This is a genomic window from Myxococcus sp. MH1, from assembly GCF_059738865.1.
Genome location: NZ_AP026947.1, coordinates 7,099,917 through 7,155,572 on the forward strand (window position 1 = coordinate 7,099,917; position 55,656 = coordinate 7,155,572).

A 55,656-nucleotide genomic window follows, 5' to 3' on the forward strand; every position below is an offset into this window, starting at 1 on the left:
GCTCGCGTCCTTCCTGGAGCCCCTTCGTGATGGAGAGGAGAATCGGCAGAGGACTTCCCCCTACGCGAGCTCACCGAAGAAGAACTGGAACACGATGGGTCCGAAGAGGACCATGAACACGGTCGGGAAGATGCAGGCGATGAGCGGGAAGAGCATCTTCACCGGCGCCTCGCCGGCCAGCTTCTCCGCGCGCTGCGTGCGGTCGATGCGCATCTGCGTGGACTGGATGCGCAGCACCTTGCCCAGGCTCGTACCCATCTTGTCCGCCTGGATGAGCGCCGTGACGAACGTCGTCAGCGACGGCAGGTCCACGCGCACAATCATGCTCTTGAGGGCCTCTTCACGCGTCTTGCCCATCTTCAGCTGCTTGAGCACCAGTTGCAGCTCCTCGCGCAGCGGGCCCGCCTTGCCCTTCTCCACCACCTTCGCCAGCGCCGCGGTGAAGTCCAGACCGGCCTCCACGGACAGCGTCAGGAGGTCCAGGTTGTAGGGCAGCGCGCGGCTGATGAGCAGGTGGCGCTTCTTCACCTGGTCGTTCAGCCACAGGAGCGGGTAGTACATGCCGAACAGCAGGAACAGCAGCGACCAGACCAGGTTCTGGCCCAGGCCGTTGAGCATGAACAGGCCCATCAACAGGCCGACGACGGCGCTGACTTCCTGCAGCGCCATCATGTCCTCGGGCTTGTAGCCCTGGGGCTCACCGGCCTTGATGAGGTTGCGGCGCGACTTCGCCTCGTAGCTGGGCCAGATGAACCGGCGGTTCATGGCACCCAGCCGGCGGATGGCCACCGAGCCGAAGCCCTTCATGCCGCCCTGGGACTCGTCGCGCACCTCCGACAGGAAGCGCTCCAGGAGCACCTGGTACAGACCGATTCCGAGGAAGCCCACCGCGCCTGCGAAGAGCAGCGCCGAGCTTCCGACCAACACTTGCGTCAGGATATCCACCGGGCACCCCTCAAATGTCGATGTTGACGATGCGCCGGATGATGAGGATGCCCATCACTTCCATGATGGCGATCAGCACCACGAGGATCCACCCGAAGTAGTGGTTCATCATGGGCTCCATCAGGTCCGGCCGCATGTAGTTGAGCACCATGCCGAGCACGCCCGGCATGGCGGCGACGATCCACCCCTGCAGCTTGCCCTGCGAGGTGAGCGCGTCGATCTTGCCTTCCAGGCGGAAGCGCTCGCGAATCACCGTGGAGATGGTCTCGAACATCTCCGCCATGTTGCCGCCCAGCTGGCGCGCGATGTTGGTGGACACCACCACCAGCTCCAGGTCGTCGCTGCCCACCCGGCGGCCCATGTTGATGAGCGCCTCTTCCAGCGGCACGCCCAGCTTCACTTCCTTCACGAACAGGCCGAACTCCTGCGACAGCGGAGGCATCGCCTCGCGCGCCACGTGCTCGATGGCCTGCGGGAAGGTGAGGCCGGCCTTGAACGCGTTCGCCATCGCCTGCAGCGCGTCCACCAGCTGGACGTTGAACTTCTTGATGCGCCGCTTGCGGTAGTGCTTGACCATGATCATCGGCAGGAAGAAGCCGAAGACCGTGGCGATGACCGCCAGGATGGGGTTGAAGATGATGTAGGTGAGGATGCCCAGCAAGCACATGCTGGCGATGTTGAGGACCAACATCTGCCGCGCGTCGATGAACAGGAACATGTCGCTCAAGTCGTTCATCGACTTGGCGACGTAGCGCTCCTGGTACTGCTCGTACGCCTTCGAGAGGACGCTGAAGATCACCAGGCTGAAGAAGAAGACCGAGCCGGTGACGAGGAGGAGGACGATTCCTGCGAGCATGGGCGTGCTTCCCTGAGGACGAGGGCGCCGTGGCGCCGACTACTGGGCGCCCGCGGCCGCGGCCTTGTCGCCACTGCCCTTGATGATCTGGATGATCTCCCGGCGCTTGGCCTCCAGCACGCGGGTGCGCTCACCCGACAGGAGCGTGCTGATGGTCGCGCGGCCGCGCTCCTCGATGAGGTCCACGTCGTCCTCGTTGCGCAAGGACAGCGTCAGCGCGCCGAGCTCCGCCGCGAGCACGAGGATCTCCGCCTCTTCCGGCAGCACCATCAGCGACACGTTGTTGTAGTCGCGCTGGCCTTCCGGGATGAGGTTCACGTTGGTGGTGCCGGTGATCTTGCCGGTGGCCACCACGATGATGTTCTGCAGCAGCGTCACGCCGACGTTCTCGTCCGTCTGCGGGTCGCGGAACGTGCCGATGATGTCCACGTGGTCGTTCGGGCGGATCCAGCCACCAACGGAGGTGGTGTTCTTCGCCTCGATGGTCATCGCGCGCATCTTCTTCTGGACCTTCGAGGACAGGCGCTCGGCGGCCTTGGTCGTCTCGAACTGGCTCCACAGCAGCGGGTCACCCGCCTGCAGGGCCACCAGCACCTTCTGGTTCACCACGTACGACGCCGAGTCCGGACGGACCACCGACGAGGTGACGAACTGCTCGGGGACCGAGCGCTGGGAGATCATCTCGAAGGTGATGACCGTACCCTCGGGGACATCCTGAGCCGCCACGACGACGGGCACCAGGTTCCAACCGCGGCGGACATCCGCCTCCTTCTTCTTGATGGCGGAGTACGCGATGACGCCGGCCAGAAGGCCGAGCACGAGCGCGACGACGAGCGGAGTCTTGCCCTTCAGCATGGTTCAGGAACCTCCAAAACGGGGGGGCGCCGTTCGGCGGCGAAGTCGAGGGGTGTTGAATTCCAAAAAGGCGCACATCGGCGCCGACGGCGCGGGATGTTAGCCGTGCGATACAGCAGGTGTCAAAACCACCTCCCGCGACAGCACAGAATCCCGCGCCAACCCTGTCGAATCGCTGGGTTGCGTCAACGGTTCCTGAGGCCGTTGATGGCGGCGAGGTCCTCGGCGGTCAACCCGTTGTATTCGGTGATGCTGTAGATCGCATCCTGGACCACGTCGGCGTCATCCTCGTTGGCGATGACCTTGTTCTCCAGGAGCTGCAGCAGCCTCACGATGTCGGGGTCCGTGGACACGGGGCCCAGCTCGAAGGTGCCCCCCTCCTCGGAGGGGCCACGCGCCTCGTTGAGGCAGTACATGTGGAGCGGGACCAGGAAGACCTCTTCCTCGCTGCCGCCATCCGTGCCCGCGTCGACGCCGCCGGGGCCCGTGCCCGTGGGGGGAACCGTGATGGGCTCACGGCCGATGAGCATGCCGTTCTGGATGCGGCTGGGCGCCGTGTTGAGCACCACCAGTCCCGGCTCGAACGTCACCTCGACGGGGCTACCCGTGGTGTTGCGCAGCGGCACGCAGACCAGCACCGCGGGCCCCGTTCCGATGGGCGCCACGCCGTTGCCGCAGTCCTTCGTGGCGTCGCTGGCGCCGTACGGCACCCCGGCGAGCTCCACGCCCGGAGGGAAGACGAACGTCTTGCCCACCGGCCGGCCCGGGTCCTCGCCGAAGCCGGGCCGCACCAGGTTCACGCCCGCGTCGAAGGTGAAGCCGCCATCCCCGCCGCCGCCACCGCCCCCGTCGTCGTCATCACTGCACGCCAGCACCCCTGCCCCGACACCCACCGCGACGACCATCCACTTCCAGGCCGCATGCGCCATGTCGCGCTCCTTGTCCTCGTCGTTGTGCGCAGGCGACTCCTCCGGCCACGAGCCACTGCGTCATGAGGTATCCCGAGACTCGCCGAGTCCCGGGTCCTCGGCAACACCGACGCGCAAGGAACGCGTCAGTGTCCAGCAGTGTGCGAAGGATGCGGCGATTCGAGGGGCGACGCCGAGGGCTGCTGCATGGGCGGAAGGTCCGGATTGTAGAGGCCGCGCAGAATCAATTCCCGCCCCCGCTCATCCAGCAGCATCGCGGGCTCGCCCTCCCGCAGGCCGACCATGCGCACGCTGAAGCCCACTCCGTCCGGCGTGACGTGGACCCACAGCGCTCCAGGCACCAGCGTGGCGGGACGGTCGTCATCCGACTCCAGCCACTCCAGCCGCATGGGCACGGCGCTCAACGCGCGCGTGCGCACGCGGTCGTTCACGGGCCCCGCCACCTCAAGGGCCGTGCTCCAGTCCCCACGCTCCGTGGGGACCTCTCCGTGCGCCTGGAGCTCCTGCACCATCGTCAGATGGACCCGGCGCCCCACGCGGAGGATGGACAGGTTGGCGGTCTCCTCGGCGCGAGCCTCGCGCAGGGGCCGCCCGTCGCCCGCCGCCACCGCGCCCGCCACGGCCACCAGCACCGCGCCCGACGCCCAGAGCGGCGCGGAGTGCCCGCGCACCAGCGCCCAGACCAGACGCAGCACCGCGAGCACCGCCACCACGGAGCCCCCGAGCAGCGTCCAGCGCGGCAGGGGGCCGACATGGAACGCGTGTCCGAGGACTCCGACGACGTGCCGCCATTCGGGGACGGAGACGTACAGCACGCCCCCCGCCATCGCGAGGAAGGCGGCCGCGTGCACCAGCCTCAGTCCCAAGGGGGACGGCGCCCCCACCGTGCTCCGGTCCGTCACGGGAACGGCAGGTTCAGCACGAAGTAAAACGAGTCGTAGTAGATCTGGTACGAGCGCATGAACAGGTCGATGACGTTCGACTGCACGTCATCCGTCCACCGGACCTTGACCGACCCGCCGATGATGAGCGCGACGACGAGGACCCAGTTGAGGATGGAGTATTCGACCATGGCCTGGCCGCGCTGGGAGGCGCGCCGGCGCTGCGTCTTGGGGATGCTCATGGGGAGGCTTCCTCCGGGGCCGCGTCCTGCGGCGCGTCCATGTCGGGCAGGTTGGGGAACACACGGTCCGCGTACTCCAGGCGGACCTTGGGGGCGGACGGAGGCGGCAGCACCATTCGCGGCTTGGCGTCGATACCGTACTCCGCCACCTCCATCGAATGGGCGATGCCTGGAATCTCCATCTTCGCCAGTTGCATCAACGGAATCTCGCGGGAAATCCACATCCGCTTGACGACGGTCTTCTTCACGACCAGTTCGATCTGCACGGCCGACACCGTCCCCGCCAGCGTCATCACCCGCATCTCCTTGCTGGAGCGTAGCACGGGCTTGAGCCCCGCGGGCAGCGGCTCCTTGTCCTCGTCCGGGTGCGGCAGCTTGTCGTCCTTGGCCTCCTGCCCCATCTTCTTCATGACGTGGTCCAGGGCCTCCTGCGAGTACTCCTGCGGGCGGTCCGTGGGGCCGCCCACATAGAGCCGGGAGATGGCGTCGTACTGGATCTGCTCGCCCTCGCGCGCCACCAGCATGCGCATCTGCATCAGGGGCGACTTCATGGCCGGGTGCGTGCCCGCCTCCATCTCCACCCACACCGCGTCCCGGCCCTGCTTGTCCTTCTCCTCCCCCACCACCGCCATGCGCCAGTAGTAGATGCGCTGGCCACCCGCGCCGCCGTCGAAGCGGTAGGTCACCCAATCGCCCACGCGCGTGTTGCGCGCGCCGCGCGTCAGGTGGTTCATCACCTCGCGCGCCGCGGGGCTCTCCTCCGCGCGCGCCGACGCCGCCATCAACACCACCGCCAGGACGGCCCACGTCGCCCTCATTTGCCCGTCCCCTTCGTCTTGGCCTTCTGCTCCTGCTCGTAGGCCTCGCGGCTCTTGCGGACCGCGTCGTCGTTGGGCACCGCGTCCGGACGGTCCGAGCCCACCCAGGTCTGGAGGACGGTCGACATGCCCTCGTCCACCTCGGAGATGGTCGTCATCACCTGCTCGCCCTTGCGCGCGTGCTCCATCGTCACCTGCGTGCCACCGCCCAGCTTCGTCACCGTGCTGCGCACCGGCGAGAACCCCTGGCGCTCCAGCTCCGCGTCCACGCGGCGCTGCACGTCGTTGAGGTCCCCCGTCACCAGGGACGTGCGGTTCTGCGAGCCGCCCGGGTCGTCGCGCGTCGCCAGGTCCTGGCTGTAGAGCGTGCCCTCCAGCTTGACCAGGCCCTGCGGCGGCGTCTTCGGCGGACGCGACCACAAATCGCGCAGAGCCGTGAAGCCCACCGTCTTGCCCGCGTGCATGCGCAGCACCACCCCGCGCTGCAGGCCCTCGCGCGTGAAGAGCGCGGAGACGACGGCCTCCTCCTCCATGTCGCCCTCCACCACGGTGGGGTAGCCCTCGTCGCGCCACTTCTGCGCGAAGTAGGCCACCACCTTCTTCATGGGGTCGGTCGTGGTGAAGTAGGCCAGGCGGTAGTACTCCCCGCCGATGACCAGGTCGTTGCCGATGCGGGTGTGGACGGTGCCCGGATACACGGGCACCTGCTGCTCGGCCGCGCGCGCCGGCCCGAAGGCCCCCAGCGCACAGCCGAGCACCAGCCCGAGGGCCGCGGCCCTACTCGCAGCGAATCTTGTTGTCCTGCTCATCCTTCTTCGTCGCCTCTTGGTTGGCGTCCGGGTCCGACGGGTCGTCGGCCATGGCCTTCTTGCAGCCCATGAAGTGCGGACCGCGGGCCATGAACAGCTTGATGTAGTTGCTGTCCCCGTACGTCATCTCATCGCGGAACGGCGCCGTGTCGAAGCAGTCCGGCCGGTCGTTGTCCAGCAGGTCGCGCATCGCGTGCAGACCGCTGCTCGCCGAGCTGTCGTACCCCGTCAGGCCGTTGCAGTTCCCCTTCTGCTGGGGATCGATACCGTAGTTGCGGGCGACGACATAGGTGCCGAAGAAGTTCGGCAGGAAGCTCCCCAGGAAGCTGAGCACGCTGCCAACGCTGCCATCCAGCGCCTGCGTCAGGCCCAGGAACTTCATCCGCCCCACCTGCACGTGCATGCCGTGCGGGTCGCTGCCCGAGCGGTGGTTGCCCGCTCGCCTGTCTCGCACCACCGCGTCGCCGCCGTCCGGCATGTTCCAGCCGTTGGCGTACATCGAGTAGCGCGAGCGCATGGGGATGCTCGCCAGGTCCTGCCCGCCGAAGGTGTCCGACTTGAAGAAGCCGCCCTGCCCCGACTCGTCCAGGTAGCTGCGCGGGATGATGACGTTGTCGAAGTTCATCGTGACTTCGGACTCGACCCATCCCTTGTTGTTGAAGCCCCACATGTTGAGCACCGAGCCGGCGCCCGAGTTGAGCATGCCAATCACCCCGGCGCCCAGCCCGCCACCCTCTCCCGTGCTGCCGGGACCGCCCAGCATCCCGGACTCGAGGAAGGGAATCTCCTTGTTGGTGATGGTGCCCTGCACGTTGCCGTAGCGGGCGATGAACGTGCCCACCGTGCCGTTGGGCTCCACCGAGTCCATGTCCTTGTAGCGCTCGACCAGCTCGGTGTGCGCCTCCTGACGTGCGTCCTCGAAGGCGTTGTCGTGGTTGCCCTTGGCGAAGTCAGACAGGGAGTAGCTGGTCATCTCCCAGACGGCGTAGCGCGCCATCTCCTGGAGCTTCAGCTTCGCCCGGACCAACTCCGTCAGGTACATGCTGAACATCAGAATCATGACGAGGAGCGGCACGGAGAGCGCGAACTCGACCGTGGCGGCACCGCGCCGGAAACTCTTGCGGGACATGGGGGCTCTCATCGCGGTCCTCAGTGCGTCATGACCTTCGGGGCGAAGCCCTGGAGCGCGCCGGGCAGCGCGTCCAGCATGCTGCCGACGACCGGGAGCTGGTTGCGCCCCTGGTACACGGACGCCAGGCGAGGACGCCAGTATGGGTTGAAGAAGTTGGGCTGCTCGGTCCAGTTGCCCGGGCGGTGGTAGTAGCTCTGACCGCGCGAGATGACGTTGAGGCCCTCGGTGAGGCTGAGGAACTTCTTGCGGTTGTTGAGCATCTCCAGCCCCTCCGAGTCCGCGGTGAAGGAGAACTTCACCTTGCCGTCGTCGTTGAGGAGCGCGGGCGCGTTGGAGCCCGTGCCGTCCGCGTTCTCCTTGTTCACCACGTCCTCGGGAGACTTGTTCAGCGCCACCCAGGCCGACGGCTGGTTGAAGTCGAACTTGCGCTCGGCGATGGCGTTGTTCGCCGCGTTCGCCATCGGGTTGCAGGTGCTTCCCGAGTACTGACCGGGCTCGAAGTGCATGAACGGCGTCACGCCACCCCAGGGGTGGTTGCCGTCCTGGGCCGGACGCACGTTGGCCGTATACACGTCCACCTTGAACCAGCAGACGACGAGTTGGAGGACGCAGACCTTCTCGCGGTGGATGCCCACCTCGCGCTCGGCGCCGCTGGGCGCGCGGTGGTTGCGCCACCCCTCGCTGTTCTGGGGGTAGTGGATGCGCCAGTGGACGCCGCCCTTGACGCTGCCGGTGTCCTTGTCGTTGAGCGCCCACACGCTGGGCTTCATGGTGTGACGGTACGGCAGCTTGATGCCGCCCTTGTCGTTGAGGCCCTTGCGGTTGTCACCGAAGCAGCGCGTGTACGGGTCCTTGTTGTTGCAGGACAGCGGGTTGTCCGCCTTGCCCACGCCCACGTCGACCTCGGCGGGGCCCAGCTTGAGCCAGTACAGGTCGTCCGCGCCCATGTTGTCACCCTGCGCCGTCATGCCCCACGGGCTCAGGTTGTCGTTCCAGTCGCGGATGTAGTTGCGCGAATCCATGATGCTCTTCGCGGTGGGGAACGTCGCGGACAGCATGCGCGTCTGCCCCATCTTCTTGAACTCCATCAGGCCCGGAGCGTTCACGCCGTTGTTGAGCATGTCGCGCAGGAAGCCGAGCGCGTCCGGCAGCGGGAGGATGTCACCCAGCTCGCGCGAGGTGGTGAAGCGCTCGGGGCAGATGCCACCCTCGTGGTCACACGCGTAGCGCGTGGCGTTGGTGATGCCGCCCATGGAGCGCTTGGCGCGGGCGATGTCGTCGTTGGCCTTGTACTTCGTCACGTCCAGCGCGCCGAACGGGTTCTTCCACGTGCCAGGGTTCAGGGGCTTGCCGCCCGCGTGCGAGTTGTGCGCCTGGCTGAAGAGACACTGGCTGTAGATGCCCGTCGCCAGCTGGCTGGCCAGCGAGTTGAGCTTGGTGTCGTTCGCGTCCAGCACGCCCTGCGTCGTCTGCGTCACGTGTGTCGACGCGGACATCATCACCGCCTGGGACATGAAGTACATGGCGCCGTTGAGCACCCGATGCGCTGGAATCAGGAACTTGCCCAACCACTTGTCGGGGTTGGCGGCCTTGAGGATGCGCTGGAACGGCTGCAGGAAGACCGTCTTGTACAAGGTCATGATCTTGTTCACGGCCTTGATGACCTGTCCCACGTACGGAATCACTTCGATGATGGGACACAAGACGATCCACAGCTTCTTGCGTTTGCCGGCGCACGGGTTGAGCGTCTTCATGAACCCGAACAGGTCCGTGAAGAACGCCTCGGCCGAGTAGATGACCGAGATGAGCGAGTGCCACATCATGGCCGACACGTAGTGGGACACCTGCGTGCGGTTGGCGTACGCGTAGAAGTTGAACGCGCGCGCCTCCATGGCGGCCATCGAGTAGGCGGCGGCGTCCGCGGTGTTCTGCAGGCGCACGCGCTCGTGCACGGTGTGGCCGATGTTCACCGTGGTCAGCACGGCGATGGACATCACCAGCACCATCAAGGCGGCCAGGATGAGGGCCTGGCCCTCCTGGCGCTGGAAGCTCTGTCGGAGGATTCGAGTGAACATGGTGCGTGCGTCCTCTTACAGGCCCCAGTCGGGGTTGAGGTGCATGATCCACTTCCGGTGGAAGTTGGACTGCATGCGCATGGTGTAGGTGGCCGTCAGCGGCATGAAGTAGCGCTTGCCGACGAGACTGGAGACGAACGGGATGCTGCCGGTGGCGAGCCCCCAGAGCACCCACATCTCGGCGGGGTACAGCGAGTTGTAGCCCTGCTCGTGGTCGATGCCCTTGGCCATCGCGGCCAGCGGCGTGAGGTTGCCGCCGTCGGACATCATGTTGGCCCGGGGCGCGAGCGTCGCGCGGTCGATGGCGCCGCGCAGGGCCACCTGGGCGTTGGACGCGTACCAGGACGTGAAGATGATCCAGTTCGCGAACGGGACCTTCATCTCGTAGAAGTAGCGCAGGCGGATGGTGAGCCGCGTGGCCTTCCGGTAGACGAGCTCGGAGCTGTCCGGCTCCGGCAGGTTGAAGAACTTGCGGATGTTGCTCTCCAGCGACGGGACCTCCGGGAAGCTGTCCGCGCCGTCGAAGTCCAGCTCCTGCCAGTTGTAGCCGCTGCGCAGCTTCCAGATGGTGTCGATGGGCGTGAAGTACGCCGGGTTGATGGTGTCCACGCGGATGAGGCCGAACAGGTTCGAGCCGTTCACCGTGCGAGGAACCACGCCGCCGCCGAAGTTCAGCGTGCGCATCGCGGAGTCGTAGATTTGATGGATGGCGAAGGTCTTCGCCAGGTTGCCGATGTCGTCGGTGCGCCCCAACGTCGGCAGCAGCGCGACGATGGCCGCGTCATGCATGCGCTCGTTGTTGCCGTTCCACACGACGCCGGCGCGCGCGGCCTGGTAGGCGGCGTACTCGGTCATCAGCTTCGCGTGCTGAATCAGCGTCAGCTGGATGATGCCCAGCGTCATGAAGACCGCGAGCGGCATGATCATCGCCGCTTCGACCGCCGCCTGCCCGGATTGACGGCCCGACGCCTTTCGCGGCCGCTCTTCCTGTTCCATTCCCATGGCGCCATTATCTCGATCAGCGCCTCCGGCACGCATCGGTCAAATGGACACCGCCGGACGGTTTCAGCCTCCCATTTATTGAAAAATCGCGCGGGCTTACGGCGCGGGTTGGGCAGGCTCGGCCGGGGTTTCCGCCGAGTCGGCCTCGCGGCTCAGGCGTCGCCGGGCCGCCTGCGCGGCGCTGGAACCCGGAGATTCCTGGATCACCTGACGACACGCGGCCAACCCCTCACGTCGGCGTCCCAGGGCGAGCTCGGCATCGCACAGCCGGTTGAGCAGACCCATGCGCTCCGTCCCGGAGGCCCCGGCGTTCAGGGCGAGGTTCAAGAGACCCGCCTCCCGGGCCCGGTCCCCTTCCCGGAACGCGGCTTCGGCCTTGAGGGACAGCTCACGGACGGAGGGGCCCCGGGCCTTGTCCTCCTTCGCGGCCTCGGGAGCCGTCGAGGCGGCCTTGGGGCTCTTGGGCCGCATCACCAGGGCATCCTCCTGCTGCTTCGTCGGCTCCGGGGCCGCCGGAGCCGTCCTGGAGGCGAGCGAACGTTCGATGGCGGAATCATCCTGGGGCGGTGCGGGCGGCGGCTGGGCGACGACGGCCTGGGGCAGCGACTCCGCGGCGGACTCCATCGCCGGGGCACCCTCGGCCTCCTCCCAAGCAGCAACGTCCGCTGACGACTTGTCGTCCAGGTCCGCGCTGGACTCCTTCTTCGCCGCGCTCGAACCTCCGAGCCGGAGCGGCTCCCGGCGCGCCACCTTCCCCTGCGGAACCTCCAGCTCGTCGCTCACGGGAGCGCGCTTCTCCAGGGCCTTCGGCGCGGGCTTCGATGTGACGGGGAGCGAGGCCGTGGGCAACGAAGGGGCGCCCTTCGACTTGGACCTGGAAGCCTCGCGAGGGCCCACCGAGCCGATTCCACCCCCGCTGCCGTTCTGGTCCCAGTCCTCGGCGCGGCGGGCCACCTGGTTCTTCCGCTCGCCGAACTCGTCGCGCTGCCGGGTCTCGTGCATGAGCCGGTCCTCCGCCAGCTCGCCATCGACGACCGGCGCCGAGTCCGCGTACGCGGCGGCGGCCGCGGCCGAAGCGGGGGCCGGGGCCATGCCCGCGGTGGGCGGCGGAGGGGCGTCCACGGAGGTGGGCTCCGCCTTCTTCACCTGGGCCTCCACCTGCCTCAGGTCGGGGCGGGTCAAGTCGGGCGAGACGGCCATGAACGAGACGATGCCCAGCGTACCCACCGACGCGAGCCCCACGACGGGCAAGAACCAGCGACGCCACCGGGACGGCTTGGGTTCGGGGCCCGCCGCGGCCCGGCGCGCGGACTGCTGCGCGTAGGCCAGCAGCGACTCCAGGCCCGCGTCCGGCGCGGGCTCCTCGGAGAGCTGCGACATGGTGACGCGCACGCCACGGATGTCGTCCAGGGCCTGGGTGCAGCGCACGCAGCCCTGCAGATGGGACTCCACCGCCTGGGCCTCCGTCGTGGAGAGCTCGCCGTAGGCGAAGTCGAGGAGCCGGTCCTCATGAGCATGGAGGTTCTGCGGCTTCATCCCACCACCGTCCTTCCATCCTCGACGAGGTCGCCATCCACGCCCAGTTCGGCCAACCGGCGACGCAGGCCGTCCAGCGCGTAGCGCATCCGGCTCTTCACCGTGTTCTCCGAAACGCCCGTCACGTCGGCGATGTCCTTGAACGGGATGCCGCTGTACTCACGCAGGATGAACACCTCGCGCTGCTCTTCCGGCAGCGCCGCCAGGGCGCGCTCCAACAGGGGCCGCAGCCGCGCGTTGTGCGCGCCGCGCTCGGGGCTGGCGCCACCATCCGGCAGCGCGTCCGCGAGCGCCCGGCCGTCCTCGCCGTCCGCACCATTCACCGGCGACTCCAGGGACGCGGCCTGGCGGTAGCTTTCTTTGCGCGCGCTGTCCACACAGAGGTTCCTCGCGATGGTGTAGACCCAGGTGGTGAATCGGGCCTTCGCCTGATACTCGCCGGCGCTGCGTACGACCTTCAGCCACGTCTCCTGCAGCACGTCCTCCGCCCGCGCGCGTTGCCCGACGAAGCGCAGGATGAAGTTGAACACCGGTGTCCGATGCCTTCGCACCAACGCCTCGAACGCACGAGCGTCCCCCGCCTGGAAGGCGAGCATCAGGCGCTCGTCTGAGGTCTCCGGTCCCAACTCTCCCCCATCGCTCGTGGAGCCACGCTCACTTCCGGCCCACCCTCAACCCGTGCCGTCATAACGGACGACGGCGCGCGAGGGTCTAATCCGGTCGTGGTCTCCGGTAAGTGGCCAGAATGACAGGCAGCGCGACCCCTGTCACCAGCGCCGCCTGGGCCAGGAGCACGCCAGGCAGGGGACGCTGGAGGTGGACGTGCAGCGAGCGTGCGAGCGCCAGGCCCAGCAGGACCCCCGTCGCGGTGCGCACCGCGTTGGAGCCCGCCGCGGGCCGGAAGCGGCCCACCGCCCAGTCCACCAGCGCGGGCAGCGTGAGCAGCAGCACGGCGGGCACGTCCCAGGACCAGCTCAGCGGCGCGCGCGCCACGAACAGCGCCACCAGCCCGGCCAGCATCACCGGGTAGGTCCCCAGACAGCGGGCGCAGAGCCTCAGCCCGCCGAAGAGGTACGTGCGGTTGTACTCATCCGGGTGATGGTGACTGAGCCAGAACACCGTCGGTCCCTCCGGGAGGTGGAGTGGGAGCAGCCCGCTGGGATGCGTCCTCCGCCAGGAAACACGCGGCGAAGTGCCCCGAGTCCAGGGGATACAGCGGAGGCGACTCACGTCGACAGCGCTCGATGGCGTGGGGACATCTCGGATGGAACGTGCAGCCAGGAGGCGGCGCGAGCGGAGAGGGCGGCTCGCCCGGTACCAACAGCCGCGTCCGGGTCCGCGACGGGTCCGGCACCGGCACCGCCGCGAGCAGCGCCTGCGTGTAGGGGTGGCGCGGTCGGCGATACAGCCTGTCCGAAGGGGCCAGCTCGACGACGCGCCCCAGGTACATCACCGCCACGCGCGTGGACACGTGCTCGACGATGTTCAGGTCGTGCGCGATGAACACATAGGTGAGCCCGCGCTCGCGCTGCAGGTCCACCAGCAGGTTCACGATTTGCGCCTGGATGGAGACATCCAGCGCGCTGATGGGCTCGTCGGCCACCACCAGGTCCGGGCGCAGCGCGATGGCCCGGGCGATGCCCAGCCGCTGTCGCTGCCCGCCGGAGAACTCGTGGGGCAGCCTCCCCAGCGCCTCGCGCGGCAGGCCCATCGCGTCGAGCAGCGCGAGCACCTCGCGCTCCTTCTCTCCCGGACCACGCGCCAGGCCGTGGATGTCGAAGGGCTCACCCAACAGCTCGCGCACCGTCATGCGCGGATTGAGCGAGGCATACGGGTCCTGGAAGACGAGCTGCATCCGGCGACGCAGCGGCCTCAGCCTGCGCTGGGACAAGCCGGTGAGCTCCTGCCCGTCGAAGCGGATGGAGCCCGCGGTGGGCTCCACCAGTCGCAACAGCGCGCGCCCCAGCGTGCTCTTCCCACAGCCGCTCTCCCCCACCAGGCCCAGCGTCTCGCCCCGGAAGACGTCCAGGCTGATGCCGTCCACCGCCTTCACCGCGCCGCGCACGCGCTGCAACACGCCCGCGCGCACGGGGAAGTGCACCTGGACATCCCTCGCCTGGAGGAGCGGCTCGACGGGGCTCATGGCGCGGGCACCGGATGATGACAGGCCGCGCGCTGCGAGCCGCGCTTGAGCTCGAGCACCGGCATCACGCGCGCGCACTCTTCGGTGGCCCGCTCACACCGCTCGCGGAAGGCGCAGCCGGAGGGCAGTCGCCCCAGCGCGGGCACCATGCCGGGGATGGCCCTCAGTCTCATCCTGGGAGCGCGAGCATTCGCGTCGAGTTCGCCGCCCAGCGCGGGCAGCGAGCGCAACAGCCCCGCGGTGTACGGATGGGCCGGATGGGCGAACAGCTCGCGCACCGGCGCGTGCTCCACCACCTTCCCCGCGTACATCACCACCACCGTGTCGCAGCTCTCCGCGACGACGCCCAGGTCGTGGGTGATGAGCATCACCGCCATGCCGCGCTCGGCCTGCAGGCGCTTGAGCAGGTCGAGAATCTGGGCCTGGATGGTGACGTCCAGCGCGGTGGTGGGCTCGTCCGCGATGAGCAGCGACGGGTCGCACGCCAGCGCCATCGCAATCATCACCCGCTGCCGCATGCCGCCGGAGAGCTGATGAGGCCACGCATCCACCCGCTCGCCGGGCGCGGGGATGCCCACCTGACGCAGCATCTCCACCGCGCGCTCGCGGGCCTGGGAGCGCGAGGCGCCCAGGTGCAGCCTCACGCCCTCCGAAATCTGCTCGCCCACCGTGAAGACGGGGTTGAGCGACGTCATCGGCTCCTGGAACACCATGGCCACGTGGCGTCCCCGCACGCGCCGCAGCTCCTCCTCCGGGAGCGTCAGCAGATCGCGCCCCTCGAAGAGCACCTCGCCGCCCGCCACCCGCACGGGCGGCTGGGGCGCGAGTCGCAGCACGGACAGCGCGGTGAGGCTCTTGCCGCAGCCGCTCTCACCCACCACGCCCAGCGTGCCGCCAGGAGGCAGCGCGAAGGACACACCGTCCACCGCGCGCACCGGGCCTTCCTCCCGCGACAGCTCCACGGTGAGGCCCCGGACGTCCAGCAGGGGCCCCTCCGCCGAGGGCGACGCGACGGAGGTCACTTCTTCGCCAGCTCCTCCAGGAACTCCACCTCCTGGATGAGCCCCTTGCGGATGAGCAGGCGGATGAGGCTGGCCACCATGCGCGCGGGCTTCACCTTCTCCGTGTCCAGCACCGCCTCGTCGCCCCGCGACATGCGCTCCAGGTCATCCAGGATGGCCAGGTCGTCGTCGGAGAAGTCCGGCGTGGGCGTGAGCGCCAGCGCGGGCTGCGAGCCCTTCGCCGCGCCACCGAACATCACCACCGGGACGCGCGGCTTGCCGTCGTCGGCCTCGAGCACGGGAGGCGGCGGAGGCCGGGGCGGCGGAGGCTTCACGCCGAGCAGGTCATCCAGCGAGTCGCCCCCGGCGCCGCCCAGGGCCTCGGCGGGCGGAGGCGGCGGCGTCCCGGGCCGACGGGCCGCGGGAGCGGCGGCGGGGGGTGGTCTCGCTGCGGGGGGCTTCGGCGTCTCCGGCATCTCCCACTCCAGTGGCGTTCCCGCGGCCACGGGGAGAGGACCTGCGCCCTCCTCCTCGTACAGCGGCTCCGCCTCGACGATGTCCAGCGGCTCTCCCCGCGCCCGGGCCAGCGCGGTGTCCAGGTCGTCCGACGCGACGACGAAGACCCGCACCTGCTTGCGGAGCTGGAAGCGCAGCTCATCCACCAACGTCAAATCCCCCGGGTCCTCCACGGCGACGTGGACGCGCTCGCTGCGGCCCTCCACCTCCATCCGGAAGAGGAGCACCCGGTGCTCGGCCTGGAAGTCCAACGACACCAGCGACGACACCGCTGGCGCGATCTCATCCGGCAGCTCGATGAAGGGCAGCCCGTGCTGCACGGCCAGCGCCCGGGCGACATGGATGGGCGCGCACGCCCCCTGCGCCACCAGCACCTCGCCCAGCCGCAGGCTCCCCGGAGCGCCCTTCTGCCCGAGCGCCACCCTCACCTGCTCCGCCGTCACCACGCCCGACTCGACGAGCAGCTCGCCAATCTTCTTGCGCATAAGGCAGAGCTACCGCTTGACCTTCGCGAGGTACTCATCGCGGGAGAAGACGTTCTTCTCGATGAGCAGCTCCACCATCGCCTTCAGGGCCGCCACCTCCTTGCGCTGCACCTCCTCCACGCTGCGCAGGAGGTCCGCCGGACTGCCACCTCCCGAGGACGCGCGAGGGGCCTCCGCGACCGGCGGTGCCGGGCGCGCGGCGGGAGCGGGCTTGGGCGCCGGAGCGGAGGCGACAGCGGCCGCCGCCGGGTCCAGGTCCTTGAGGTTCTTCACCACCGTGCGGCCCTGGGCGTCCACCACCTTGAAGTTGGTGTCCGCGTCCTCCAGCTCCATGTTCTGCTCGTACATGCGAGCAAACGCCCGGGCGATGGAGGTGCGGCCGGCGACGTTGGGGATGATGCGGCACTTCGTCACGGCGCGCAGCTCGTCGAGCATCCGCACGTTGAGCGGATCCGACATCGCCACCACCAGCGTCTTTCCCTCGTCGCGAAGCTGCAGCGGCAGCACGGAGAAGTCGCGCGCCGTCTGCGCCGGAATCTTCGCCTTCACGTGCGGCGCGACCACCTGCACCGCGTCCAGGTTGACCGCCGGCATGCCGAGCTGCTTGGACAGCGCCCGCACCAGGATGTCCTCGGAGACGAGGCTCATCCGCACCAGGATTTCACCGAGCTTGCCGCCCCACTTCGCCTGTTCGGCGAGCGCGGCCTTGAGCTGGCTCTCCTGGAGCACATTCGCCTTGATCAGCAATTCTCCAAGCTTGATCTGTGCCATGTCGTGGGGGCCACTCTACCCGAGTCCAGCCGTCGCGCTTCTTCTTCCGTGCCTGGCCGGTCAGGAACCCGGCGCCGGGGGTGCCGGCGACTCGGGGGGACCGACCGGCTGCTCACGCCCGGAGTCATCCACCTCGACGACCTTGGCCCCCTCCGGCGGGACCAGCTCGTAGAGCGTCAGGTCCGGCCGGGCGTTGAGCTTGATCTGCTGGTAGCGCACCTGGAGCTTCGTCTGTGCCTGCTTCGCCTCCAGCTCCACCTTGCCCGGGAAGATGAGCCCGCCCTGCTCCAGGAAGTCGTCGAACGCCAGGTCGTACCCCGGCACGCCCCGCACCTGGCTGCGCACCACGCGCAAGTACTTGGGGTGAACCTGTAGCACCTGGGTGGCCGCCCCCCGGTGGAGCGTGAGCACGTAGACGCCCTCCTTCGTGTCCAGCTCCAGCGTCTTGCGCTCGGGCGGGAGGAGGGGCACCTGGCCCAGGAGGATGGCCACCAGCTCCTCGCCCGGCAGGACGACGGGAAGGAAGCGCGAGACGTTCTCGGGGCTCGCCGGCCCCTGGTACCAGGTATGCGTCTGGGCCTGGTACAGGCCGAAGCGCGAGCCGTCCCCCACCAGGGAGGCGAGGGGCCGGTTGAAGAAGTCGAACGTCTCCAGGTGCAGGAAGGCCGGCCGGGTGACGGCGAGGAACATGCCGATGGTGCCGCTCTGCTGCGGGGACTCGACGCGCAGCTTCGCGTCCCCCTCCAGCGTCACGACGTTCTCCTGGTTCGCCCGGACGCGCTCGTAGACGACCTCGGCGTCGGTGAGCTGGCCCTCGGGGCCGAACTCGATGCGCTTGGGGCAACCCGAACAGAGCACTCCCAGGAAGATTGCGGCGGCTGCGCGGTTCATATGTCCTAGTCTGGGCCATGGCGCCCTGCCGGGTCACCCACCAATGAGCCTGAACGACATCCTGCATTACCTCCGCCTGGGCGGAGTCACCCTGGCCCTGCTGCTGTTGGCCTCCGTCGCCGCGCTCGTCGTGGCCGTCGAGCGCATCATCGCCCTCTGGGGGGTGAGCGAGCGCTCGCGCCTGCTGGGCGAGGCGGTCAGCAAGCACCTGCTTCGCGGCGACGTGGCCGCGGCCCGCACCGCCGCCGAGCGCTCCGACTCGGTGGCCGCCGACATCTTCCTCGCGGGCTTCGACCGCTGGGAGCGCAGCCGGGGTTCGGGCGGCGCGGGCGTGGAGGCCGCCGTGGAGCGCGAGCGCGCGCAGGTGGGCCTCAAGCTGCGGCGCAACCTGTGGATCCTCGCCACCATCGGTTCCATTACGCCCTTCGTGGGCCTGTTCGGCACCGTGGCGGGCATCATGCGCTCGTTCAAGGACCTGGGCCTGGACGTGGAGGCGGGCGGCACCGGCGGCAGCGCCGCGGTGATGACGGGCATCTCGGAGGCGCTCGTGGCCACCGCCGTCGGCATCCTCGTCGCCGTGCAGGCCATGGTCTTCTACAACTACTTCCAGGCCCGGCTGTCGCGCGTGCTGGTGGAGCTGCGGCTGATGGGCGACGAGTTCGCGGAGCTGCTCAAGGAGCGCGCCGCGGGGGGACCTCCTCCGGAGCCCTCGCCCCGCACCGACACCCCGGCCGCTTCCCGCGCCGACTCGCAGCCGGCCTGACGCCCGGAAGGAACGCACCATGGCCATGGGCAAGACACCGGGGTCCGACGACGGCGATGAAGGCGTCTTCGCGGAGATCAACATCACCCCGCTCACCGACATCTTCCTCGTGCTGCTCATCATCTTCATGGTGACCAGCTCGGTCATCGTCCAGCAGGGCCCGGGAGGCGGCGCCAAGGCGGGCCTCAAGGTGAACCTGCCCAAGGGCGGCGCGGCCGACGTCACCGCGAAGACGACGGACCTGTCGGTGGCGGTGCTCGCCGACGGCCGCTTCGTGCTCGCCGGCAACGTCGTCACCCAGGAGGAGCTGCAGAAGTCCTTCGACGAGGCCAAGGTGAAGGACCCGGACACCGTCGTCATCGTCCAGGCCGACGAGGGCGTGCCCCACGGCACCGTCGTCCAGGTGATGGAGCTGGCGAAGAAGGCCGGCCTGGGTCAGCTCGCCATCGGCGTGCGCGAGGGCGACTGACCCGCCAGCCCACGGCACACCGCTGGAAAGCATCGAGGCCACCTCGGGAAGCCAGGGCTCCCCAGGGTGGCCTCGAGTGTTTCAGGCGGGCGCCCCATTCACGTGGGGCGCCTCGACTCCAGGAGCGGGCCTTCCCCGCTCAGACGGACGCGAACGCGGCGTCGGTGATCTCCATCGGGGACGTGTCCTCGAGGGCGATGAGGCGCGCGGCCTGCTCCACGTTGGGCAGCACGTTGCGCGCGTAGAACAGCGCGCTGTACTTCTTGCCGTCGTAGAAGGCGCGGTCCGGGTGGTCCGCGGACAGCTCCGCCTTGGCCTTCTCCGCGATGAGCGCCGCGTCCAGGAGCAGCCAGCCCACGGCGACCTCGGACATCATGTTGAGGAAGCGGTTGGCGGACAGCGGAATCAGCGGGAACTTGCCGCCGTCCTGCGACCAGCCGAACACCGTCATCGCGCTGGACATCAGCGCCTCCTGGGCGCTCGCCAGGATCTTCACGGCCTCGCCGTACACGGCGTGCTCGCGGTTGGCCTCGACGAAGGCGCCCACGTCACCCATGAACTGCTGGAAGTGCGCGCCGCCGGCCTGACCCAGCTTGCGGCCCACCAGGTCCATGGCCTGGATGTGGTTGGTGCCCTCGTAGATGGAGAAGATCTTCGAGTCGCGCGTGTACTGCTCCACCGGGTAGTCCTGGATGTAGCCGGCGCCGCCGTACACCTGGATGGCCTGCGAGCACAGGCGGAAGGACTGGTCGGAGCCGTAGGACTTCACCAGCGGGGTGAGCAGCTCCACCTGGCCCTTGTGGTAGGTGGCCGCCTCGTCGTCCTTGCCCGCCAGCTGCCGCGCCTTGTCCAGGTGGTGCGCCAGCTTGATGATGAGCGCGCGGATGCCCTCCACGTGGGCCTTGATGTCCAGCAGCATGCGGCGGACGTCCGGGTGCTCGATGATGGCCGCGCGCGCCGCGGTGGGGTCCTTCCACTTGGTGAAGTGGGAGCCCTGCTTGCGGTCCTTCGCGTAGTCCACCGCGTTGTAGTAGGCGGCGCTCGCCAGCGCGACGCCCTGGATGCCCACGGCGATGCGCGCGCCGTTCATCATCTTGAACATCTGGCTCATGCCGACGTGCTCGACGGTGCCGACGAGCTCGCCCAGACAGCCGTCGTTCTCACCGAAGTTCAGCACACAGGTCGCCGAGCCGTTGATGCCCATCTTGTGCTCGATGGAGCCCACCGACACGTCGTTGGACGCACCCGAGCTGCCGTCCTTGCCGATGCGCAGCTTGGGGACGATGAACAGCGACAGGCCCTTGGTGCCGGGCGCCGCGCCGTCGATGCGCGCGAGGACCAGGTGGATGACGTTCTCCGCCATGTCGTGGTCGCCGCCGGAGATGAAGATCTTCGTCCCCTTGATGTTGTACGTGCCGTCACCGTTGCGGCGCGCGGTGGACTTGGCCGCGCCCACGTCGGAGCCGGCGTGCGGCTCGGTGAGGCACATGGTGCCGCCCCACGTGCCGTTGAGCATGCGCTCCACGAACAGGTGCTGCTGCTCCTTCGTGCCGCACTCCGCGATGACCTCGGCCGCGCCGAAGGACAGGCCCGGGTACATGTTGAAGGCCGTGTTGGCGCCCGACAGCAGCTCCTCCACCGTCACCTGCAGCATCATCGGCGCGCCCTGGCCGCCGTGCTCGGGGCTGACCGCCACCGTCTTGAAGCCCTGCTCGTAGAGTTTCTTCCACGCGTCCTTGAAGCCCGTGGGCGTGTAGACGGAGCCGTTCTCCACCCGACAGCCCTCGCGGTCTCCCACGGAGTTGAGGGGCCCGAGCACCTCGCGCGCGAAGCGGTACGTCTCCGTCAGCACCGCCTTCGCCTCGTCCGGGCCCCAGGCGTCGTACGGCGCCTGACCGGCCACCTGGCCGAAGCCGAACTGCTCGAACAACGTGAAGAAGATCTCTCGGAGGTCGGTCTTGTAGGTGTTGATGCCGGCGGACATGGCCACTCCTGCGTGACGGCTCGCTGCCCACCCTCCAGGGAGGGCCTCGGGTCAGCGGCGCGAAATTGAGACACAGGAAGTGTGGCGGCGACTGATTTTTGAGTCAACCCTGAATGACACCCTGCGTTGAGGGGCAACCCGTCTGCCCCCCACCGCAGGACTGCAAAGCGCTACTTCTTGACCTTCTTGGCCGAGGGAAGCGTCGCCGTCTTGGCGGCGGGCTTCTCCCGGGGCGCCGTCTTCTTGGAGGAGGCGCCGGCCGGACGCTCGTCCGAGTCCTCGTCGTCCCCTTCGTCGTCCTCGGAGGCGCCCGTCGCCTCGCTCACCCCACCGGTGCTGCTGGGGGTGGGCACGGGGGCCGCGAGGCTCTCGCGGGGCACCTCGATGACGATGGGGCTCTGACCCGAGCGCTGACGGTTCTCGTCCTCGAGCGAATAGAAGAGCTGGATGTGCGCGCCGCCCTTCATCACCAGCTCACCGCGCTGGTTCTCCGCCCACAGGTCGATTTCGACGTAGTAGCGGCCGCCGGTGCCGTGGCGGTTGCTCACCCGGCCCTTGCAGACGACGGTGTCGCCCGGCCAGACCATCTTGTTGAAGCGCACGTTGTAGCGGCGCATCTGGCCGCCGCGGGCCCAGTCGCTGATGAGCTGGCCGAGCATGCCCATGACCAGCATGCCGGGGGCGTAGACGCTCGGCATGCCCACGCTCTTGGCGTAGAGCTCATCGACGTGGACCGGGTTGTAGTCCCCCGAGGCGCCCGCGTACCGGGACAGCTGCACGCGGTCGACGGGGGCCTTGGCCAGGGCGGGCAGCTCGTCCCCGACGCGGATGGACTCGAAGTAGAGCTTGCGCGCGGGCATCACGGGGTCTCCTTGGTGGCGCGGACCACGAGCGTCCGGCGGGCTCGGAACACCAGGTTGCCTTCCTCGTCGCGGCCTTCGTCCTCGATGACCGCGATGTCCATCTTCCCCGACGGGCCCTGGCGCTCGGAGACGTCCGCCACGCGCGTGGAGACGTAGATGCGGTCTCCGGCGAAGATGGGGCGCTCGTACTCGAAGCCCTGCTCCGCGTGGAGCAGGCTCTTGATGCCCACCCCCAAGAGTTCCCTCAGGTCCGCGGCCGAATGGAAGGACGCGGGGAAGGTGGGCGGCGCGATGATGGTGGGGTAACCGGAGGCCCGAGAGTACTCCTCGTCGTAGTAGATGGGGTTGTAGTCGCCGATGGCCTCCGCGAAGCGGCGGATGGCACCCTTCTCCACTTCGTTGAGCGTCGGCGGCGAGGCACGGCCGATCGCATTCTTGTCCAGCATTATCCCTCTCCTGACTAGCGTCCGGCCGGAAGCTCGAGCACCGTGAGGAGCCCAGCTTCGGCGGCCGTCAAGCGTGGCGCGGCATTCACCAGCGCGTTCGCGGTGGCCCGGTCGCCCGCCACTCCCCCCGGGATTTCCAGCACCAATCGAGGGTCCGCATCGATTTCGATGCGGTCCTTCGGGTCCTCTGCCCCCACGGCGATGGTCAGCTCCAGTCGCACCCGCTCCTGCCCGTCCTCCAACCCGACCACCGACTGGAACATGCCCGCCACCCGTCCCTTCTTCACCGCGAACGCTCCGCCCGAGATGTCCTCCTCGGCGAAGACGGGGGCTACCTCTTCCTCGTAGTCATCACAATCCAACCCCAGCCCCAATGCCGCGAGTGCCGCCGACTCCACCAGCCCCACGTGGCCGAGTTGCTCACCATCCACCAACTCGAAGAACTCCTCCTCGGTCAGCCCCGCGCCCACCTTGCGCTGCAGGGCCTCACGCCGGGTGCGCGCGTCCACCACCCGCGTGACGGTGGCGCGCCTGACGGGCCCACACACCTGACCGGCCGTGGCCACCAGCCGGTCCATGATGAAGCCCGGGTTGACGCCCGCGCCCAGCACCGCCACCTCGGCGCGCTGCGCGGCCTGGTCCAGCTTGTCCGCCAGCTCCGGGTGGTTGAGATAGGGGAAGGCCAGCTCCTCGCACGTGCTGACCACCGGCAGGCCCAGCTTGATGGCCTCCAGCAGCTGCTCCATCACCTGCGGCAGCCGCGAGCCCGTGGCGTGCAGCAGCACCACGCCCTTGCGCCGGCCCACCGCCTTCTCCAGAGAGTCCACCACCTTCACGCGCGGCGCGGGACCTCCCAGCACGTCACCCAAGGGGCGACCGACCAGGGAGGGATGGGTATCCACGGCCCCAATCAATTCCACTTCCGGGCTGGACAGGGATGCCTTGGCAATCTCCTGCCCGATGAATCCCAGCCCCATCACGACCACCGGCACCGGCCCTGCTGGGGCTCTAGCCATCGGAGATTGCTCCAGGATTCCAAGGGGTTAGCGCTGAAACGCAGCCTTGCCGCGCACCATAAATCACACCTTGGCGGGCAGGCAAGCATCACTTGGTTCCGCGCATCTTGCGCAATGCGAGAACCTTCAAGGATTTCCGGGGCTTGCGCGCGCAAACCGTCGGGGGGCCCTGTTTGGGTGCGCGACAAGGCTGTATAAAGAAAGACAGGCCCAAAATCCCCCGGAGACCCTCCAACATGGACCGCATCCTCGTGGTGGATGACGACGTGCTCATCCTCGCCGCGCTCTCCCGGATCCTCCAGACGGAAGGCTATGACGTCGTCACGCACAGCGACCCCGCGCTCGCCGCGCGCGAGGTGGGCTTCTGCGTGGTGCTGACGGACTTCATGATGCCGTACCTCAACGGCATCGAGCTGTTGGGCGCCCTGAGGGAGAAGAACCCGAGGGCGGTGCGGCTGATGCTCACGGCGGCGGCGGACTTCCGCGTCGCGTCCGAGGCGGTCAACCGCGGCGAGGTGTTCCGGCTGCTCGGCAAGCCGTGGTCGCTCAGCGAGCTGACGAGCAGCGTGCGCCAGGCCGTGGAGCACTACCGGCTGGTGGAGGCCAACGAGCGGCTGACGCGCGAGGTGGCGGAGAAGAACGCGGAGCTGGTGGCCATCAACCAGGACCTGGAGCGTCGGGTGGTGGAGCGCACCACGGGCCTGTTGGACGGGCTCATCAGCGCGCTGGACTACCGCGACACGGAGACGCAGTGGCACTCGCGTCGGGTGGCGCTGTACTCGCGTCGGCTGGCGGAGGAGGTGGGGCTGGTGGGCGCCGCGCTGGACGTGGTGGAGCAGGGAGCGCTGCTGCACGACATCGGCAAGATTGGCGTGCGCGACTCCATCCTGCTCAAGCCCGGGCCGCTGACGCCGGACGAATGGGTGGAGATGCGCAAGCACCCGGAGTTCGGCTACCGGATGATGGCGAAGATGCCCTACCTGCACGAGGCGGCGCTCATCGTCCTGCAGCACCAGGAGCGCTGGGACGGCAAGGGCTATCCCCAGGGGCTGTCCCGCGAGGACATCAGCATCGGCGCGCGCATCTTCTGCATCGCCGACACGGTGGACGCCATCACCTCCGACCGGCCCTACCGCAAGGGGCGGCCCATGAGCGTGGCGCGGGATGAGATCCGCCGCTGCGCGGGCACCCAGTTCGACCCGAACCTGGCGGATGCGTTCCTGCGCATCCCGGAGACGGAGTGGCAGCGCATCCGCCACCAGGTGGAGCAGCTCGAGGAGGAGGAGAACCAGCGCTGGCGCAGCCACCCGCTCGGGGTCCCCGCACCGCTCGCCCGCGCGAGCGGCGCCTGAGCGACGGCCGTCAGGGCGACAGCGTCACCGCGGTGACCTCGCGGATGACGTCGCCCTCCAGCAGCGCGTCCACCACGTCCATCCCCGAGGCCACCTCGCCGAAGGCCGTGTAGCGGCCATCCAGGTGCGGCTGGGGCGCGTGCGTGAAGAAGAACTGGCTGCCGCCCGTGTCCTTGCCGGACAGGGCCATGCCGAGCGTGCCGCGCGTGTACGGACGGCGCGTCATCTCGCAGCGGATGGAGTGCCCCGGCCCGCCCTCCCCGTCCCCGCGCGGGTCTCCGCCCTGCGCGACGAAGTCCGGCACCACGCGGTGGAAGGTGACGCCGTTGAAGTAGCCCTTGCGCGCGAGCGCGTACAGGTTGCCCGCCGTGAGGGGTGCCTCGTCCGCGTCGAGCCGCACGGTGATGTCGCCCTTGTCCGTGCGCAGCACCAGCCCCGCTCCCTTGGGCGCGGGCTCCGGGCGGAAGGCGTAGGCGGGGAGCTCCACGCGCTCGGAGCGCACGGGCTGGCCGGTGAGCTTCGTCAGCGACTCGGCGGCCACGCGGCGCACGTTGGCGTGAGGCAGCGACAGCCACTGCCGGAACCGGGGCTCCGCGGCCTGTCCCTGCAGGGCCACCAGCGCGCCCGCCACCGGGTCCGCGAGGTCCGGCTGGGACGGCACCCGCTCCGCCAGCGCCTCGAGTTCCGGAGGCATCGCGGGGGGCTTGAGCAGTCCCAACGTCGCGGCCGCGGCGCCGGCGACCACCAGGTCCTCATCCTTCAGGAGCGCGCTCACCGCCGTCGCGCCGCGGAGCACGGGGCGCGCGGCCAGGACCTCCATCGCGGTGAGCCGCACGCGCGCGGCCGGGTGGCGCAGGTAGCCCACCGCGAAGTCCGCGGGCGTCTTCTTCGAGAAGAGCGCCACCTCGCGCAGGCCCAGCGCCAGCCGGCGCTCCTCGGGCACCTTGTCGAAGCCGCACGTGCGCACGTCCGCCACCACGCCGCGCTGCCGGTCCAACGCCGCCGCCAGCCGACAGTCGAGCCAGCCCAGGTCCGCGCGCGCGAGGTCCGACGCCGCGCCCCGCTCCGCGTCCGCCAGCGCCAGCCGCAGCGCCACCAGCACCGGCGCGCCGAAGTCCGGCAGGCCCTGCTGCGCCAGCGCCAGCAACGGGTGACCATCCGCCGAGCGCGCCAGCGTCTCCACCCGGGGCGTCGCGCTCGTGGGCACGGGCGTCTCCATGCCGCGCGCCACACGCTTCGCCCGAGGCGCAAGGCCCTCCAGCACGTCCAGCGGCACGCAGGGCCCGCCACACATCGCCGCGAGCTTCGCCAGCGAGCGCGCCGCCTCCGCCGCCACGCGCGGCACCGAGTCATCCAGCAGCCGCCCCAGCACCACCGCGTCCTCCGGACCGCCCACGTCGCCGAAGGCCTTCGCGCACAGGCCGCGCACGTCCGCGTCCTCGTCCGAAAGGCAGCGGCGCAGCGTCGGCAGCTCCTCGGCGCGCTTCGCCGTGGCGAGCAGGTACGCCGCGCCGTAGCGCGACTCCACCGGCACCCCGGCCGCGAGCAACGCCCGCGCGGGCGCCAGCGGGACGTCCTTCACCACCGCCGCGCCGCCCCGCCGCGCCGCCACGCCGAGCACCAGCGCGGCCTTGCCCGCCGTCGCGACCTCCTTTGCCTGCAGGCGCTCCACCAGCCGCGCCAGCGCGTCCGGCGTCGCGAGCCGTCCGAGGGAGTCGAGCTGCGCGTCACGCGCGTCCACGTCCCGCTCCACCGCCTCGGCCTCGAGCAGCGGCGCCACCAGCCGCGCGCGCTCGGCGTCCGTCGGGGCCTCCCACGCCAGCGCCAGCTCGCCCACCGCGAAGGCGGCCTCACCGCGCACGCGGGGCTCCGGGTCCTTCAGCCCCCGCGCCACCACGTCCAGCGAGGCCAGGTCCTGGATGCGCGCCAGCGCGCGATAGGCCCGCGCCCGGATTCGCGCGTCCGGCGCGTCGTGGGCCAGCGCCGCGAGCTGCCCGTCACCGAGCGAGCGGCGGTCCTCCCAGTCCAGGATGCGCGCCATCACCTCCGGGTCCGGGGGCGCCTCGTCGGAGCCGCGGACACCGCGGTGACACCCGGAGAGCAGGACGACGAGGGCCAGGCAGACGTGGGGAAGTCGGACGGGGCTCAAGCGGCGCATGGGCTGGGGCCTAGGCCAATTCCCCGCGAAAATCCAGGGGTTAGGCCGCGTGCCGTTTGACACGTCCGCCCCGGCCCCGGAAGATGCGCCTTCGCATCTCTCAGCAGGAGCGCCGGTCCTGAACTGCCCTGGCTGCGGCTCGAAGGTAGCCGCCAACTCATCCATCTGTCCCGTCTGCGATTACATCATCGACGGCTCGTTCCTCTCCGCCGAGCCCCCCGCGGACAACGATGAGGACACGGGCGTCGGAGAAGCCCCCCGTCCACCTCCCGCCCGGAAGCCCGCCCCCGCGCGCCCCCGCCCCGCGAAGTCCGGCGCCCGGCCCGCTCCCACCGCCGCGGCGGGTGGGGACGCCACCAACGTGCGCAGCGTGGACGACATCGCCCGGAGCGCCTCGCAGCGCGCCAGCCGTCCCGCGCCCGCGCGCAGTGGCGGCACCGCCCCGCGTCGTGCCCCGGCGCCCGCGCCCGCCCCCGCCGCCACCGGGCCCGACCCGTGGGCCCGAGGCGCGCGCGACGAGGACGAGGAGAACAACAGCGCCATCGCCGACCCGGACGAGCTCATCCAGGACGCGAAGGACCTGCTGGGCGCGATGAGCGCCGGCGACAAGATTGCCTTCTACAGCGCGGGGCTCGTGGTCCTGTCGTGCTTCGTGCCGTGGAAGGAGACGGCGGCGGACGGTGACGCGCTGGGCTTGATGAGCCTGGGCTTCGGCGCCTTCCTGCTCGCGCTGCTGACGATGGGCGCCATCGGCGTGCGCGTGCGCGCCACCTTCCCCAAGCTCAACCCCGTGGTGCCGTGGATGGCGCAGCTGTTGACCACGTTCCTGTGCCTCATCTGGTGCATCGTGTTCATCAAGGTGTCCTCGGACACGGCGCTGGTGCCCAGCCCCGTGGGCAACTCGGAGATGATGAACTCGTCGCCCAGCTTCGGCGTCTTCATCGGCATCCTGGGCTCGGTGGGCGCGCTCATCGGCGCGTTCCTGGGACTCAAGGGCCGTCAGGACTGACGCCCCTTCCCGCCCGCGCGGCCCGGACGCCACGAAAGTGGTGCCGCGCCGCGCGCGGCCGTTCTACCGTCCAGCGCACCATGTCCGACGCCACGCCCCTGTCCCGCCTCACCGCCGCGCTCGGCGGCACCGTCTTCGGTCAGCCCCGCGTGCTCGCGGACCTGGTGACGGCCTTCCTGGCGCGAGGCCACGTGCTGCTGGAGGGCGTGCCCGGCGTGGCCAAGACGCTCACCGCGCGCAGCATGGCGGGCGCGCTGGGGCTGCTCTTCACGCGCATCCAGTTCACCCCGGACCTGATGCCCGCGGACATCCTGGGCACCAACGTCTTCCAGCCGCAGGACAACGCCTTCCGGCTGGTGAAGGGCCCCATCTTCACGGAGGTCCTGGTGGCGGACGAAATCAACCGCACGCCGCCCAAGGCCCAGGCCGCGCTCCTGGAGGCCATGGAGGAGCGCCAGGTCACCATCGACGGCGTCACCCACGCGCTGCCGCCGCACTTCTTCGTCGTCGCCACGCAGAACCCGCTGGAGCTCGAGGGCACCTATCCCCTGCCCGAGGCGCAGCTGGACCGCTTCCTCATGCGCGTGCGCGTGGGCTACCCGGACTCGGACGCGGAGACGACCATGCTGCGCGCCTTCCACCAGCGCGAGGGCCGCGTGCCCTCCGTCGAGCGCGTGCTGGACGCCCCCACCCTGCTGGAGCTGCAGGCCCGCGCGGCCCGCGTCACCTGCGACGACTCCATCCTCCAGTACGTGGTCGCCGTGGTGCGCGACACGCGCGCCAACCCCCGCGTGCGACTGGGCGCGAGCCCCCGCGCGGCGCAGGCGCTGCTCGCCGCGGCCAAGGCCCGCGCGGCGCTGATGGGCAACGACTTCGTCACCCCCGATGACGTCAAGGGCGTGGCCGGCAGCGTCCTCAACCACCGCCTGCTGCTCAAGGCCGAGGCCGAGGTGGAGGGGCTCACCTCCGACGACGTGCTGAAGCAGACGCTCGAGCGGGTCCGGGTCCCCCGGTGAGCCTGGGCCGCCCGGTCCCCACGGGCCTCGCCGTGGCGCTGCTCGCCGTGGCGCTCGTCCCCGCCGCCCTCTCGGTGGCGAGCCCCACCTTCGGCTGGTTCGCGCTGGCCGTGGACGTGGCGGTGCTCGCGCTGTGCGCCGTGGACTTCCTGCGCGCGCCTCGCGAGGGCGACGTCACCGTCACACGCGTCGTCGAGCCCATCCTCTCCTCCGGCACGCGCAACCCCGTGCACCTGGCCCTCGAGCGCCATGACACGGGCACCTCGCCCCTGCGCGTGGAGGTGCGCGACGAGCCGCCCCTGGTCGTCGCGAGCCACCACCACCGACAGTCCGTCGTGCTGCCGCCCCGAGGCGCCCCCAGCGAGCCCGCCCCGAGGATGACGTACTTCGTCACCCCACCGTCTCGCGGAGACGCACGCTTCGGCGACGTGCACCTGCGACTGCCCGGCCCGCTCGGCCTGTGCGCGCGGCAGGTGCGCGTGAGGGCGGAGCAGGCGGTGAAGATCTATCCAGACCTCACCGCGCTCTCGCGCGAGGCGCTGAGCCTGGCGCGCGCCTCGGACTCCCCCTCGGAGCGCACCCTGCGCCGCCGCGCCGCGGAGGGTCGCGAGTTCGAGTCGCTGCGCGAGTACCGCCCCGGCGACGACTACCGGCACATCGACTGGAAGGCCTCCGCCCGTCACGCCAACACCCTGGTGCGCACGTGGCAGCCCGAGCGCCACCAGCCCATGTTGCTGCTGCTGGACTGCGGCCGTCACATGGCCGGCAAGGTGCGCGGCCGGCGCAAGCTGGACCACGCGGTGGACGCGGCGCTGCGGCTGGCGCGCGTGGGCCTGGACGCCGGAGACGTGGTGGGGGTCATGTCCTTCGCCAGCGACGTGCTCACGTACCTGCCTCCTCGCAAGGGCCACGAGCACCTGCGCCTCATCACCGAGTCGCTCTACCGCGCCGAGGCCGCGCTCGAGGAGAGCGACTACGGCCGCGCCTACGACTTCGCCTTCGCCCGCCAGACGCGCCGCACGCTCGTGGTGCTCTTCACGGACCTGGTGGACCCGGACGCCTCCGCGGGCCTGCTCACCCGCACGCTCGCCTTGCGTCCCCGGCACCTGCCCGTGGTGGCCTCGCTGCTGGACGAGGACGTGCGCGACGCGGCCACGCGCGTGCCCGACGCGGCCCAGGACGCCTACGCGCGACAGGCCGCCACGCGGCTGGAAGCCGAGTTCCGCCGCACCGCCACCACGCTGCGCGACGCGGGGGCGTTGGTGGTGCGCGCGCCGGCCCAGGGCTTCGGCGCCGCCGCGCTCAACGTGTACCTGGACGTCAAGTCGCGCGGGCTGTTGTAGGCCTCGCGAATATGTCCAGCGGAAAGTTCGTGTGGCGTGCACATACGGCGCGCGCGCGCGTCGCTCGCGAAGAAGCATGCCAATCGCGCGGAGGCCGATTTTTCGGCCTCGGACACGACCCCCTTTACATGAGGGCCTTCGTCAACAAAATGGCGCGTCTCTCTCGCCCGCCGCATCGGCGGGCCCCCTGAAACAGCACGGATGGAGACGGTCTTGGCGGAGGTCGCGAGGGGATTGAGGTTGGAAGTCGAGGCGGATGCGGCGGCCATCGCCGCCCGGGCGGAGCCCACCGAGCCGGTCCAGTCGCTGACGCACTTCCACGAGCGCCTGCTGGCCGAGGAGCTGCTGGCGCGCAGTGGTGACACGCAGCAGCGCCTGGCGGGCGCGTTGTCGGAAGCGAAGGTGGACCTCAACCCGCATCAGGTCGAGGGCGCCATGTTCGCGCTCGACTCGCTGTCGCGCGGCGGCTGCATGCTGGGCGACGAGGTGGGCCTGGGGAAGACGATTGAAGCGGGGCTCGTCATCGCCCAGCTGATGGCCGAGGGGAAGACGCGCATCCTCATCCTCGCGCCGGCCACGCTGCGCGCACAGTGGAACAGCGAGCTGCGCGAGAAGTTCGACCTGGACAGCGTGCTCGTGGACGGCCGCACCGTGCGCGCCACCGGCAACTGCTTCGACCAGCCCTTCCCCGTCATCTGCTCGCACCCGTTCGCGGCCAACAAGGCGCACCTGACGTCGGAAATCCCGTGGGACCTCATCGTCATCGACGAGGCCCACCGCCTGCGCAACGCCCACCGCGCCAACAACAAGATGGGCCAGGCGCTCAAGGCGTCCCTGGCGGGCAAGCCCAAGCTGCTGCTCACCGCCACCCCGCTCCAGAACGACCTGATGGAGCTGTTCGGGCTGATGTCGCTGCTCGACGAGCAGATCCTCGGCCCCGAGCACGCCTTCCGCAGCCGCTACCGCGTGGACGAGGGCGGCGGCATGTCCGAGGCCGCCGCGTGCGAGCTCAAGGAGCGGCTGGCCCCCGTGGTGCAACGCACCCTGCGCCGGCAGGTGCGCGAGTACGTCCGGTACACCAACCGCCGCTCCATCGTGGAGGACTTCACGCCCTCGCCCGAGGAGCACGACCTCTACGAGAAGGTCAGCGAGTACCTGCAGCGCTCCGAGGCCGCGGCGATTGAACCCGGCAAGAAGACGCTCCTGACGCTGTGCTACCGCAAGCTGCTGGCGTCCTCCACGTACGCCATCGCGCCCACGCTGCGGCGGCTGTCGGACAACCTGGAGAAGCGCCTGCAGGCGGCGAAGCTGGGGCAGCAGGCCCTGGCGATGTTCGAGCCGGAGGAGGCCAAGCAGTACGTCGAGGAGGGCGAGGAGTGGTCGGATGATCCGGCCAAGGCGCCCAACATCCGCGTGCTGGAGCAGGAGGTCTGGGAGCTGCGGCAGTACGCGGACCTGGCGGACTCCATCAAGGTCAACGCCAAGGGCGAGGCCCTCAAGCGCGGCCTGGACCGCACCTTCGGGGTGATGCGCGCGCACGGCTGGCCGGAGAAGGCGCTCATCTTCACCGAGTCCAAGCGCACGCAGCAGTACCTGTTCAACCTGCTGTCGGACAACGGCTACCGGGGCAAGATTTCGCTCCTGTCCGGGGACATGGCCGGCACGCCCGAGGAGCGGCGCGCGCTGGTCGACGAGTTCCGCAACAAGACGCAGATCCTCATCTGCACCGAGGCCGGCGCCGAGGGCCTGAACCTCCAGTTCTGCAACCTGGTGGTGAACTACGACCTGCCCTGGAACCCGCAGCGGGTGGAGCAGCGCATCGGCCGCTGCCACCGGTACGGGCAGCAGCGGGACGTGCTGGTCATCAACTTCCTCAACCGCGCGAACGCGGCGGACGCGCGCCTGTTCGAGCTGTTGGAGAAGAAGCTCAACCTCTTCGACGGCGTCTTCGGCGCCTCCGACGAAATCCTGGGCGCGCTGGAGAGCGGCGTCGACTTCGAGCGCCGCATCCTCGACATCTACCAGGGCTGCCGGAAGGTGGAGGACATCAACGCCGCGTTCGACAAGCTGCGCGCGGAGATGGAGTCGCGCATCAGCAAGCGCATGACGGAGATGCGCTCGGTGGTGCTGGAGCGCTTCGACGGTGACGTGCGCCGCCGCCTGCGCGGCCAGGGCGAGCAGACCAAGGAGGCCCTCGCCAAGCGGCAGCAGGAGGCGCGCGCGCTCACCAGCTCCGTGCTGGGCAGCCGCACCTCCGGCCGGCTGGAGATCGCCAAGGCCGCCTACGCCGTCAAGGAGCGCAAGCAGGACGCGGTCAGCTACCTGCAGCTCGACGCCTCGGGGCTCCCGTCGCGACTGGCGCGGCTGGCCGGCAGCGAGGGCTGGTGGTTCGTCTACAAGTTCGAGACGACGGGCCTCAAGCCCGAGGAGAAGCTGGTCCACCTGGTGCTGGTGAAGGACCGCGAGGGCAACTTCCGCGCCCTGCCCCTCCAGGACGGCGCGCACTTCGTGAAGCTGTCCGCCAAGGACGAGAAGCGCCGCCAGCCCGCGCCGGTGTCCGTGCAGCTGATGCAGGAGCAGGCGCTGGTGGCCGCGAAGGACGAAATCGTCCGCGCCGCCGAGCGCCGCAACGCGCTGGAGCTGGACAAGGCCAAGGAGCGCGCGGACCGCTACGTCGAGGACTGCCTCATGGAGTCCCGCGAGGGCGTGGAGGCGGCGCGCCAGCAGTGGATCGACGCGCGCAAGCAGGTCACCACGGTGGAGGACGTCGCGGAGCGCGCCAAGGCCCGGGCGAACTCGGACCGGATGGAGCGCGAGTACCGCCGCAAGCTGTCTTCGCTGCGCAACGAGGAGGAGAAGCGCTACGCCTCCAAGGACCGTCAGCTCGCCGAGCTCGCCCAGAAGGCGAAGGTGACGGAGAAGCGCGCGCTCATCGCCTCCGCCTACTTCTGGCTGTCCTGAGCCTCCAGCGGCTTGAGCCGCACCCAGGTCGCGCCCCAGCCTCCGTCGAACTCGGAGGCGGGGCGGAACGACTCCACCTCCTCCAGCTTCGGCAGCAGTGAATGCACCGTGCGACGCAGCGCGCCGGTGCCCTTGCCGTGGATGATGCGCACATCGAGCAGGCCCTTCTGGCGGCAGGCCCAGAGGTACTCGATGACGAGGGGCTTCACCTCGCGAGGCTGAAAGAAATGCAGGTCGAGGGTGCCGTCGATGGGCAGCTCGACGACTTCGTCATCAGGGGGCGGGGGTTCCGGCCCCTCCGGTGGGAGCGAGGGCTCGTTTGCTGGCAGCGGGGGCAGGCGACGCGGGCTCATTCGTCCACTCTCCTGACTCGCGCTTCTTCTGCTCGGCTTCCAGCCGGCGTCGCTCCCGAGCGGCGCGGAACTGCTCCGACACGGACGTCAGCTCGTTCTTCAGGGCCGACAGGTGCCTGGAAACGTCCTCATCCTCGGCCACGCTGCGGTGTGCGTCCGCGCGCTTCTCCCGCGCGCCAGCGCCACCGGCTGTCGTCATCTGGACCATCAGTGCCGCGAGCAGGACGGACTTCATGCCTAATGAGGTAAGCAAGAGTCGTGCTCGGTGGCAAGCCCCCGTTCATGAGGCGACGCTTCGCTGGTCCCCCTCCTTGGTCGTACCTGTGACGATGCGCTCCGCCAGTTTGATGGCGGACAGTGGCGCGCTTCCCTCGGCCTTGTTGTTGATGGTGACGAAGACGGGGCGCTCACGACGCAGGGCCGCCAGACACGCGCGCGCCAGCAAGTCGCGCGTGGGCACGTCCTCGTCCACCAGCCGGTTGAAGGGCGCGTAGCGGGCGCGAGCCTCCTCGTAGCCGAGGTTCGGCGGCAGCATCCACCGCACCACCAGCGCGCGGGCGTCGAGCGCGCGGGTGCGCCTGGCCTGGATGCCCATGGAGGGCATGTGGGCCCAGACCGCGAGCACGGGACAGGCGCCCACGTCCGCCAGGGCCTGCGCGAAGCCCTCCGTCAGCAGCTCCTCGTTGCGGACCTCCACCGCGTAGAGGGGCCCTTTGGGCAGCGCGGAGAGGAACGCGTGGAGGCGCTCCACGAAGCGCGCGGTGCCGCCGAGCCCCTGCGGGTCCTGCGGCGGGAACTGGAAGACGAGCGGGCCGCCCTTGTCGCCCAGGCCCTCGACGAAGGGGCGCACCACGTGCTCCTCGGCGTAGGCGGCGTGGAGGAAGCGCTCGTTGAGCTGGCCTCGGTGCGCGCCGTAGCGCTCGTGCACGGGGAAGCGGGCCAGGGTGCAGACCTCGTGCGCCTTCACGAGGAAGCGGAAGTCGGCGGGCACCTGCTCGGCGTACTCGGCGAAGGCCTCGGCGGAGATGGGGCCGTAGAAGGTCCGGTCGATGCCGACGGTGCGCAGCACGGGGTGACGCGCGTACGCGGACAGGCCCTCGCGCGCGAGCTGCGACGCGGAGGCCTCGTGGTCGTAGACGAGGCCGGACCAGCCGGGGAACGTCCACGACGAGGTGCCCAGGAAGACGCCAGTGGGGAGCTGCTGACCGAGGGACGCGAGCGAGTCCTGTACCGGCGCGGGCTCCACCGGCTGGCTCCGACTCCGGGCACGCGCGGGTGCCTCGGCGGGCGCGCCGGTGAAGAGGTCGAGCTGGGAAGGTCCACGCTGAGGGGCCATCGGCATCTCCTACGTCCTGCGTCCCGTGGACCCGCGACGGCGGGCCGCACGTCCAGCGCACATAACGCCGGACTCCACGGGATTCAGGAGGTTGCCTCAGAACCTAGGGACTCCCCAAGGGGGATGTCCGTCCTACAGGCAGCCGAGCTCCATGGCCCGGAGCACCGCGCGCGTCCTGTCGCGGACGCCGAGCTTCGACAGGATGCTGGAGGTCTGGTTCTTGACGGTCCCCTCCGCCGTCCCGAGCGCCTGGGCAATCTCGCGGTTGCTCAGTCCCCGGGCGATGAGGCGGAGCACCTCGACCTCGCGGCGCGTGAGGCCCTCGGGCAGCTCCGCGTGCGGGAAGTCGCGGCCCAGGTCCACGAGTCCACGCGCGACACGCTCGGCGACTCCGGGCGGCAGCAGCGTCTCGCCAGCGTGGACGCGGCGGATGGCGTCCGCGAGCTCCTCCAGCGAGACGTCCTTGAGCAGGAAGCCCTGCACGCCCGCGCGCAGCGCCTCGACGATGGCGGCGTCCTCGTCGAAGGTGGTGAGCAGCACCACGCGCCGGTTCACCGGCTCCTGGCGCAGGCGCCTGAGCGCCTCCATGCCCGTCATGCGCGGCATGCGCACGTCCATCAGCACGACGTCCGGGTTCAGCTCGGCCACCTTGGCCAGCGCATCCTCACCGTCCACCGCTTCGCCCACGACACGGAGGTCCGGAGTCAGGTCCAGCAGGCTGCGCAGCCCCTGGCGCACCAGCGCGTGGTCATCCACCAGGACGAGACGAATCATCCGCGGGCCCTCGAGTCACAGGACGCCATTGGCTGCACGCGCTCTCGGATGAAGGGATGCATGAGCGTTCGGGCTCGCGCGTCGCAGGCAGCCCTGGCTTCAGCTGCATTCTCCGCCCGGCCTCCGCGCGACGCTGTCACGCGTGCCATCTGCTGTGCGCGACTCAAAATGAAGCGACGCAAGAGCGCTCCGCCCCGCGCACCGGAGCCATCCAGGGATTCAGCGGTCATCCTCCGCATGCCCCTGTCACGACTCTTCATCGGATACGCGCGACTCACTGTCGAGCGACTCACGAGAGCTCCGTGCCGCGCGCCGCGGGCAACCATGCGCTCAGCTCCCATCCCTGCCCTTCCTCCGCGCGCCACTCCACGCGGCCGCCCAGTCGACTGAAGCGCTCGCGCATCCCCGTCAGCCCCGCGCCCGGAGTCGGAGCACGAGCGCCATGCCCATCATCCCGCGTGGAGACGCGGACCCCGCCGTCCTCCTCGGGCGCGATGCGCACCCAGAGCTGCGTCGCTCGCGCATGGCGCAGCGTGTTCGTGAGGACCTCCTGCACGCAGCGGATGAGCGAGTGGGTCGCCTCCGGCGAATCGAGCGCCAGAGTCTCCGGCACATCCAGATGCACGGTGAGCCCTGGAGTGCTTCGCGCGAGCTCGCGAAGCGTGGCGAGCAACGGCTCGGGTGACTCCCTCAACGCGGACACCGACTGCCGGACCTCCGAGAGCAGCGTGCGCGAGGCCTCGCGGGCACGACGCAGATGCTCGACCGAGGCCGGGTCCTTCACCGTGTGCACGGCGGCCTCCAGGTTCAGCGACAGCGCGGTGAGGTGATGTCCCAAGGAGTCGTGGAGCTCCCGCGCGATGCGCAGCCGCTCCCCTTCCCGCTCCCGCGCGGCGAGCAGCACCTGCGTGGCCTGGAGCTCCACGTTGAGCCGGGCCAGCTCGGCGCGGGCCTTGGCTTCACGGACCATGACGACGGCCGAGCCCAGCGTGAAGCCCTGGAAGCCGACGAAGATGAGCGTCTGGAGCAGCGCGCGCTCCAGCGGGTAGATGACGAGGAAGACGCCCAGCATCGCCACCGACTGCGCGAGGACCCAGACCATCGCGCGACGCTGGGACATCATCTCGGGAGCCTGTCCCGCGATGATGGCGAGCAGCGCGCCCTCCACGCCCGTGCCTCCCGTGGCGATGACGACGAGCGCCGCAACGGTCTGCACGGCCATCAGCACCGGACCGCCCTGCCCCCGTGAACGAGCACTTCGCCAGTACCCCACGCCGAACGCGAGGAACCCGAGGAACCACGCCAGCACGCGCGGCGAGGCGAGCACCGAGGGGCGCCGGAGAATCTCCTCCATGTAGGAGGAGCCGACCACGGCCCACGTCAGCAGCCCGGCCACGAGCAACAACCGGTGGACCGATGCCGACTTGCGCGTGTGGTGCCTCGAGGCCATGGAGGGGCAGCATAGGACCTCCCCTTCCGGGTGGACATGTGCCGGAAGTCACAGGGCGCCCGTGTGACTTCCCGCAGATGTGGGCCCCGGAGCGCTCCCGTACCTTGGCCTCGTCTCGCAGCACACGGGAGGCTCGCATGTCTTTCTATGCCCTGGCTCGCACGCTCCACATCACCGCGGGGGTCATCGGGTTCACCGCGCTCTGGCTGCCCCTGGTGGCCCGAAAGGGCGGCACGCTCCACAAACGCGTGGGTTGGGTCTACGTGGCGGCGATGGCCGCCGTGTCCCTCACCGGCTTCCTCCTGTCCGGCTGGCGGTTCCTGCACGACCCGGCACAGCGCTCCGCGGCCCTGTTCTTCATCTACATCAGCGTCCTGAGTGGCACGTCCGCGTCCATGGGCGTGCGAGTGCTGCGCACCCGCGCGAGGACGACTGCGAATCGCAATCCCTTTGACCTCGGGATGTCGGCGCTGACGCTCGTGCTCGGCCTGTTCACGGCGGCGTGGGGGCTCGCGGTGAGCATGCCGTTGCTCTGGGGCTTCTCGTTCGTGGGCATCTTCCTGGGAGCGTCATCGCTCCGCTACTGGCTGCGCCCGCCCCAGACACGCATGCACTGGTGGTTCGAGCACATGGGCGCCATGGTGGGCTCGGGCATCGCGACGCTGACGGCGGTGCTCGTGGTCAACGCGCGACACCTGGGCATCAACGGCATGCAGCTCGCGGTGTTCCTCGGGCCCACCGTGGTGGGCGTCACCGGGCTCAAGCTGTGGGAGCGGTACTACCTGAAGAAGTTCGCGCCCAAGTCCCGCGCCAACGTCGCCACGGCGCCGGCTACACCTTGATGCGGATGGCCGAGGGCAGGAGCGTGAACGTCGCGGGCAGGCGGCCCGGCGTCTCGCCATCGACGTCGAGGAACACCTCCTGCTCGTCGACGGGCTCGGCATGCACGGACTGGCAGCGCAGCCGGCGCGTGCCCTTCCAGGTGACGTGGGAGCCGTTGTAGACGCCCTTCGACTTGAGCAGGAAGTCGCTCAGGCCATAGCCGGACCAGATGGTGACGTCGAAGGCGCCGTCGTGGGTGATGGCGTCGGGCGCGACGAACATGCCGCTGCCGAAGTAGCGGCCATTGGCCACGGCCACGGCGGTGACATCGAGCGTCTGCGCGGGCCCGCCGTCGGTGGACACCTTCACCTTGCGCTCGGTGTACTTCACCAGGCCCTTCAGCGTGCCCCAGACGAAGCTGAAGTTGCCGCCGAGCGCCTTGCTGCCGCTGTTCACCTCGCGGGCCACCACCGCGCTGACACCGAACGAGGCGATGTTCGCGAAGTAGCGCGTCGCGGGCTTGCCGTCGTTGTCGATGAAGTCGAGCCGGCCCACGTCGAACGGCTCCGTGGTGTCGGTGCGCAGGCGCTCCAGGGACGACTCCAGGTCCAGGCCCCAGCCGAAGGTGCGGCGGAAGTCGCCGCCGGTGCCACGGGGGATGAGGCCGAGGGCGGCGTTCGGGTTGATGGCCTTGCCGTCGCGGAAGAAGCCGTTCGTCACTTCGTTGAGGGTGCCGTCACCGCCCACGGCGACGATGCACTCGTAGCCCTGGTCGATGGCCTCCCGGGTGATGCGCGCGGCGTCCATCCCGCCCTGGGTGAAGCCATGCCCGAAGTCGCCGAGCACCCTTCCCACCTGCGCGGCAATCTCCACCCAGCGCTTTCCAGTCTGACCATTCGCGCTGCGCGGGTTGACCACGAGGAACGTCTTCATCGGCACCTACCCCTCCCTGTAACGCCCCTGTTTACGCGGTTGTGGCGCCAACCTCCACTTCGCGACACCCCTCCCCAGGTCGTCCAGGTCCCCGCGACCCCGCCCCTCCGCTGACGCAGCGCACAGGTCCCGGCCGTTTGAGGCACGACGATGCCGTCACTCCACGTCCACCTCCCGGGCGAGTGACACATTCCAGTCAGAGGGCAGGTCCGCGTCGCAGAAGGCGCAGACGAACCACCGCTCCTTCACCAGGGTGACTTCACCGCACGCAAGGCACCGCCGGAAGTCCATCGCCCCGGTGAAGCCGGTGGGCGAGTGGAGCCCCAAGGGCGCCAGGGCCCGGGCCACGACCGCCCAGCAGGTGACGTCCGGGCAGTAGCCGGTGGACAGGTTCGAGACCTCGGCGACGGAGGGCTGTCCTGCATCCAGCCGGAAGCGAAGCTCTCCGGCCGCGAGCACCTCTTCGCCGTCCGCGCATGCGACGTGCTCGGAGCGGCGCGGAGCCAGACGCAGGCGTCCGAGCAGGTCGACGACGTAGGTCGCTCCTTCGCTGAAGGCCTCCGGCTGAACGGAGAGCCAGGAACGGAGCGCCAACGCAGACGTCACGGGTGTCCCGGGAGTCCCGAGCGAGCGCTGTCGTATCTCCCGGGACCCCACATAGCTGTAGGCAAGCAATCGCATGCGGCGCGGACGGGCTGGCTGCCCGACACGGACAAGAAGCCACAAAAAACGCGAGGCGCAAGCCCAGACGCGTCTCACCGCAGCGCCAGCTCGGACTTCATCCGCGAATCGAGCAGTCGCTCGGACACAGTCCCGCTGCACGATTCAAACGCGCAGCGGGCCGTCGAGGACTGTCACCGCGGACTTCACCAACGGGCCCGAGAGGACCTTCGAGCAGTCCGAATCAAACGCGCAGCGAGCCTTCGAGCACCGTCACCGCGACACCGCCGATGCGGGCCTGCTCGGGATGGCCCGCGCGACCGGAGACCTCGACCTCGATGCGCCCCGGCTTGCCCATGGCGTCGCCCTGTTCGATGCGCGCCCGGACCGTTCCACCCGAGGCCGGCAGTTCCAGCGCACCGTGCATCGCCAGGTACATCCCGAGCGGCCCCGCGGCCGAGCCCGTCACAGGATCCTCCGGCACCCCCAGCCCCGGCACGAAGTAGCGCGAGTGCGCCACGCTCCCCGCCTCACGCGTCTCGCGCGTGAAGACATACAGACCACGCAGCCCATGCGGCCGGAGCAACTCCGCCAGCGCCCCCGAGCGCGCCGCCAATGCCCACACATCCTCGCGCCGACGGAACGGCACCATCAGCCGCTGTGCATTGCGCCGCACCGGGAGCGTCGCCTCCACCATCTCCACCGTCCCGCCCACCAACGCGAGCACCTGTGACAGCGCAACCGGCGACTCCAGCCACGGGTTCTTGGGCGTCACGATCCACGCGCGGCTGCCACCCGACTCCAGCGCCTCCAGTTCCACGTCGAGCCCCCCCGCCGCGCACTCCAACCGCGTCGCCCCGGAGCGCGGCAACAGCCCTCGCTCGGCTAGCAGATGGAACGTCGCCACAGTCGCGTGGCCGCAGAAATCAATCTCCGCCTCCGGCGTGAAGTACCGCAGCTTCACTCCCTGCGCTCCGGGGCCCGCCAACACGAAGGCTGTCTCCGACGCGCCCACCGCCGCGGCGATGCGCTGCATGGCGTCCACGCCCAGCCCCGCCGCATCCAGGACCACGCCCGCGCGGTTGCCGGCTCCCGGCGTCCGCGTGAAGGCATCGACAATGCTCACCTGCATGGTGTGCTCCTCCGCTGGCCACCTCGCTCGATGGCCGAGGATTGTACCGAAACAATCGACCTCAAGAATCGACACAATCGATGCATTGCGCGGAGCCGCCCGTCAACCGTATGAATTGTCACCATGACAATCTGGACGCCCAACCTCCGCGACCGAGAGGGTCCGCTGTACCGGGTCATCGCGGATGCGCTCGGCGCGGACATCGAGGAGGGCCGCCTCGCTCCGGGGACACGCCTGCCAACCCACCGGGAGCTCGCTGAGAAGGTCGGCGTCACCGTGGGCACGGTGACCCGGGCCTACGCGGAGGCGGAGCGCCGAGGCCTCATCGGCGGAGAGGTGGGCCGAGGCACCTTCGTGCGCCACCGCGACACGCCCCGCCACCTGCCCTCCCCCGCACCAGATGAAGGGGATGACGCCCTGGTGGAGCTGGGCCTCAACTGGCCCGCCACGCCATCAGGCGACCCGGCCGGCACCGCGTTCGCGAAGCCCCTGGACGCCGTGCAGCGCTCGCCCCGCGTCGCGGAGCTGCTCGAGTACGCCCCGCACCTGGGCCACCTCTCGCACCGCGAGGCCGGCGCCGAGTGGATGTCCCGCTTCGGCCTCGACGTGTCCCCGGCGCGCGTCATGGTGTGTTCCGGTGGCCAGCACGCGATGGAGGTGGCGCTCAATGTCCTCACGCGCCCGGGCGACACGGTGCTCTGCGAGGCCCTCACCTATCCGGGCCTCAAGGTGCTCGCCAGCCGCCTCCACCTGCGTCTGCAGGGCGTGGCCATGGATGCGCAAGGACTTGTGCCCGAAGCCCTGGAGGCCGCGTGCCGGGGCGGCGCGAAGGTCCTCTTCTGTCTGCCCAATCTCCAGAACCCCACCGGCGCCGTCATGTCCGAGGAGCGCCGCCGCCGCATCGCCGCCGTGGCTCGCAAGCACGGGCTCTCCGTCGTGGAGGACGATGCCTACGGGCTGCTGCTCGACAAGCGCCCACCCCCGCTCTGCGCGCTCCTGCCCGAGTCCGGCTGGTTCATCGCGGGTGTCTCCAAGCTGCTCGCCCCGGGCTTGCGCATCGGCTACCTGGCGGCGCCCGAGGGCCCTGGTACGGAGCGCCTCGCGGAAGAGGCCGCGCTCGCCTCACGCATGACGCCCGCGCTCACGGCCGAGCTCGCCGCGAGATGGGTGAACGACGGCACCGCGGACGAGCTCGTCACCCGCCGTCGACGCGAGGCCCGGGAGCGACTGGAGCTGGCGAAGGAAATCCTTGGAGACAGGCTGCGACGCATTCCCGCGAACCACGTCACCTATCACCTGTGGCTCGAGCTGCCCGGCGGCTTCCGGGCGGAGCCCTTCACGTCCCAGGCCCGGCGGCGCGGCGTCTCCGTGACACCCGCAGAGGTCTTCAGCGTGGGGCCCGCCACCGCGCCGGCGGCGGTGCGCGTGTGCCTGGGAGCACCGCGCACCCGCGCCGCGCTGGAGAAGGGCCTCCAGCGCCTGAAAGACACGCTGGAGGGAGGGCCGGAGCCCCTCGCCTCCATCGTCTGACGACTACTTCTGCGGCGGCGGCACCGGACGGACATGCAGCTCGCGCAGCTGCTTGTCGTCCACGTCGCCCGGCGCGCCCGTCATCAGGTCCGTGCCCGTCTTCGTCTTCGGGAACGGAATCACGTCGCGCAGCGACTCGGAGCCGGTGAGCAGGAAGGCGAGCCGGTCCATGCCCAGCGCGATGCCACCGTGCGGGGGCGCGCCGTACTTGAGCGCGTCCAGCAGGAAGCCGAACTTCGCCTGCGCCTCCTCGTCACCGATGCCCAGCGCCTTGAAGACCTCCGCCTGCACCTTCGGGTCATGCAGCCGGATGGAGCCGCCGCCAATCTCGAAGCCGTTGAGCACCACGTCGTAGCGGTGGCACTTCACCCGGCCCGGCTCCGTCAGAAGATATTGCACGTCGCCATCGTGCGGCCGCGTGAAGGCGTGGTGCGCCGCCACCCACGTGTTCGTCTCCTCGTCGTGCTCGAACAGCGGCGGGTTCACCACCCACAGGAACTTCCACTGGCCGCCGCTGCCGTACTCCGGAATCAGCCCCAGCTTCTTGGCGACATGCACGCGCAGGTTCGCCATCACCGTGTGGACCAGCGCCTCCTTGCCGAACTGGAACAGGATGAGGTCGCCCGTCTTCGCGCCCACCGCCTGGTTGATGGCCGCGCGCAGCGCCGGCGTGATCGTCTTGGACAGCGGCGACTGCGTCCACTCGCCACCCTCCGCCACCTTCGCGCGCGCCAGGCCCTTGGCGCCCGCCTGCTTGGCGAACTCCTCCAGCTTGTCGCTCTCCGCGCGGCTCATCGCCTTGTCCGCGGGGATGACCATCGCCTTGACGATGCCCTTGTTCTGCACCGCCTCGAACATCATCGGCACGCCGCCCGCCTCACCGTGCTCGCGAATCAGGTCCGTCAGCACCGTGTGCTCCAGCCCGAAGCGCAGGTCCGGCTTGTCGTTGCCGTACTTCGCCATGGACTCGTAGAAGTCCATGCGCATGAACGGCGTGGGCACGTCGATGCCCAGCACCTCGCCCCACAGCTTCTTGATGAGCCCCTCGATGATGGTGAAGATGTCGTCCTGGCTGACGAAGCTCATCTCCACGTCGATCTGCGTGAACTCCGGCTGCCGGTCCACGCGCAGGTCCTCGTCACGGAAGCACTTCACGATCTGGAAGTACCGGTCGAAGCCCGCCACCATGAAGAGCTGCTTGTAGAGCTGCGGGCTCTCCGCCAGCGCGTAGAACTTGCCCGCGTTCATCCGGCTGGGCACCAGGAAGTTGCGCGCGCCGCCGGGCGTGTACTTGCCCATGAACGGCGTCTCCAGCTCCAGGAAGCCCTGGTCCACCATGTACGCCCGCGTCAGCGCGTTCATCTGCGAGCGCGTGCGCAGCGACTTCTGCAGCGGCGCGCGGCGCAGGTCCAGATAGCGGTGCGCCAGCCGCTTCTCCTCCGACGTGTCGATGGAGTCCTCGATCGGGAACGGCGTCGGCTCCGAGCGGTTGAAGATGGTCAGGTCGCTCGCCTGGACCTCGATTTCACCCGTCTTCATCTTCGGGTTCACGTTCTTGCCGCGCGACACCACCTTGCCGCGCACGCCGATGCAGTACTCCAGCCGAAGGCTGCCCGCGAGGCCATGCGCCTCCGCGTGGTCCGGCTCGAACACCACCTGCGTCAAGCCGTCGCGATCCCTCAGGTCGATGAAGACCGCGCCACCATGGTCGCGTCGATTGTGCACCCAGCCGAAGAGGACGACCTCCTCGCCGACATTGCGCGCCGTGAGCTGGCCGCAGGTGTGGGTACGCTTGACCTCGGAGATGAACGGGACCGCCATAAAGACCGCCTGCGCTGTGCGTAGAGGGAAAAGGCGCGGCACCATAAAGAGCGTGGAAACGATGCGTCAAGGAGTCCGCGCCGGCCTGACAGCTCCCAGACGGTCGCCACCTGACGCGCGTTCCTGACGGCCCCGGAAAGCCCTGCCCGCCCGACGTCGACCTGCCTGGAGAACCTCACGGCCCCACGGCATCGTCCCCGCGGCCAGGATGCTCGGCCCCCTGCCCTGTCCGGCCGCGCGCCCACACCCCGCGTCTCCCTCACGCGCCGCTGGCACCCGGAGGGGAATACACGTTCCGCCCGGACCGGAGTAAAACGGCCCCATGCTCCGAACAGTCATCGCCACCACCGCCGTGCTCGGCCTGGCCGCCGGCTGTGCGCCCGACCCGAGCGCGCCGGTCAAGATTCGCGCCCTGGTGCTCTCCAGCAACGGGCAGTACATCCCCGAGGAGGTCGAGCTCAAGACGGTCTCCGACATCGTCGGTCTCAGCGGCAGCGTGGCCGACCTGCACGGCGGCGCGCGCATCGTCCTGGACCCCAACGACCCGGACCTCGGCGGCGCCACCACCCCCGAGGCCTTCGTCAACGCCCTGCTCAAGGACGAGGGCCGCGACGTCACCGCCAGCTACATCACCCAGGGCGACGTCCTGTGGCCGGCGGACTTCCACACCTGGAACATGGTGACGACGTATTACAACCTCGAGCGCGCCTTCGATTACTTCCGCGAGGTCACCAACATCCCGGTCGCGGACTTCAAGAAGCCCCCCAGGACGTACTACTTCCCCGAGTTCCGCACCCCCGCCACCGACAAGGACCCCCTGCGGGACAACGCCTTGTACTTCTCGGCGATGGACTCCTTCTTCATCCTGCCCTTCGACGAGCTGCAGCGCGCGCCGCTCGCCATCAACGCGGGCGTCACCACCCACGAGTACGCGCACCGCGTCTTCAACCAGAAGGCCTACGGCGGCAACCCCTTCCCGCAGGCCCTGGGCACGTGGTCCGACGGCGGCGGCCCCAGCCCGGGCGCCAACATCCTCAAGTCCATGGACGAGGGCCTGGCGGACCTGCACGCCTACGGCGCCACCTGCCGCTCCAAGAACGGCTGTGACACGCGCTTCCTCTCCACGTCCTTCGAGGGCCAGTACGGCGCTGTCGCCGACGAGCGCGACCTGGCCCGCTCGGACCGCTGCATCGACGAGAACCTGCGCGACACGCTGCTCAGCGCCAACCTGAACCAGTTCGAGAACTACTACCGCGTGGGCACCATCCTCGCGAGCGCCCTGTACCAGGCGGGCGAGGCCACCGGGCAGCGCGACATCCTGCTGCGCTCCATCGTCACGGCGTACAACGACGAGTCCACGACCACGCCGGGCATCCTGCAGCTCACCCGTCAGTACCTGTCGGACCAGACCAAGTTCACGCTCGCCGTGGCGGTGACGCCCATCATCACCCACATCACGGACCTGCGCCTGAAGGAGGCCGTCTGCAACGAGGTGATGGACCACCTGCAGATTCCCCGGGATCTGCTCGTCGGCACCACCAATCCCAACCTCTGCCCGCCCAGCGCCGCGGGCGGCACCACCTGCCCCCGCCTGAGCGAAGACTGATGAGAACCGCCACCGTGAAGACCTGGCTCACCCGCTGCCTGCTGGGCGGCCTGCTCGTCGCGCCCGCCGCCCACGCGCAGACCGATGACGACCCGTACGCCTATCCGGAGGACGAGCCGGGCCCCACCCAGCAGCAGCTCGACGAGGAGGAGGCCTACGAGCGCCGCCGCCGCAACGCGGACCAGGTGGAGGAGTTCCGCGACATCTCCGAGCAGGAGGGCGAGGACGGCGACTTCAAGCGGCTCGCCGGCATCGACGACCCCAACAAGGGCTTCGCCGCGGAGCTGCTCGCCGGCGCGCTGCTGCTCGACTCGTCGCGAGGCCGCTTCGCCGAGCCCGTGCTCGGCCTGGGCATCCGCGCGACCTGGGAGTACGGCCGCATCCTCGACATTGAGCCCTTGCGCGAGGCGCTCTGGGCGGACCTGCGCTGGACGTACGGCAGCCAGAGCGACGGCACCCGGTTCCTGAAGGGCCGCTCCAGCCAGCACTACTTCACCCTCGCCCCCGCCTATGAGTTCAAGTTCGGCAAGTCGGACTTCGGCGTCTTCGGGCAGGTGGGCGGCGGCATCGCCTACCAGGCCACGTCCATCACCATCGACACCGCCGAGACGAAGGTGAACGGAATCAAACCCGTCATCCAGTACGGCCTGGGCCTGCGCGGACGTCCCCGCGTGTTCGGCGACAGCAACATGAGGCTGTCCCTGCGCCTGGAGGCCATGGGCTTCCGCCGGGGCTACCTCAACGACTTCTTCCTGGGCGGCAGCGCCGGCATCGCCTTCTGAAGAACACTTCCCGGCCGCGCTCGCTCCCACGCGGGCGCGGCCGAGTGGAAGTTTTTCCACCTCCTGCCCACCGTGCGTTCCCCCGCCCCTCGGCATTCCGAGGAGTTGGGGGTTGGCATATGCCCTGCTTGTGTCCACCGTCGGGTGTGGGCGTAGAGCCCTCAGGGCGGCGCGGGGAGGCGAGGCATGACAGGCGTGCAGGGACAGACGCAGGGCCAGGGCAAGCACTGGGATCCGGTGTGCGGCAAGCAGTTGGAGACGCCGGAGGGCCAGCCCTCCTCGGAGTACAAGAAGCGCCGGTACTTCTTCTGCTCGGAGCGGTGTCGCCACACCTTCGAGCGTCAGGCGGAGCGCTTCCGTCTCAACGAGCTGGCCCGCGTGGGCGCGCTGATGACGCCCGGCCGGGTGCGCTGGGGCCTTGCCTGAGGTGACACCCGCGGGCCCGCGCGTCACCCGCGAGGGACCGCCTCACAAGCCAAGGGCTCAAGCGGCGACGCGCACGTCCTTGAGGCGCAGCGACAGCTTGCGCTGGCCCCGGAAGGTGTCGAAGCCGGCCTGGAAGGCCAGGTCCACCGGCCCCTCCACCAGCCGCACGCGGTCCGCCATGCCGAAGCCGATGGCGTCCAGCTCCGGCGCGTCCAGGAGGGCGAGCTTGAGGTGGCCGTGGCTGCCCGCGGACTTGGCCGGCAGCACGCGCGGACGGGCCACCTGGTGGCGCAGCACCAGCACGGGCTCCGGGTTGCCCTGACCGAAGGGCCCCAGCCGCTGGAGCGCCTCCACCGCCGTGGCGTCCAGCTCCCGGGGGCTCACCACCGCGTCCACGCGGCAGCGGGGGATGAGGTCCTCGGGGGACAGGCGCTGGAGGGCAATCTTCTCGAAGGCCTCGCGCAGCGCGGGCAGCTTGTCCGCGTCGATGGTGAGGCCTGCGGCGTGCTTGTGTCCGCCGAACTTGGTGAGCAGCTCCGAGCAGCCGCTGAGCGCGTCGAACAGGTGGAACGCCTCGATGCTGCGCGCCGAGCCCTTCCCCACCCCGTCCTTCACCCCCACCATGACGGTGGGCCGGTGGTAGCGCTCCACCACGCGCGAGGCGACGATGCCGATGACACCCGGGTGCCAGCCCTCGTCGTAGAGCACGAAGCCGCGCGCGTCCTTGCGCTCCTCCGCCTGGGCCAGCGCCTGCGTGAGGATGGTGCTCTCGATGCCCTGGCGCTCCGCGTTGGCCCGGTCCAGGACCGACGCCAGCGCGCGCGCCGACTCGAGCGACTCCGAGCAGAGCAGCTGCAGGCCCAGCGACGCGTCATGCAGCCGACCCGCGGCGTTGATGCGAGGCCCCAGCCGGAAGCCCACCTGGCCCGCCGTGATCGGGGTGTCCGGGTCCATCCCCGCCACCTCCTTCAGCGCGCGCACGCCGGGACGACGCGCGGCGGTGAGCTCCTGCAGCCCGTGGGTGACGAGGATGCGGTTGGCGCCGGTGAGCGGCACCACGTCCGCCACCGTGGCCAGCGCCACCAGGTCCATCAGCGCCTTGAGGTTGGGCTCCTTGCGCGTGGCGAAGTAGCCGTCGTCGCGCAGCCGCTTGCGCAGCCCCATGCAGAAGTTGAAGGCCACGCCCGCCGCGCACAGCGCCTTGGTCGGGTACTCGCAGCCGGGCTGGTGCGGGTTGAGCACCGCCACCGCGGGGGGCAGCGTGGGCGGCACCGTGTGGTGGTCCACCACCACCACGTCCAGCCCCAGCTCCTTCGCGCGGGTGATTTCGGCCACGGACGTGATTCCGCAGTCCAGCGTCACCAGCACCCGCGTCCCGTCCCCGGCGATGCGCTCCACCGCGCCCAGGTTCAGGCCGTAGCCCTCATCCAGCCGGTGGGGGATGTACGTGGCGAGCTGCGACATGCCCAGCTCGCGCAGGAACAGGAACAGGAGCGACGTGGAGCACACCCCATCCACGTCGTAGTCACCGTACAGCGTCACCTTCTCGCGCTTGTGCAGCGCGCGCACCAGCCGCTCCACGCCCGCCGCCATGCCCTTCATCCGGAAGGGGTCCGGCAGGTCCGCCAACCGGTCCGACAGGAACGCCGAGGCCGACTCCGGCGTCCGGTATCCCCGGTGCAGGAGCACCCTCGCCGCGAGCGGATGGAGCGACAGCTCCCCAGCGAGCGACCCCACCTCCTCCTCGACCACGTCTGGAAGCAACCACCGCACTCGCGAGCTCCCCTCCTCGGCGCACGGAACTCCTCCGTGGCCGGGACGAAATCTTGACACGCGAGACAGTACCTCAGACGTCTGACGAGGAAAGTCCAACCTGGGGCACGACATTTCCCTTCCTGCTCACGCGTTCAGGCATGCGCTTGCTCCTTCGCCTGCCGGTGGGAGGCGCGCCGTGCGCCCGGTGCACAGCTTGAGTGCACACCACCTGATAGGGAGGACGCATGTTTTCAAGGGGTATCCAGGTTGGCGCGCTGGCGCTCGCGATTCTCGCTGCGGGCACGGCCTCCGCGCAGGAGCGCAAAGCAGGCAAGCGCGGTGACGTCAACGTGTTCCTGAAGGGCGGCCTGGGCGACTACACGGGCAACCTGGGAGATCTGACGAGCACCGGTCCGTCGTGGGGTCTCTCACTCAACGTGCAGCCCACCACGTTCCTGGGGTTCGAGCTCGGCTACGAGGGCTCGCAGAACGGCATCAACGACGTGCGCATCCTCGACGACGGCCCGTCCATCGTCCGCCAGGGTGGCAGCGCGCTCGTGAAGCTCTCCCCGCCCATGCTCACCGCGGTGCGGCCCTTCGTCGGCGCGGGCTTCGGCCTGACGTACGTGGACGTGCGCGGCACCGGCGGCGGCTTCTACGACAACGACACCATGGAGGAGGTGCCGCTCGCCGCGGGCCTGGAGTTCAACAGCGGCGCGCTCACCGCGGGCCTCCGGGCCACCTACCGCCTGCTGATTGACGACGCGGGCTTCGCCAACGGCGCGGTGGAGGACTCCGACGGCGGCCTCTTCGACGCCTCCGTGACGCTGGGCGCGCGCTTCTAGCGCGACGTCCCGCTCCAGAAACACCGAGGGCCCTGAACTTCCGAACCTCCGGAAGCGCAGGGCCCTCTTTCGTGTCACGTCGCCCCTGCAGGGCCCGCGCGGCCTCAGGCCGGCGCGGTGACGCGGGCTTCCTTCGCCGCGGCGCGCTCGTCCAGCCAGATGGTCACTGGGCTGGCGATGAACACGGACGAGTAGGTGCCCACCACGATGCCCACCAGCATGGCCATGGCGAAGTCGAAGATCTCACCCACGCCGAAGATGAGCAGACCGATGAGCGACAGCGCCGTGGTGCCGGCGGTGAGGATGGTGCGGCCCAGGGTGTCGTTGATGGCGATGTTGATGACCTCCGCGAACGGCTTGCCCTTGAACTTGGCCATGTCCTCGCGGATGCGGTCGTAGATGACGATGGTGTCGTTCACCGAGTAGCCGACGATGGTCAAGAGCGCGGCGATGGCCGTGAGGTTGAACTCGCGGCGGCTCACCAGGTAGTAGCCCGCCACCATGATGACGTCGTGGAGCATGGCCAGCAGCGCGCCGGGGCCGAACTTGAAGTCGAACCGGAACGCCACGTAGATGAGGATGGCCACCATGGAGTACAGCAGCGCCATGACGCCGCGGTTGCGCAGCTGCTTGCCCACCTGCGGACCGACGTAGTCCACGCGGCGCTGCTCGAAGTCCGGCTTCTCCAGGCCCGCGCTCAGCGCGCCGAACACCTTGTCCGCCATGCCGCTGGCGACGACCTGGTAGTCGACGCCCGTGCCGCCCTGGTTCTCGCCCAGGACGCGGACCTCCTGCACGCCGGTGCCGGACTTCTCCACCGCCGCCTTGATGGCCTCCGCCGTCAGCGGCGTCGAGGAGCGGAAGTTGATGATGCCGTTGGCCAGGTCCGCGTAGACGTTCTTCACGCTTCCCAGGCCCTCGATGGCCGCCTTGGCCTTGTCCGCGTTCTCCTCGTTGAGCTGCGTGACGCCGCCCATGCGCAGGAGGAACGCGTTCTCGGAGGCGCTGCCGATGTTCTGCACGCTCACGTCGTGCAGGCCACCCTTCTCCGCGCGCTCACGCACCTCCGCCGCGGAGACGGGGTGGTCGAACTTCAGCTCGACCACCGTGCCACCCGCGAAGTCCACGCCGTAGTTGAACCCCACCGTGGCAATGCCCACCAGGATGGCGAGGTTGATGAGGGTGGAGATGAACACGGCCGGCTTGCGCTTGCCGATGAAGTCGATGTTGGTCTTGTTCTTGAGGATCTGCATGGCAGTTTCCCGGGCTCCCGCCGGTCAGACGGACACCGACTGCGCATTACGGCCGTGGACGAAGTAGGTCATCAGCACGCGCGTGACCATGATGGACGTGAACAGCGAGGCCAAGAGCCCGATGATCATCGTGGTGGCGAAGCCTCGCACCGGCCCCGTTCCCGTGAAGAACAGGATGAAGCCGGCGATGAGCGCCGTCACGTGCGCGTCGAAGATGGTCCAGAAGGCACGATCATACCCCTGGTCCACCGCCGCCTTCGCCGTCTTCCCGTGGGACAGCTCCTCGCGGATGCGCTCGTTGATGAGCACGTTGGCATCCACCGCGATGCCCAGCGTCAGCACGAACCCCGCGATGCCAGGCAGTGTCAGTGTCGCGTTGAAGAACGCCAACCCCGCCAGGATGAGCAGACCGTTGAGGATGAGGGCCACGTCCGCGATGAGCCCCGCCTTGCGGTAGTAGAGCGCCATGAAGAGCACCACCAGGCCCAGCCCCAGGACCACGGCCAGGCCGCCCTTCTTGATGAGCTCGTCACCCAGGCTCGCGCCCACCTGACGAATCTCGCCCACCGTCACCGGCGCGGGCAGCGCGCCCGCCTTGAGCACCAGCGCCAGCGTCTGCGCCTCGCCCAGCCACTCGTCGCGGGTGCGAGCACCCATGCGGCCCATGGTGATGCGCGCGCGGCCTCCGCCGATCTTCTCGTTGATGTTCGGCGCGGTGTGGACGTTGTCGTCCAGCACGATGGCCATCCGGCGGCCCACGCCCGCCTCGGTCAGCTTCTCGAACTCGCGCGCGCCGGCCGGGTCGAACGCGATGTTCACCTCCGGCTCGTTCATCTGGTTCACGGACGCGTCCGCGCCCGCCAGGCTCTCACCCGTGAGCGGGACGTTCTTGTCCAGCAGGTACGTGCGGTACGAGGAGCACTCGTTCTTCTTCAGCGGGTTCGCGATGCACTCGGTGACCACCTGGCGGTTCTCCGGAACCTTGTCCTTGGTGTACTCGAGCAGCGCCTCGCGCGAGGCGCTCTGCAGCTGCGCGAAGCCCCCCTCGTCCGTCACGGTGATGTCGCTGCCCGCGGGCGGCGGCGTCGTCTGGAGCATCTGCGCGAAGAACTGCGGGTTGGTGTCGTCCACCATCCGGAACTCGAGCTGCGCGGTGGTACCCACCAGCTCCTTGGCCTGCTCCGGGTTGCTGCGACCGGGCAGCGAAATCTGGATGGAGTCGGTGCCGAGCTTTCGCACGTCCACTTCGGCCACGCCCCACTTGTCGATGCGGCGGCGGATGACGAGCATCGCCTGGTCCACCGCTTCCTCACGGAAGCGGTTCACCTGCGTGTCGTCGGGCGACAGCACGAGCGTCGCGCCGTCGCGGCTGACCCGCTTGAAGTCGCCGAAGGTCGCCAGGACGTCCTTCTCGATGGCGTCCATCGTCGCCGGGTCCTTCGCCGTCAAGGTGAGCTGGAGCTTCTCCGGGTCCGTATCCGCCGTGACCTCGCCGAGCTTCTTGTCGGCGACGTACGTGGCGATCTGCTGGCCTCGGCGCTCGGTCCGCTTCTGGAGCGCCGTCTTGGTGTCCACGCGCATCACCATGTGGATGCCGCCCTGAAGGTCCAGGCCCAGGTTGAGCCGGTACTTCGCGGGGGGCGCCCACGCCGGCAGCTTCTCCTCGAGAAGCGCCAGGTTGTTGCGCTGGTCACGATCCATGACCACCAGCGTGTAATACGTCGGAATCAGGAACCAGAGGGTCCCCAGCGTCACCGCGACAATCAGTCCGAACTTCCACCACCAGCCGCGGTCCATTTTTACTTCTCCTCCTTCTTCTTCTCTTCGGTCGGCGCCCCCGCCTGCGCGCCCTCGGCCACCGTGCCCTTGGCACTGATGGACGTCTTCAGGATGCGAATGCGCACACCGCTCGCGACCTCCACCGTCACGGTCCGCTCGTCCACCTGGTGGATCTTCCCGAGCATGCCGCCCGCGGTGACCACCTCATCGCCCTTCTTGAGCGAAGTGAGCAGGTTGCGGTGCTCCTTCATCTGCTTCTGCTGTGGGCGGATCATCACGAAGTACATGATCGCGACCAATCCCACGAGCAGAGCCAGGGTGTTCAGCGGGCTCGTCCCGCCGCCCCCGGCCTGCGCCAGCATCAAAAAGCTCTCAGCCACAGACTGCCTCGTCGGTTGTGGAAGGCTTGGGATGGGGGACCCCCCACGCTAATCGAGGAACCCATCCTGAAAGGGGGCCCTCTTAGCAAGGGGTCCCCATGTGAGCAAGTGAACGCGGGAACCCCGACATCCCAACCGCCCGCTCAGCGGCCACGGGTCCGCTCGGCCTCCTGGGCCCGCGCCCGCTCGCGGAAGTCCCGGGCGAAGGCGGCGTAGCGGTCCTCCGCGATGGCCCGGCGCACCTGGGCCATCAACCCCAGGAAGTAATGGAGGTTGTGCAGGGTGTTCAGGCGCATGGCGAGGATCTCCCCCGCCGCGAACAGGTGGCGCAGGTAGGCCCTGCTGAAGTTGCGGCAGGTGTAGCAGGAGCACTCAGGGTCCACCGGCCTGGGGTCCTTGGCGAACGCCGCGTTGCGGATGGTGAGCTTGCCCTCCGAGGTGAAGAGCAGGCCGTTGCGTGCACAACGCGTCGGCAGCACGCAATCGAACATGTCCACCCCGTGCTCCACGCACGTCACCAGGTCCACCGGGGTGCCCACGCCCATGAGGTAGCGGGGCTTGTCCCGGGGCAGCAGCGGCGCGGAGTACGCCACGCCCGCGTGCATGGCCTCGGGGGCCTCGCCCACCGAGTAGCCGCCCAGCGCGTAGCCGGGCAGGTCCACCGCGCACACCTCCTCGGCGTGGCGCTTGCGCAGATCCTCGTGCAGGCCGCCCTGGACGATGCCGAAGAGCGACGAGCGCCCCCGGGTCCACGCCTTCTCGCACCGGTGCAGCCAGCGGGTGGTGCGCGCCAGGGACTTCTCCAGATACGCGCGCTCGGCGGTGGAGGGCGGGCACTCGTCGAACGCCATGATGACGTCCGCGCCCAGCGTCTCCTGGATGTCGATGGAGCGCTCGGGCGTGAGGAAGTGACGCGCGCCGTCGAGGTGGGACTGGAAGGCGGCGCCCTCCTCGGTGATCTTCCGCTTCTCCGACAGGCTGAAGACCTGGAAGCCGCCGCTGTCGGTGAGCATGGGCCGGTTCCAGGAGACGAACTGGTGCAGGCCGCCCATCTCGCCCACCAGCGCCTCACCGGGGCGCAGCATCAGGTGGTACGTGTTGCCGAGGATGATCTGCGCGTCCATGGCGAGCAGGTCGTCCGGGCCCACGCCCTTGACGCTGCCCACGGTGCCCACGGGCATGAAGATGGGCGTCTCGATGGGGCCGTGGGGCGTGTCGAGCCGTCCGCGGCGGGCCTTGGTGCCGGAGGCGTCCTCGTGGAGCAGCTCGAACTTCACCATGCCCGGCGCCACCCGCGTGTCGCCCTTCTCGCGCGGCGTGCCCGCGTCCTGCTCGTGCTGCTCACCCATGACACTCACTCCGACACCAGCATGGCGTCGCCGTAGCTGAAGAATCGATATCCCGCGCGCACCGCCTCTGAATACGCGGCGAGCGTGCGTTCCCGGCCCAACAAGGCGCTCACGAGCACCACCAGCGTGGAGCGCGGCAGGTGGAAGTTCGTCAACAGCGCGTCCACCTGGCGGAAGGTGAAGCCCGGGCGGATGAAGAGCGTCGTCTCGCCGGGACCCTCGCGCAGCTGGCCCGTCGCCGCGTCGGTGGCGGACTCCAGCGTGCGCACCACGGTGGTCCCCACGGCCACCACGCGCCGGCCTTCCGCCTTCGCCGCGTTCACCTCGCGCGCGGTGGACTCGGGCACGGTGTAGCGCTCGGGGTGCATGTGGTGCTTGTCCAGCTCCTCCTCGCGCACGGGGAGGAAGGTGCCGGGCCCCACGTCCAGCGTCACCAGGGCGCGGCGCACCCCGCGGGCCTCGAGCGCGGCCAGGGTGTCCTTTGTGAAGTGCAGGCCGGCGGTGGGCGCGGCCACGGCGCCGGAGGCCTTGGCGTACACCGTCTGGTAGCGCTCGGCGTCCGCGGCGTCGGGCTCGCGGGTGATGTAGGGCGGCAATGGCAGGCGGCCCGCGGCGTCGAGCAGCGAGGCCAGCGACGCACCGGGCGGCGCGTGGAAGCGCACGCGGTACTCCCCGCCCCCCAGGACCTCGAGCACCTCGGCCTCCAGGCCGCTGGCGAACATGAGGCGCTGGCCGGGCTTGAGGCCCTTGGAGGCCTGGCCCAGGCAGAGCCAGTCGAGCGACTCGGGGGCACCACCGAGCGCGGCGGAGGTGAGCGTGGAGGCGGCTGGACGCACCACCAGCAGCTCCACGCGGCCTCCGGAGCCAGCCTTCTGGCCCAGCAGGCGCGCGGGGATGACGCGGGCGTCATTGAGGACGAGCAGGTCTCCGGGGCCGAGCAGCTCCAGCACGTCGGAGAACTGGCGGTGGCTCACGTCGCCCGAGGCGCGGCGCACGTGCATCAGCCGCGAGGCGTCGCGCTGGGGGAGCGGCGCCTGGGCAATCTGGGACTCGGGGAGCTCGAAGTCGTAGTCTGAGAGGCGGGACGACACGGGGTTGGCGCTTGTAGCAGCCCCCATGCCGCCACGGAAAGCGCGCCGACGCCGGGGGCCTCAGTAGAGCTGCTGCAGCTCGGCGCCGGGGTAGTAGTGGGTGAGGATTTCCAGGTACCCCCTGCCCTTGTCGGCGAGCGCCTTGGCGCCCCACTGGCAGAGCCCGGCCCCGTGGCCATAGCCGCGTCCGGAGAACTGGTAGCCCTGGTCGGTCCGTTCCACCTCGAAATCGAGGCTCTTGAGCCGGGTGTAGCCGAGCCTCCGCCGCAGCTCCACGCCGTCCACCGAGCTGCCGTCCCCCAGGGTGACGCG

General features: G+C 69.6%; 53 protein-coding genes (2 of these 53 running past the window's edge). 13 read left to right on the plus strand and 40 right to left on the minus strand.

The window, feature by feature from the left end; all coding sequences use genetic code 11:
• From AC6JA9_RS27580 to AC6JA9_RS27675, 20 genes are all read right to left on the minus strand, one after another.
• A protein-coding gene (locus AC6JA9_RS27580) for an FHA domain-containing protein (protein ID WP_473571196.1) crosses the window boundary here: on the minus strand, positions 1–49 show its start. It extends 1,982 nt beyond the left edge of the window; only the first 49 of its 2,031 coding nucleotides appear in the window; the start codon lies at positions 47–49; its stop codon lies beyond the left edge, outside the window.
• A gap of 11 nt (positions 50–60) precedes the next feature.
• Positions 61–927, minus strand: a complete 867-nt coding sequence (locus tag AC6JA9_RS27585) for a type II secretion system F family protein (protein WP_223751674.1) — start codon at positions 925–927, stop codon at positions 61–63.
• A 28-nt stretch (positions 928–955) separates the two neighbouring features.
• Entirely contained in the window at positions 956–1,801 is an 846-nt protein-coding gene (locus AC6JA9_RS27590; RefSeq protein WP_141324761.1) for a type II secretion system F family protein, read from the minus strand.
• A 39-nt stretch (positions 1,802–1,840) separates the two neighbouring features.
• Positions 1,841–2,656 carry a Flp pilus assembly protein CpaB gene (gene cpaB / locus AC6JA9_RS27595; RefSeq protein WP_046714742.1) on the minus strand — a complete coding sequence of 272 codons (816 nt, stop codon included), beginning with the start codon at positions 2,654–2,656 and terminating at the stop codon, positions 1,841–1,843.
• A 185-nt stretch (positions 2,657–2,841) separates the two neighbouring features.
• On the minus strand, positions 2,842–3,585 hold the full coding sequence (locus AC6JA9_RS27600; protein WP_267700366.1) for a hypothetical protein: 744 nt from the start codon (positions 3,583–3,585) through the stop codon (positions 2,842–2,844).
• Positions 3,586–3,710: 125 nt separating this feature from the next.
• A complete protein-coding gene (locus tag AC6JA9_RS27605) occupies positions 3,711–4,451 on the minus strand; it encodes a hypothetical protein (RefSeq protein WP_473571183.1) in 741 nt (246 codons plus the stop codon).
• 32 nt (positions 4,452–4,483) lie between these two features.
• A complete protein-coding gene (locus AC6JA9_RS27610; protein ID WP_046714745.1) occupies positions 4,484–4,708 on the minus strand; it encodes a hypothetical protein in 225 nt (74 codons plus the stop codon).
• On the minus strand, positions 4,705–5,526 hold the full coding sequence (locus AC6JA9_RS27615) for a hypothetical protein (protein WP_141324758.1): 822 nt from the start codon (positions 5,524–5,526) through the stop codon (positions 4,705–4,707). Before AC6JA9_RS27615 ends, AC6JA9_RS27610 begins: the two co-directional genes overlap by 4 nt.
• A complete protein-coding gene (locus tag AC6JA9_RS27620) occupies positions 5,523–6,284 on the minus strand; it encodes a hypothetical protein (protein WP_248546473.1) in 762 nt (253 codons plus the stop codon). Before AC6JA9_RS27620 ends, AC6JA9_RS27615 begins: the two co-directional genes overlap by 4 nt.
• Before the next feature lie 19 nt (positions 6,285–6,303).
• Entirely contained in the window at positions 6,304–7,464 is a 1,161-nt protein-coding gene (locus AC6JA9_RS27625; protein WP_223751678.1) for a TadE/TadG family type IV pilus assembly protein, read from the minus strand.
• A 20-nt stretch (positions 7,465–7,484) separates the two neighbouring features.
• Positions 7,485–9,542, minus strand: coding sequence for a TadE/TadG family type IV pilus assembly protein (locus AC6JA9_RS27630; protein ID WP_223751679.1), 2,058 nt, complete (start codon positions 9,540–9,542; stop codon positions 7,485–7,487).
• A gap of 15 nt (positions 9,543–9,557) precedes the next feature.
• Positions 9,558–10,544, minus strand: coding sequence for a TadE/TadG family type IV pilus assembly protein (locus AC6JA9_RS27635; protein WP_141324755.1), 987 nt, complete (start codon positions 10,542–10,544; stop codon positions 9,558–9,560).
• A gap of 96 nt (positions 10,545–10,640) precedes the next feature.
• On the minus strand, positions 10,641–12,080 hold the full coding sequence (locus AC6JA9_RS27640) for a zf-HC2 domain-containing protein (RefSeq protein WP_497958089.1): 1,440 nt from the start codon (positions 12,078–12,080) through the stop codon (positions 10,641–10,643).
• Positions 12,077–12,706 (minus strand): RNA polymerase sigma factor, encoded by a 630-nt coding sequence (locus AC6JA9_RS27645; RefSeq protein ID WP_223751681.1) that lies wholly within the window; start codon positions 12,704–12,706, stop codon positions 12,077–12,079. Before AC6JA9_RS27645 ends, AC6JA9_RS27640 begins: the two co-directional genes overlap by 4 nt.
• 85 nt (positions 12,707–12,791) lie before the next feature.
• The gene (locus tag AC6JA9_RS27650; RefSeq protein WP_141324752.1) at positions 12,792–13,199 is read right to left on the minus strand and encodes a DUF2085 domain-containing protein; all 408 of its coding nucleotides are present in this window, start codon (positions 13,197–13,199) and stop codon (positions 12,792–12,794) included.
• On the minus strand, positions 13,168–14,223 hold the full coding sequence (locus tag AC6JA9_RS27655; protein ID WP_223751682.1) for an ABC transporter ATP-binding protein: 1,056 nt from the start codon (positions 14,221–14,223) through the stop codon (positions 13,168–13,170). Before AC6JA9_RS27655 ends, AC6JA9_RS27650 begins: the two co-directional genes overlap by 32 nt.
• Positions 14,220–15,245: an ABC transporter ATP-binding protein gene (locus tag AC6JA9_RS27660; RefSeq protein ID WP_223751683.1), complete on the minus strand. Its 1,026-nt coding sequence runs from the start codon at positions 15,243–15,245 to the stop codon at positions 14,220–14,222. Before AC6JA9_RS27660 ends, AC6JA9_RS27655 begins: the two co-directional genes overlap by 4 nt.
• On the minus strand, positions 15,242–16,225 hold the full coding sequence (locus tag AC6JA9_RS27665) for a GspE/PulE/PilB domain-containing protein (RefSeq protein ID WP_223751684.1): 984 nt from the start codon (positions 16,223–16,225) through the stop codon (positions 15,242–15,244). The genes AC6JA9_RS27660 and AC6JA9_RS27665 overlap by 4 nt, the downstream gene beginning before the upstream one ends.
• A 9-nt stretch (positions 16,226–16,234) precedes the next feature.
• A complete protein-coding gene (locus AC6JA9_RS27670) occupies positions 16,235–16,996 on the minus strand; it encodes a cyclic di-GMP-binding domain-containing protein, MshE-related (RefSeq protein ID WP_141324748.1) in 762 nt (253 codons plus the stop codon).
• 60 nt (positions 16,997–17,056) lie between these two features.
• Positions 17,057–17,887, minus strand: coding sequence for a DUF4292 domain-containing protein (locus AC6JA9_RS27675; RefSeq protein WP_473571185.1), 831 nt, complete (start codon positions 17,885–17,887; stop codon positions 17,057–17,059).
• 43 nt (positions 17,888–17,930) lie between these two features.
• Here AC6JA9_RS27675 and AC6JA9_RS27680 point away from each other — a divergent pair, with 43 nt between their 5' ends.
• Both AC6JA9_RS27680 and AC6JA9_RS27685 read left to right on the plus strand, forming a co-directional pair.
• Positions 17,931–18,650 (plus strand): MotA/TolQ/ExbB proton channel family protein, encoded by a 720-nt coding sequence (locus AC6JA9_RS27680; RefSeq protein ID WP_267700362.1) that lies wholly within the window; start codon positions 17,931–17,933, stop codon positions 18,648–18,650.
• Positions 18,651–18,669: 19 nt separating this feature from the next.
• Complete coding sequence (locus tag AC6JA9_RS27685; RefSeq protein WP_497958090.1) at positions 18,670–19,119, plus strand: ExbD/TolR family protein; 450 nt, start codon at positions 18,670–18,672, stop codon at positions 19,117–19,119.
• Positions 19,120–19,258: 139 nt separating this feature from the next.
• Here the strand turns inward: AC6JA9_RS27685 and AC6JA9_RS27690 are convergent, their stop codons facing one another.
• The 4 genes from AC6JA9_RS27690 to AC6JA9_RS27705 all read right to left on the minus strand — a co-directional run bounded on the left by AC6JA9_RS27690 (position 19,259) and on the right by AC6JA9_RS27705 (position 23,428).
• Positions 19,259–21,103 carry an acyl-CoA dehydrogenase family protein gene (locus AC6JA9_RS27690; RefSeq protein ID WP_497958091.1) on the minus strand — a complete coding sequence of 615 codons (1,845 nt, stop codon included), beginning with the start codon at positions 21,101–21,103 and terminating at the stop codon, positions 19,259–19,261.
• A 170-nt stretch (positions 21,104–21,273) separates the two neighbouring features.
• A complete protein-coding gene (locus AC6JA9_RS27695) occupies positions 21,274–21,963 on the minus strand; it encodes a MaoC family dehydratase (protein WP_223751689.1) in 690 nt (229 codons plus the stop codon).
• Positions 21,963–22,412 carry a MaoC family dehydratase N-terminal domain-containing protein gene (locus AC6JA9_RS27700; RefSeq protein WP_046714763.1) on the minus strand — a complete coding sequence of 150 codons (450 nt, stop codon included), beginning with the start codon at positions 22,410–22,412 and terminating at the stop codon, positions 21,963–21,965. Before AC6JA9_RS27700 ends, AC6JA9_RS27695 begins: the two co-directional genes overlap by 1 nt.
• A 14-nt stretch (positions 22,413–22,426) precedes the next feature.
• Complete coding sequence (locus AC6JA9_RS27705; RefSeq protein WP_223751690.1) at positions 22,427–23,428, minus strand: NAD(P)H-dependent amine dehydrogenase family protein; 1,002 nt, start codon at positions 23,426–23,428, stop codon at positions 22,427–22,429.
• A 236-nt stretch (positions 23,429–23,664) separates the two neighbouring features.
• Between AC6JA9_RS27705 and AC6JA9_RS27710 the strand changes: the two genes are divergently transcribed.
• Complete coding sequence (locus AC6JA9_RS27710; protein ID WP_223751691.1) at positions 23,665–24,780, plus strand: HD domain-containing phosphohydrolase; 1,116 nt, start codon at positions 23,665–23,667, stop codon at positions 24,778–24,780.
• A gap of 10 nt (positions 24,781–24,790) precedes the next feature.
• Here the strand turns inward: AC6JA9_RS27710 and AC6JA9_RS27715 are convergent, their stop codons facing one another.
• The gene (locus AC6JA9_RS27715; protein ID WP_497958092.1) at positions 24,791–26,938 is read right to left on the minus strand and encodes a peptidylprolyl isomerase; all 2,148 of its coding nucleotides are present in this window, start codon (positions 26,936–26,938) and stop codon (positions 24,791–24,793) included.
• A 49-nt stretch (positions 26,939–26,987) separates the two neighbouring features.
• Between AC6JA9_RS27715 and AC6JA9_RS27720 the strand changes: the two genes are divergently transcribed.
• From AC6JA9_RS27720 to AC6JA9_RS27735, 4 genes are all read left to right on the plus strand, one after another.
• A complete protein-coding gene (locus tag AC6JA9_RS27720) occupies positions 26,988–27,947 on the plus strand; it encodes a hypothetical protein (RefSeq protein ID WP_370640440.1) in 960 nt (319 codons plus the stop codon).
• 80 nt (positions 27,948–28,027) lie between these two features.
• Positions 28,028–28,963, plus strand: a complete 936-nt coding sequence (locus AC6JA9_RS27725; RefSeq protein ID WP_223751694.1) for an AAA family ATPase — start codon at positions 28,028–28,030, stop codon at positions 28,961–28,963.
• On the plus strand, positions 28,960–30,306 hold the full coding sequence (locus AC6JA9_RS27730) for a DUF58 domain-containing protein (RefSeq protein WP_497958093.1): 1,347 nt from the start codon (positions 28,960–28,962) through the stop codon (positions 30,304–30,306). Before AC6JA9_RS27725 ends, AC6JA9_RS27730 begins: the two co-directional genes overlap by 4 nt.
• Before the next feature lie 201 nt (positions 30,307–30,507).
• Positions 30,508–33,267, plus strand: a complete 2,760-nt coding sequence (locus tag AC6JA9_RS27735; RefSeq protein ID WP_141332169.1) for an SNF2-related protein — start codon at positions 30,508–30,510, stop codon at positions 33,265–33,267.
• Here the strand turns inward: AC6JA9_RS27735 and AC6JA9_RS27740 are convergent.
• The 4 genes from AC6JA9_RS27740 to AC6JA9_RS27755 all read right to left on the minus strand — a co-directional run bounded on the left by AC6JA9_RS27740 (position 33,249) and on the right by AC6JA9_RS27755 (position 37,180).
• The gene (locus AC6JA9_RS27740) at positions 33,249–33,620 is read right to left on the minus strand and encodes a Smr/MutS family protein (protein ID WP_223785406.1); all 372 of its coding nucleotides are present in this window, start codon (positions 33,618–33,620) and stop codon (positions 33,249–33,251) included. The genes AC6JA9_RS27735 and AC6JA9_RS27740 overlap by 19 nt on opposite strands.
• Before the next feature lie 280 nt (positions 33,621–33,900).
• A complete protein-coding gene (locus AC6JA9_RS27745; protein WP_223751697.1) occupies positions 33,901–34,956 on the minus strand; it encodes a DUF72 domain-containing protein in 1,056 nt (351 codons plus the stop codon).
• A 132-nt stretch (positions 34,957–35,088) separates the two neighbouring features.
• Complete coding sequence (locus AC6JA9_RS27750; protein WP_497958094.1) at positions 35,089–35,730, minus strand: response regulator; 642 nt, start codon at positions 35,728–35,730, stop codon at positions 35,089–35,091.
• Positions 35,731–36,019: 289 nt separating this feature from the next.
• Positions 36,020–37,180: a sensor histidine kinase gene (locus tag AC6JA9_RS27755; protein ID WP_497958095.1), complete on the minus strand. Its 1,161-nt coding sequence runs from the start codon at positions 37,178–37,180 to the stop codon at positions 36,020–36,022.
• A 137-nt stretch (positions 37,181–37,317) separates the two neighbouring features.
• On the opposite strand from AC6JA9_RS27755, the gene AC6JA9_RS27760 reads away from it, so the two are divergent.
• Positions 37,318–38,022: a hypothetical protein gene (locus tag AC6JA9_RS27760; RefSeq protein ID WP_497958096.1), complete on the plus strand. Its 705-nt coding sequence runs from the start codon at positions 37,318–37,320 to the stop codon at positions 38,020–38,022.
• Here the strand turns inward: AC6JA9_RS27760 and AC6JA9_RS27765 are convergent.
• The 3 genes from AC6JA9_RS27765 to AC6JA9_RS27775 all read right to left on the minus strand — a co-directional run bounded on the left by AC6JA9_RS27765 (position 38,012) and on the right by AC6JA9_RS27775 (position 40,727).
• A complete protein-coding gene (locus AC6JA9_RS27765; RefSeq protein WP_223751700.1) occupies positions 38,012–38,935 on the minus strand; it encodes a diacylglycerol/lipid kinase family protein in 924 nt (307 codons plus the stop codon). The genes AC6JA9_RS27760 and AC6JA9_RS27765 overlap by 11 nt on opposite strands.
• Positions 38,936–39,091: 156 nt before the next feature.
• Complete coding sequence (locus AC6JA9_RS27770) at positions 39,092–39,529, minus strand: hypothetical protein (RefSeq protein WP_497958097.1); 438 nt, start codon at positions 39,527–39,529, stop codon at positions 39,092–39,094.
• Between the two features lie 310 nt (positions 39,530–39,839).
• Positions 39,840–40,727 carry a PhzF family phenazine biosynthesis protein gene (locus tag AC6JA9_RS27775; protein WP_497958098.1) on the minus strand — a complete coding sequence of 296 codons (888 nt, stop codon included), beginning with the start codon at positions 40,725–40,727 and terminating at the stop codon, positions 39,840–39,842.
• A 123-nt stretch (positions 40,728–40,850) separates the two neighbouring features.
• Between AC6JA9_RS27775 and AC6JA9_RS27780 the strand changes: the two genes are divergently transcribed.
• A complete protein-coding gene (locus AC6JA9_RS27780; RefSeq protein WP_497958099.1) occupies positions 40,851–42,257 on the plus strand; it encodes an aminotransferase-like domain-containing protein in 1,407 nt (468 codons plus the stop codon).
• A 3-nt stretch (positions 42,258–42,260) separates the two neighbouring features.
• Here AC6JA9_RS27780 and aspS read toward each other — a convergent pair whose 3' ends face one another.
• A complete protein-coding gene (gene aspS, locus AC6JA9_RS27785) occupies positions 42,261–44,078 on the minus strand; it encodes an aspartate--tRNA ligase (RefSeq protein ID WP_408889890.1) in 1,818 nt (605 codons plus the stop codon).
• 322 nt (positions 44,079–44,400) lie between these two features.
• On the opposite strand from aspS, the gene AC6JA9_RS27790 reads away from it, so the two are divergent.
• The 3 genes from AC6JA9_RS27790 to AC6JA9_RS27800 all read left to right on the plus strand — a co-directional run bounded on the left by AC6JA9_RS27790 (position 44,401) and on the right by AC6JA9_RS27800 (position 46,892).
• The gene (locus AC6JA9_RS27790) at positions 44,401–45,684 is read left to right on the plus strand and encodes a hypothetical protein (protein ID WP_223785413.1); all 1,284 of its coding nucleotides are present in this window, start codon (positions 44,401–44,403) and stop codon (positions 45,682–45,684) included.
• Positions 45,684–46,466, plus strand: coding sequence for a hypothetical protein (locus tag AC6JA9_RS27795; protein ID WP_497958100.1), 783 nt, complete (start codon positions 45,684–45,686; stop codon positions 46,464–46,466). Before AC6JA9_RS27790 ends, AC6JA9_RS27795 begins: the two co-directional genes overlap by 1 nt.
• A 186-nt stretch (positions 46,467–46,652) precedes the next feature.
• Positions 46,653–46,892, plus strand: coding sequence for a YHS domain-containing protein (locus AC6JA9_RS27800; protein ID WP_046714783.1), 240 nt, complete (start codon positions 46,653–46,655; stop codon positions 46,890–46,892).
• 57 nt (positions 46,893–46,949) lie between these two features.
• On the opposite strand, the gene recJ is transcribed toward AC6JA9_RS27800, so the two are convergent.
• Complete coding sequence (gene recJ, locus AC6JA9_RS27805; RefSeq protein WP_267700350.1) at positions 46,950–48,665, minus strand: single-stranded-DNA-specific exonuclease RecJ; 1,716 nt, start codon at positions 48,663–48,665, stop codon at positions 46,950–46,952.
• A gap of 227 nt (positions 48,666–48,892) precedes the next feature.
• Here recJ and AC6JA9_RS27810 point away from each other — a divergent pair, with 227 nt between their 5' ends.
• Positions 48,893–49,492: an outer membrane beta-barrel protein gene (locus tag AC6JA9_RS27810; RefSeq protein ID WP_223751706.1), complete on the plus strand. Its 600-nt coding sequence runs from the start codon at positions 48,893–48,895 to the stop codon at positions 49,490–49,492.
• A 104-nt stretch (positions 49,493–49,596) separates the two neighbouring features.
• On the opposite strand, the gene secF is transcribed toward AC6JA9_RS27810, so the two are convergent.
• The 6 genes from secF to AC6JA9_RS27840 form a co-directional block, all read right to left on the minus strand.
• Positions 49,597–50,745, minus strand: a complete 1,149-nt coding sequence (secF, locus tag AC6JA9_RS27815; RefSeq protein WP_223785415.1) for a protein translocase subunit SecF — start codon at positions 50,743–50,745, stop codon at positions 49,597–49,599.
• A gap of 24 nt (positions 50,746–50,769) precedes the next feature.
• Entirely contained in the window at positions 50,770–52,542 is a 1,773-nt protein-coding gene (gene secD, locus AC6JA9_RS27820) for a protein translocase subunit SecD (protein ID WP_141327829.1), read from the minus strand.
• A 2-nt stretch (positions 52,543–52,544) separates the two neighbouring features.
• The gene (gene yajC / locus AC6JA9_RS27825) at positions 52,545–52,904 is read right to left on the minus strand and encodes a preprotein translocase subunit YajC (RefSeq protein WP_141327827.1); all 360 of its coding nucleotides are present in this window, start codon (positions 52,902–52,904) and stop codon (positions 52,545–52,547) included.
• 143 nt (positions 52,905–53,047) lie between these two features.
• A complete protein-coding gene (tgt, locus tag AC6JA9_RS27830) occupies positions 53,048–54,253 on the minus strand; it encodes a tRNA guanosine(34) transglycosylase Tgt (protein WP_408889887.1) in 1,206 nt (401 codons plus the stop codon).
• Positions 54,254–54,258: 5 nt separating this feature from the next.
• Positions 54,259–55,371 (minus strand): tRNA preQ1(34) S-adenosylmethionine ribosyltransferase-isomerase QueA, encoded by a 1,113-nt coding sequence (queA, locus tag AC6JA9_RS27835; RefSeq protein ID WP_497958101.1) that lies wholly within the window; start codon positions 55,369–55,371, stop codon positions 54,259–54,261.
• A gap of 33 nt (positions 55,372–55,404) precedes the next feature.
• Positions 55,405–55,656, minus strand: the final stretch of a protein-coding gene (locus tag AC6JA9_RS27840) for a SpoIID/LytB domain-containing protein (RefSeq protein WP_223751708.1). The gene runs 861 nt beyond the window's last position; 252 of the gene's 1,113 nt are visible here — the last part of the coding sequence; its start codon lies beyond the right edge, outside the window — the gene reads right to left on this strand; it ends in the stop codon at positions 55,405–55,407.

What these genes read in the sequence shown, in the direction of transcription:
- cpaB (WP_046714742.1), bottom strand. Translation starts at nt 2,656, where the DNA reads ATGCTGAAGGGCAAGACTCCGCTCGTCGTCGCGCTCGTGCTCGGCCTT.
- AC6JA9_RS27765 (WP_223751700.1), bottom strand. Translation starts at nt 38,935, where the DNA reads ATGAAGACGTTCCTCGTGGTCAACCCGCGCAGCGCGAATGGTCAGACT.
- aspS (WP_408889890.1), bottom strand. Translation starts at nt 44,078, where the DNA reads ATGGCGGTCCCGTTCATCTCCGAGGTCAAGCGTACCCACACCTGCGGC.
- AC6JA9_RS27705 (WP_223751690.1), bottom strand. Translation starts at nt 23,428, where the DNA reads ATGGCTAGAGCCCCAGCAGGGCCGGTGCCGGTGGTCGTGATGGGGCTG.
- AC6JA9_RS27625 (WP_223751678.1), bottom strand. Translation starts at nt 7,464, where the DNA reads ATGTCCCGCAAGAGTTTCCGGCGCGGTGCCGCCACGGTCGAGTTCGCG.
- AC6JA9_RS27600 (WP_267700366.1), bottom strand. Translation starts at nt 3,585, where the DNA reads ATGGCGCATGCGGCCTGGAAGTGGATGGTCGTCGCGGTGGGTGTCGGG.
- AC6JA9_RS27635 (WP_141324755.1), bottom strand. Translation starts at nt 10,544, where the DNA reads ATGGGAATGGAACAGGAAGAGCGGCCGCGAAAGGCGTCGGGCCGTCAA.
- AC6JA9_RS27675 (WP_473571185.1), bottom strand. Translation starts at nt 17,887, where the DNA reads ATGAACCGCGCAGCCGCCGCAATCTTCCTGGGAGTGCTCTGTTCGGGT.
- tgt (WP_408889887.1), bottom strand. Translation starts at nt 54,253, where the DNA reads ATGGGTGAGCAGCACGAGCAGGACGCGGGCACGCCGCGCGAGAAGGGC.
- AC6JA9_RS27590 (WP_141324761.1), bottom strand. Translation starts at nt 1,801, where the DNA reads ATGCTCGCAGGAATCGTCCTCCTCCTCGTCACCGGCTCGGTCTTCTTC.
- AC6JA9_RS27750 (WP_497958094.1), bottom strand. Translation starts at nt 35,730, where the DNA reads ATGATTCGTCTCGTCCTGGTGGATGACCACGCGCTGGTGCGCCAGGGG.
- AC6JA9_RS27775 (WP_497958098.1), bottom strand. Translation starts at nt 40,727, where the DNA reads ATGCAGGTGAGCATTGTCGATGCCTTCACGCGGACGCCGGGAGCCGGC.
- AC6JA9_RS27760 (WP_497958096.1), top strand. Translation starts at nt 37,318, where the DNA reads ATGTCTTTCTATGCCCTGGCTCGCACGCTCCACATCACCGCGGGGGTC.
- AC6JA9_RS27700 (WP_046714763.1), bottom strand. Translation starts at nt 22,412, where the DNA reads ATGCTGGACAAGAATGCGATCGGCCGTGCCTCGCCGCCGACGCTCAAC.
- AC6JA9_RS27790 (WP_223785413.1), top strand. Translation starts at nt 44,401, where the DNA reads ATGCTCCGAACAGTCATCGCCACCACCGCCGTGCTCGGCCTGGCCGCC.
- AC6JA9_RS27630 (WP_223751679.1), bottom strand. Translation starts at nt 9,542, where the DNA reads ATGTTCACTCGAATCCTCCGACAGAGCTTCCAGCGCCAGGAGGGCCAG.
- secF (WP_223785415.1), bottom strand. Translation starts at nt 50,745, where the DNA reads ATGCAGATCCTCAAGAACAAGACCAACATCGACTTCATCGGCAAGCGC.
- AC6JA9_RS27715 (WP_497958092.1), bottom strand. Translation starts at nt 26,938, where the DNA reads ATGCGCCGCTTGAGCCCCGTCCGACTTCCCCACGTCTGCCTGGCCCTC.
- secD (WP_141327829.1), bottom strand. Translation starts at nt 52,542, where the DNA reads ATGGACCGCGGCTGGTGGTGGAAGTTCGGACTGATTGTCGCGGTGACG.
- AC6JA9_RS27695 (WP_223751689.1), bottom strand. Translation starts at nt 21,963, where the DNA reads ATGCCCGCGCGCAAGCTCTACTTCGAGTCCATCCGCGTCGGGGACGAG.
- AC6JA9_RS27740 (WP_223785406.1), bottom strand. Translation starts at nt 33,620, where the DNA reads ATGAGCCCGCGTCGCCTGCCCCCGCTGCCAGCAAACGAGCCCTCGCTC.
- AC6JA9_RS27690 (WP_497958091.1), bottom strand. Translation starts at nt 21,103, where the DNA reads ATGTCCGCCGGCATCAACACCTACAAGACCGACCTCCGAGAGATCTTC.
- AC6JA9_RS27745 (WP_223751697.1), bottom strand. Translation starts at nt 34,956, where the DNA reads ATGGCCCCTCAGCGTGGACCTTCCCAGCTCGACCTCTTCACCGGCGCG.
- AC6JA9_RS27680 (WP_267700362.1), top strand. Translation starts at nt 17,931, where the DNA reads ATGAGCCTGAACGACATCCTGCATTACCTCCGCCTGGGCGGAGTCACC.
- AC6JA9_RS27735 (WP_141332169.1), top strand. Translation starts at nt 30,508, where the DNA reads ATGGAGACGGTCTTGGCGGAGGTCGCGAGGGGATTGAGGTTGGAAGTC.
- AC6JA9_RS27710 (WP_223751691.1), top strand. Translation starts at nt 23,665, where the DNA reads ATGGACCGCATCCTCGTGGTGGATGACGACGTGCTCATCCTCGCCGCG.
- AC6JA9_RS27615 (WP_141324758.1), bottom strand. Translation starts at nt 5,526, where the DNA reads ATGAGGGCGACGTGGGCCGTCCTGGCGGTGGTGTTGATGGCGGCGTCG.
- AC6JA9_RS27795 (WP_497958100.1), top strand. Translation starts at nt 45,684, where the DNA reads ATGAGAACCGCCACCGTGAAGACCTGGCTCACCCGCTGCCTGCTGGGC.
- AC6JA9_RS27725 (WP_223751694.1), top strand. Translation starts at nt 28,028, where the DNA reads ATGTCCGACGCCACGCCCCTGTCCCGCCTCACCGCCGCGCTCGGCGGC.
- AC6JA9_RS27655 (WP_223751682.1), bottom strand. Translation starts at nt 14,223, where the DNA reads ATGAGCCCCGTCGAGCCGCTCCTCCAGGCGAGGGATGTCCAGGTGCAC.
- AC6JA9_RS27755 (WP_497958095.1), bottom strand. Translation starts at nt 37,180, where the DNA reads ATGGCCTCGAGGCACCACACGCGCAAGTCGGCATCGGTCCACCGGTTG.
- AC6JA9_RS27685 (WP_497958090.1), top strand. Translation starts at nt 18,670, where the DNA reads ATGGCCATGGGCAAGACACCGGGGTCCGACGACGGCGATGAAGGCGTC.
- AC6JA9_RS27780 (WP_497958099.1), top strand. Translation starts at nt 40,851, where the DNA reads ATGACAATCTGGACGCCCAACCTCCGCGACCGAGAGGGTCCGCTGTAC.
- AC6JA9_RS27670 (WP_141324748.1), bottom strand. Translation starts at nt 16,996, where the DNA reads ATGGCACAGATCAAGCTTGGAGAATTGCTGATCAAGGCGAATGTGCTC.
- AC6JA9_RS27610 (WP_046714745.1), bottom strand. Translation starts at nt 4,708, where the DNA reads ATGAGCATCCCCAAGACGCAGCGCCGGCGCGCCTCCCAGCGCGGCCAG.
- AC6JA9_RS27800 (WP_046714783.1), top strand. Translation starts at nt 46,653, where the DNA reads ATGACAGGCGTGCAGGGACAGACGCAGGGCCAGGGCAAGCACTGGGAT.
- AC6JA9_RS27640 (WP_497958089.1), bottom strand. Translation starts at nt 12,080, where the DNA reads ATGAAGCCGCAGAACCTCCATGCTCATGAGGACCGGCTCCTCGACTTC.
- AC6JA9_RS27810 (WP_223751706.1), top strand. Translation starts at nt 48,893, where the DNA reads ATGTTTTCAAGGGGTATCCAGGTTGGCGCGCTGGCGCTCGCGATTCTC.
- queA (WP_497958101.1), bottom strand. Translation starts at nt 55,371, where the DNA reads ATGGGGGCTGCTACAAGCGCCAACCCCGTGTCGTCCCGCCTCTCAGAC.
- AC6JA9_RS27665 (WP_223751684.1), bottom strand. Translation starts at nt 16,225, where the DNA reads ATGCGCAAGAAGATTGGCGAGCTGCTCGTCGAGTCGGGCGTGGTGACG.